Origin of the sequence: Caballeronia sp. BCC1704, assembly GCF_902833455.1 — a bacterium.
Lineage (GTDB): Bacteria > Pseudomonadota > Gammaproteobacteria > Burkholderiales > Burkholderiaceae > Caballeronia.
The window spans coordinates 456,479-512,744 of sequence record NZ_CADFFT010000001.1 but is presented as its reverse complement, the minus strand read 5'-3'; the positions used below and the strand labels follow the sequence as shown (position 1 = coordinate 512,744).

Here is a 56,266-nt window from a genome sequence, read left to right as displayed (position 1 = left end):
TGATTGCGTCCGAGCCGGACATCGCGCGCGTGCCGATCATGATCGACTCCTCCAAGTTCGAAGTGATCGAAGCCGGGCTCAAGTGCGTGCAGGGCAAGGCGATCGTCAATTCGATTTCGCTGAAGGAAGGCGAAGACGCGTTCCGTCATCACGCGAAGCTGATTCGCCGCTACGGCGCGGCTGCCGTCGTCATGGCCTTTGACGAGCAAGGTCAGGCCGACACGTTCGAACGCAAGACGCAAATCTGCAAGCGTTCCTACGACATTCTCGTGAACGAAGTGGGCTTCGCGCCGGAAGACATCGTTTTCGATCCGAACATCTTCGCGATCGCGACGGGCATCGAAGAGCACAACAACTACGCGGTCGATTTCATCAACGCAACGCGCTGGATCAAGGAAAACCTGCCGCACGCGAAGGTGAGCGGCGGCGTGTCGAACGTGTCGTTCTCGTTTCGCGGCAATGATCCGGTGCGCGAAGCCATTCACACGGTGTTCCTTTACCACGCTATTCAGGCGGGCATGGACATGGGCATCGTGAACGCGGGGCAGCTCGGCGTCTATGCCGACCTCGATCCCGAACTGCGTGAGCGCGTCGAAGATGTCGTGCTCAATCGCCGTGAAGACGCCACCGACCGTCTGCTCGAAATCGCCGACAAGTTCAAGACCGGCGCGGCGAAGAAGGAAGAGAACCTCGAATGGCGCAATCAGCCGGTCGAGGCGCGACTTTCGCATGCGCTCGTGCACGGCATCACGACCTTCATCGTGGAAGATACCGAGGAAGTGCGCGCGAAGATCGAACAGGCGGGCGGCCGGCCGATCAACGTGATCGAAGGGCCGCTGATGGACGGCATGAACATCGTCGGCGACCTCTTCGGCGCGGGCAAGATGTTTCTGCCGCAAGTGGTGAAGTCGGCGCGCGTGATGAAGCAGGCGGTCGCGCATCTGATCCCTTTCATCGAAGAAGAGAAGAAGCGTCTCGCCGATGCGGGCGCGGACGTGCGGTCCAAAGGCAAGATCGTCATCGCGACCGTGAAGGGCGATGTGCACGACATCGGCAAGAACATCGTGTCGGTGGTGCTCCAGTGCAACAACTTCGAAGTGGTCAACATGGGCGTGATGGTGCCCTGCGCGACCATCCTGCAGAAGGCGAAGGAAGAAGGCGCGGATATTATCGGCCTGTCGGGGCTGATTACGCCGAGTCTCGAAGAAATGGCTTACGTCGCCTCGGAAATGCAGCGCGACGAATACTTCCGCGGCAAGCAGACGCCGCTTCTGATCGGCGGCGCGACGACTTCGCGCGTGCATACCGCCGTGAAGATCGCGCCGAATTACGATGGCCCGGTCGTGTACGTGGCGGACGCGTCGCGTTCGGTGTCGGTGGCATCGAGCCTCTTGTCGGACGAAGGCGCGGCCAAGTTCCTCGACGAACTGAAGACCGACTATGAACGCATTCGCACGCAGCACGCGAACAAGAAGGCGCAGCCGATGGTGACCTACGCCGAGGCTCGCGCCAACAAGACGAAGATCGACTGGAGCGCGTATCAGCCGAAAAAGCCGAGCTTCATCGGGCGGCGCGTGTTCAAGAACTACGCCCTCGCGGATCTGGCGAATTACATCGACTGGGGCCCGTTCTTCCAGACGTGGGATCTGGCGGGACCGTACCCGGCCATTCTGAACGACGAGATCGTCGGCGAATCGGCGCGGCGCGTGTTCTCGGACGGCAAGTCGATGCTCTCGCGCATCATCCAGGGCCGCTGGCTCACGGCGAACGGCGTCATCACGCTCTTGCCCGCGAACACGGTGAATGACGACGACATCGAGATCTACACCGACGAGTCGCGCTCGAAAGTGGCGATGACCTGGCGCAATCTGCGACAGCAAAGCGTGCGGCCGGTGGTCGACGGCGTCATGCGGCCGAATCGCTCGCTGGCGGACTTCATCGCGCCGAAGGAATCGGGCGTGGCCGATTACATCGGTCTGTTCGCCGTGACGGCAGGCCTCGGCGTCGACAAGAAAGAACAGCAGTTCGCCGCCGATCACGACGACTACAGCGCGATCATGCTGAAGGCGCTCGCCGACCGTTTCGCGGAAGCCTTCGCCGAGGCGCTGCATGCGCGCGTGCGCCGCGAACTGTGGGGCTATGCCGCCAACGAAACGCTCGACAACGAAGCGCTCATCGCGGAGAAGTACAGCGGCATCCGTCCCGCGCCCGGCTATCCGGCGTGCCCCGATCATCTCGTGAAGCGCGATATGTTCGAAGTGCTTCAGGCGGAGGAAATCGGCATGAGCCTGACCGAATCGCTCGCGATGACGCCGGCCGCGAGCGTTTCGGGTTTCTATCTCGCGCATCCGGAAAGCACGTACTTCTCGGTCGGCAAGATCGGCGACGATCAGGTGCAGAGTTTCGCTGAACGCATGGCGATCTCATCGGCCGATGCGGAACGCGCGCTCGCGCCGCTGCGCTGATCGCGCGTGGCGAGCATGGCGAGCGTTGCGCAAAGACATATGCTGCGCGTGATACGCAAGAAAAGCGCCGCGTGATGGGCGGGAACTTTTTTTATTCCGTAGACTTGTCGCTGCGATGAACCGCCACGACGGCGGCCACGCACTTTTTAGCCACGGAGAAAGTCGCATGAAGAAGATGACGTCCGCCGTAAGCATCGCGATCGCCGCGGCAGTGCTCGCAGCGTCGAGTTCGGCTGCGTTCGCGCAGGCCAGCACCACGCAGGCATCGTCGTACTCGCCGCCGCAGGCCGAACACAAGAAGAAGCCGAAGACGCCTAAAAAGCCGAAGACTCCGGGCAACGGTCAGTCGCAGTAAGCGGCGCCGCCCGAGTAAGCCAGCAGGAAGACAACCCCGCATCGTCGCCGATGCGGGGTTTTTCATTTGAGCCGCGCGGTGCTCACGCGCCCGCTCAGACGCCCCAGAGAATGTCCTTGTTCTCTTTCTGCGCGAGACGCAGCATGTCCAGGAACGGATACGCCCGTTGCGCGAGCCCGATGGGAATCTCGTGCGGATCGTGGCCTTGTTCACCTTCGTGAAAATGGCCGTCGTGCTCGGCGCGCTCTTTCTTGTCGCTGACGACCGCCGCTTCGAGCTTTTCGATGGCGGCAGGCAGTTCGTCATGCGTGATGACGCCGCGTTCGGTCAGCTGCTTGCCGATGATCTGAAGCAGATACTCGGCGAGATTGTCGAGCATCATGACATCCGGTGCAGCCATGGTTTTGAATGTGATCAGCATGGGACAGTCCTTTTCCTTTTGTTGGATGACAGCCGGGGCGAATGCGAGCCGCGCCGGCAAGCCGATCTTTGCAGAACAACCACCCTGAATAGACAGTTTAGCACCTGCTAAAATCCCGGTTTCAGCCGTGGCCCGCCTTGAAGGCAGGCCGTGGCGAACGGCTCATCAGCCGCGTCAATCGGCGCTTCGCGTCGCCCGCACCTGTCGCGTGCCACTGCGCATTCGCTTCACTGGATCACATTCAGCATGCTGCCCGCACACAAAGAAACCCTGGAAACGCTCCTCTCCGACGCGGTCAAAGAGGTCGCGCAAGCCACGCAAGGCGCAACGGAAGCCGCTTTCGTCGCGCCCGCGATCGTGCTCGAACGGCCGAAGGTCGCGGCGCATGGCGACGTGGCATCGAACGTCGCGATGCAGCTCGCCAAGCCGCTGCGCGCGAACCCGCGTCAGCTCGCGCAGCAGATCGTCGATGCGGTGCTCGGCCATCCGGCCGCGAAGGGGCTCGTGGAGAGCGCGGAAGTCGCCGGTCCCGGCTTTATCAACCTGCGTCTCGCGGCGAAGGCAAAGCAAGACGTGATCCCGGCGGTGCTCGGCGAAGGCGCGGCGTACGGCCGTTCGTCGCGCGATGCGGGCAAGCGCGTGCTCGTCGAATTCGTGTCGGCGAATCCCACCGGTCCGCTGCACGTCGGCCACGGCCGCCAGGCGGCACTCGGCGACGCGCTCTCGAACCTGCTCGCGACGCAAGGCAACGCGGTGCATCGCGAGTTCTACTACAACGACGCAGGCGTGCAGATCGGCAATCTCGCCATCTCGACGCAGGCGCGCGCCCGCGGCTTCAAACCGGGCGACGCCGAGTGGCCGGAAGCCGCGTACAACGGCGAGTACATCGCCGACATCGCGCGTGACTACATGGCGGGCGCGACCGTCGCGGCGAAGGACGGCGAGCCGGTCAAAGGCAAGGGCGACGTGGACGACCTCGAAGCCATCCGTCACTTCGCGGTCGCGTATCTGCGCCACGAACAGGACATGGACCTGACCGCGTTCGGCGTGAAGTTCGACCAGTTCTATCTGGAGTCGTCGCTGTACAAGGAAGGGCGCGTCGAAGAAACGGTGAAGGCGCTGATCGACGCCGGCAAGACCTACGAGCAGGACGGCGCACTGTGGCTGCGCACCACCGACGACGGCGACGACAAAGACCGCGTGATGAAGAAGTCCGACGGCACGTACACCTACTTCGTGCCGGATGTGGCGTATCACGTCACCAAGTGGCAGCGCGGCTTCACCAAGGTCATCAACGTGCAGGGCTCCGATCATCACGGCACCATCGCGCGCGTGCGGGCCGGGCTGCAAGGGCTCGGCATCGGCATTCCGAAGGGCTATCCCGACTACGTGCTGCACAAGATGGTCACGGTCATGCGCGACGGCCAGGAAGTGAAAATCTCTAAGCGCGCGGGCAGCTACGTGACGGTGCGCGATCTGATCGAATGGTCGGGCGGCATGACGCCGGGCAGCGAAGCCGCGCCCGATCAGCTCGACGAAGCGATGATTCGCCGCGGCCGCGACGCCGTGCGCTTCTTCCTGATCTCGCGCAAGGCCGACACCGAATTCGTGTTCGACATCGACCTCGCGCTCAAGCAGAACGACGAGAACCCGGTCTATTACGTGCAGTACGCTCATGCGCGCATCTGCACCATTCTCAACGACTGGAAGGAACGCTACGGCGGCGACCTCGCGCAAGCGGCGAAGGCGGATCTCGAACCGCTGTCGAGCCCGCGCGCGATGGCGCTGCTCAACAAGCTCGCCGAGTTCCCGGACATGCTCGCGCACGCCGCCGACGAACTCGCGCCGCACGCGGTCGCGTTCTATCTGCGCGACCTCGCTGGTGAATTTCACTCGTTCTACAATGCGGAGCGCGTGCTCGTGGACGACGAGAAGGAGCGTACGGCGCGCATCGCGCTGCTGGCGGCCACGCGTCAGGTGCTTGAAAACGGTCTCGCGACCATCGGCGTGTCGGCTCCGCAGAAGATGTGATCGGCGGCGCGGCGTCGTGAGCTCTTCGTCGCGCGCGCGCCTGTAACTTTGTGAATCTTTCGGCGTGCGCGGACGGCAGCCTGGCGCGGGCGCGCGTTACGCGGCGGCTATAATCGTCGGCCAACTCGAAGACTTTTTGCAGGTGATTCATACGATGGCAAAACCAAGCCGCACGTCGAAGCAATCGCAGTCGAAGCAAACGGGGGGAACCTTTCTCGGCATCGTGCTCGGTCTGATCGTCGGACTCGCGATCGCCGTGATCGTCGCGCTGTACATCACGCGTGCGCCCACGCCGTTCGTCGCCAAGGTCGCGCCGCCAGCCGAGTCGTCTTCCGCGCCGGCCGCGCAGCCGTACGACCCGAATCGCCCGCTGCAAGGCAAGTCGCCGGGACAAGCGGTGCCGCAAGCCGCGCAGCCCACGCCGCCGAACACGGCGCCCGGCCAGAGCACGAACCAGACACAATCGTCGGGCGTGCTGGACGAACCGCAGATCGTCGAAGTGCCGCCGAGCGGCGGCACGGCGTCTGCGCCGCGCACCGCGAGCCCGACCATCGCCAAGAAGCCCGAAGCCGCGCCCGGTTCGAGCAGTTCCACGAGTTCGACCACCGCCGCGACGCCGCCGAAGAACGGTTCCGCGCCGCCCGCCACGGCCAAGACCACGCCGCCTGCGCCCGGCGACGTGAACACCGGCTATTTCCTGCAAGTCGGCGCGTACAAGACGCAGGCCGATGCCGAGCAGCAGCGCGCGCGTCTGGGCTTTCAGGGCTTCGAATCGAAGGTCACGCAGCGCGATGCAGGCGGTGTGACGTACTATCGCGTGCGTATCGGTCCGTTCGCCAAGTTCGAGGACATGAACACGGCGCGTCAGCGTCTGTCCGACGCAGGCGTCGATACGGCGGTCATTCGTTTTTCGAAGCAATAACGCGTGCGGGACGGCGCCCGCGTGCTCGGCCGGTTATGAGCGCGGCGCGCCTTAAGTCAGGCTTAAGCGTCGTATGTCCCACTTGAGAACCGCGACGCATCCGCCATGTCAGCCTTCACGTCGCACCTTTGCACTTTCTTCGATCATGAAAAAACTCTTTAGCGCCTTCGCCCTTTCCCTCGGCATTGCCGCCGCGTCCATCAGCGTCGCTGGCACGGCATCGGCCGCTCCCGCTGCTGGCAAGGATTACACGGTGATGCAGGCGCCGCAGCCAATCGGCGCGCCGGCGGGCAAGGTCGAGGTCATCGAGTTCTTCTGGTACGGCTGCCCGCACTGCAACGAATTTGAGCCGTACATCGAGGCGTGGGAGAAGAAGCAAGGCCCGGACGTCGTGTTCAAGCGCGTGCCGGTGGCGTTCCGCGACGACTTCATTCCGCATTCGAAGATGTATCACGCGCTGGTCGCGCTCGGCGTCGCGGAGAAGCTCACGCCGGTCGTGTTCAACGAAATCCACGTGAAGAAGAACTATCTGCTGACGCCGCAGGCGCAGGCCGACTTCCTCGCTACGCAAGGCGTCGACAAGAAGAAGTACATGGACGCGTACAACTCGTTCTCGACGCAGAGCGACGTCCAGCGCGACGCCAAGCTGCTCCAGGACTACAAGATCGACGGCGTGCCGACGGTCGTGGTGCAGGGCAAGTACGTGACCGGCCCGGCGCAGACCAACAGTCTGCCCGGCACGACGCAGGTGATGGACTTCCTCGTCCAGCAAGTGCGCGACAAAAAGATGTAATTGCCTGACGCCGGTATGAACGCAGTTCCGTTGAAGGTTTTCATCACCGGCGCGTCGAGTGGAATCGGCCTGGCACTGGCCGAAGAATACGTGAAGCGCGGGGCCGTGCTCGGCCTCGTCGCCCGACGCGCCGAGTCTCTTGCGGCATTCGCCGCGCGCCATCCCAAGGCGTCCATTTCCATTTACCCCGCCGATGTCCGCGATCCCGACGCGCTCGCCGATGCCGCGCGCCGGTTCATCGCGGAGCACGGCGCGGCCGACATCGTGATCGCGAACGCGGGCATCAGTCAGGGCGCGCTCACGGGCCACGGCGAACTGGACACGTTCCGCGCCGTGATGGACGTGAACTACTTCGGCATGGTCGCGACGTTCGAGCCGTTCATCGCGTCGATGACGGCCGCTCGGCGCGGCACGCTGGTCGGCATTGCGAGCGTCGCGGGCGTGCGCGGGCTGCCGGGCTCGGGCGCCTACAGCGCGTCGAAATCGGCGGCGGCGAAGTATCTGGAAGCGCTGCGCGTGGAAATGCGGCCGCAGGGCGTCTCGGTCGTGACCATCGCGCCAGGCTACGTGCGCTCGGAGATGACCGCGCACAATCCGTATCGCATGCCTTTTCTGATGGATGCGGACCGCTTCGCCGCCAAAACCGCCGATGCCATCGCGCGCAAAGCGCGCTACGCGACGTTTCCGTGGCAGATGCGCGTCGTCGGCATGCTGCTGCATGCGATGCCGCGCTGGCTCTACGATCCGCTCTTCGAGCGCGCGCCGCGCAAGCCTCGTCCGGCTTCCTCCGGGCAATAGGCGAAAAAAAATCCGGCCGCATGGGCCGGATTTTTGTCATTCGAGCTTCGTCAGAAGGCCACGAACGGCGCGCTACCGTAGCCGACGTACACGTGGCGCCCGTAGAAGAACGGCATGCCGAAGTCGAACAAGCCGGTCATGCCCAACTGGCCGCCCAGGCTATTGAACGCGAACTTTCCGGTGCCCGATGTGAGCGTGCGCGCGCTCACGAGGCTGAACGGCACCGTCGCCGTATTGCCGTCGGTGCCCGAGACGGTCGCGGTGAGCGACTGCTGCGACGTCGGGCAATAGAACACGCTCGTGCTCGAACACAGCGGGAAGTTGTCCTGGAAGAAGTTGCCGTTCGATCCCGTGTCGAAGAACGTCTGGTAACTCGTGCCCTTGTACGTGCCGCTGAGATCGCCGTACGCGTCGGTGCCGAGATGCGTGACGCCCGTGAGCGTGTTGTTGCTCTGCGTGCCGATGCCGAATATCAGCGTGCCGCTCGCGCTTGCCGCGCCCGTGACGGGAACCGGCGGCAGCTGAACAATGACGCCGTTGTTGTCGACCGGGAACCGCTGCACGGGATTCGCCACTTGCTGCGCGACCGGAACTGCCGTGCCCGTGCAGTTCGTGCCGTTGGTGCACGAGAAGTACATGCCGTTCAGCGGGGTCGTCGCGCAATTGCTGCCGCAATCCTGCGCCAGCGTGCCGATGCCGAGAATGCCGTTTGCGCCGATCTCGCCGACGGTGTTCTCGTCGTTGCCCGACGGGCATCCGTTCATGCCGGTGGGCGCCGCCGACGCGTCCAGGTCGCCGATGATCTGCACCGGCAGCCCGCTCGCCACTTCCGAGCCGATTCGCACGTCCGCCTGCCGCACGGTGCCCCACGTGTAGCCGTCCGCGAAACCGGCGCACTCGGCGAGTTGTCCGCCGTTGAGCGCCTTCGCCACCGGGAGCGCGCCGATGACCGACTGCGCCGCCGAACTCAGAATGCGCAGGCCGAAGGAAGCCGTGTCGATCTGAATGTTGTCGATGGTCTGGCAAGTGTTCGTGCCGGGCGCGCAGACCGTCACCGAGACATTCGGAATGTTGACGAAGTTCGCGACGCCGCCGTTCACCGTGATGGGAACCGCGTTGGTGCCGTTCGGGGTGATCGGCTGGGCGTTGGCCGTGCTGGACGAGCCGCCGCCGGAACTGCCGCCGCCGGACGAGCCGCCGCTGGAACTCGAATTGTTGTCACTGCCGCCGCCGCATGCAGCGAGCGTGAGCGCGAGAAACAGCGCGCCGAGCCAGCGCGCCGCGTTGCCGGCGCGCCGGGAAGATGCCGCGCCGAGGCCGGGTGTCGTTGTGAACATTATCGGATTCTCCCGTCGCTTACTGGATGTCGCTGGCGGAAACGCCGGCGGGCAAAGACTGCGGCAGGTACGCGCTACCCGAGAAGGCGCCCATGTGGCCGCCCGAATGCACGACGAGACCCGAATCCTGCACGCTCACCTGACCGCGTCCGCCGCGCGCGGCGCGCTGCGCGAGCATGGCTTGCTGGTACTGCGGGAAATAGCTGCCGAGCAAGGTCGCGAGGTCCGGCACGCGCGGCCCGCGCCACGCGACGCCGAACACGGTGCCGTCGGACGACACGTATTCGTTGATGACGGTGCCGCTCGCGAGCGTCGTCGAGCGGACGGTGTAGTTCGATGCCGCCGATGCGCCTGACGCGCCCGATGCCGCCGTCGCGGCATGCACGACCGCGTTGGCGGCGGTGGCGCCTTGCGGCGCGTTCAACGGCGCGCCGCCGAGCGCCGCGCGCGCCGGTCCGGCTGCGCAGACGCTCAACGCGCCTGCAAGAAAGGCCAACGATAGCCTGAGATGCCCATGACGGGGTTGCTTCGGTACCTTCACTGGGCCTCCTGTCGATTCCTGTGGATGGTTGCCTGGCGGGCCCGCGCGCCGTTTTACGGAGCTGCGGACCCCTGCGGATTCAAGCATCGTACGGATGCTATAGCCATCAGTATGCCAAATCCCGAAAAACGGCCGCGTCACGCGCATGCGCCGCTCCGTTGGGGACGGATGAATCGAACAGTAAGTCGGCCAGAAGTTCCCGGTCGATAGATGCTTTGCTAAAAGCAGCCGTCGCTGGCGGAAACCGGCGCGGACGCAACAACGCGGAACGCATCCGAAGAGGCGTTCCGCGTTTTTTGCGCCTGGCGTCAGGAAGCCGGAGGCTTAGAAGCCGAGGCTCGCGAGCAGATCGTCCACTTGCGACTGATCCTGCACGACGTCGCTGCGCCCTTCCGGGTTGATCTGCGGTCCGTTGAGAAGATTCTCCGGACTGCCCGTCGATGACGACATCAACGCCGCCGCCGACGCCGCGAACTGCTCGCGCCGCTCGGGCGCGATGTTCTCGAGCAGCACGCCCAGCAATTGCTGTTCGATCAGATACACGACGTCCGTGATCTTCTTGATCACCTGGCCGGTCAAATCCTGAAAATCCTGCGCGAGCATGATTTCCAGCAGTTGCGCGTTGGTCGCCTGCGTCTTTTCCGGCACGCTTTGCAGGAAACTGCGCGTCTGCGCGAGCAACTCGCCGGCCTCGCCCTGCGCGAGCGGCGCGCCGTACCATTGCGCCCAACGCTCGTCGAGCGCCTGTGCTTCGCGCTGCATCGCTTCCTGCATCGGCTTGGCGAGCTCGATCGCGTTGAGCGCGCGGTCGGCCGCCTGCTCGGTCATCGTCGCGACGTACTTCAGGCGGTCGCGCGCGTCGGGAACGGCTTGCGCCGCAGCTTCGACCTGCTTGTCGAGGCCGAGCTCGCGCATCGAGTCGCGCAGCGTGCGCGTCAATTGGCCGATGCGCGCGAGAATGCGGTCGCTCGAAAAATCGTTATCGGCCTCCGCTGCCACGGCGGCAAGTTCAGTGGTCAGATCGTTCACGATCAGCTCCCGGCTTTAGCCATCTTCTCGAGAATCTTGGTGAGCTTCTCGTCGAGCGTGGCGGCCGTGAAAGGCTTCACCACGTAACCATTCGCGCCCGCTTGCGCCGCCGCGATAATGTTCTCCTTCTTCGATTCCGCCGTCACCATCAGCACCGGCAGATGCGACAGCGTCGCGTCGGCGCGAATCTGCTGCAGCATCGACAGGCCGTCGAGGTTCGGCATGTTCCAGTCGGAAATCACGAAGTCGAAGCCGCCGCCGCGCAGACGCGCGAGGCCCGCCGCGCCGTCTTCCGCTTCGTCGACGTTCGAATAGCCGAGCTCCTTCAGCAGATTGCGCACGATACGGCGCATCGTCGGAAAATCGTCGACGACGAGGATCTTCATGTTCTTGTCCATCATTGCTCCCGTGTGTTCTCAGTGCGGCGTGACACCGCGTAATTCAATTCAGTTAAATCAGACGCGCTGCACGCGTTCGCCCATCGATGCCAGCCGCGTCATCACGCGCCGGCTCATTTCAGAAAGCGGCGCGATCTCGCTTGCGCCGCCCATTGCAATTGCTTCGCGCGGCATGCCGAACACCACGCAACTCGCTTCGTCCTGCGCGAGCGTATAGGCGCCCGCCTGCTGCATGTCGAGCAGTCCCGCCGCGCCGTCGCGGCCCATGCCGGTCAGAATCACGCCGATCGCGTTCTTGCCCGCGTGCTGCGCGGCCGAGCGGAACAGCACGTCCACCGACGGACGATGCCGGTTCACCGGCGGCGCATCCGACAGATGCGCGACGTAGTTCGCCCCGCTGCGCGCGAGCACGAGGTGCGCGTGGCCCGGCGCGATATACGCATGACCCGGCAATACGCGCTCGCCGTGCTCCGCTTCCTTCACCGTGATGCGGCACAGCCCATTCAGGCGCTGCGCGAACGACTTCGTGAAGCCCGGCGGCATGTGCTGCGCGATCAGCACGGCAGGCGCGTCGGGCGGCAGCGGCACGAGCACTTCGCGGATCGCTTCCGTGCCGCCCGTCGACGCGCCGACGATCACCAGCTTTTCCGTCGACACGAGCGGGTTGTTGATGAGCGGCGCGGGCTTCGCGCCAGCGTGGCCCGGCGCGCTCGGCGCGCTCGCCGCATGCACGATCTGCCGCACGCGCGCCCGGGAAGCGGCGCGAACCTTGTCGGCGAGCTTCTCGGCGTAATCCAGCATGCCGTCGCGGATGCCGACTTTCGGCTTCGTGACGAAGTCCACCGCGCCCAGTTCCAGCGCGCGCAGCGTGATTTCGTTGCCCCGCTCGGTCAGCGACGACACCATCACGACCGGCATCGGCCGAAGGCGCATCAGCTTTTCGAGGAAGTCGAGCCCGTCCATGCGCGGCATTTCGACATCCAGCGTCAGCACGTCCGGGTTATGCAGCTTGATCAGCTCGCGCGCGACGAGCGGATCGGGCGCGGTTGCGCACACGTGCATGTCGGGCTGCGAGTTGATGATCTCGGTCATCAGGCTGCGCACGAGCGCCGAGTCGTCGACGCACAATACTTTGATCTTCGGCGCGGCTTCTTTGCCGCCATTCGATGCATTCAACATGCTCACGCCTCCTCCGCGGCCTTCGCGATGCGCGACGTCCGCGCGATTCCGTTGATCGCCCGCGCGGCGGCCGCCGTTCCCGACGCGCCGAACAGTTCGACGCGCGGCTTGGTCGCGGGCGCGGCGGGTTTCGCGCGCTCCACGCCGAACAATTCCACGCGCGCGCGCGCCCTTGCGAGCCGTTCCGCGCGCTCTTCCGGCGTGCGCTCGACGAGCGCCTGCTCGCGCTCGACGACGACCGGGTCGTGCTGCGTCTTCAGCTTCTTGACCATCACCTGTCCCGTGCGCGGCATGAACGCGACCTTGCGCGGATGCATGCCCTGCAAGTCCTCGGCGACGATACGAATCTTCTCCAGCGCGAGATAGCGCCGCACGAACTCCGAGTTGCGATCGCCGATGTTGATGGTCGTCATGCCGGCCAGCACCGCGCCGCCGCCGAACACCTTCGCCTCGAACCGCTCGCGGCGTCCGCCACGCTTGATGAGCTCGTTGATGAGCACTTCCATCGCATACGCGCCGTAGCGCATGGAGTCGGACGACGCGTGCGACGGATCGGAGCCGTCATCGGGCAGCATGAAGTGATTCATGCCGCCGATGCCCGCCGTGCGATCGTTGATGCACGCCGCCACGCACGATCCGAGCACCGTCACGAGCACCATGTCTTCGCTCGTCATGTAGAACTCGTTCGGCAGCAGCTTCACGCCGGGCTTCTTGAAATGGTTGTCGAAATACAGATTCGACGCGATCGGCAGCCCGCTCATGCCGGCTCTCCCGCGAGCACGCGCTTCGGCGCGGCCGCCGCTTTCGTGTCGCGCGTCAGTTCGTAGACCGTCTGACCGCGCAGCCGGAACGCCTGCGACACATACGTGAAGTTCTCCGAATGACCGGCGAACAACAGGCCGCCCGGCTTCATCAGCGGCTCGAAGCGCGAGAGCACCTGGCTTTGCGTCGGCTTGTCGAAGTAGATCATCACGTTGCGGCAGAAGATCGCGTCGAACGGGCCTTTCACGTCGTAGCGCGCGTCCGTCAGGTTCACGCGGCCGAAGCTCACGAGCGAGCGCAACTCCGGGCGCACCTTGACGAAGCCCGCGTGCGAGCCGGTGCCCTTCAGAAAGAACCGCTTCAGGCGCTCCACCGGCATCGCCTTCACCTGATCGAGCGAATACACGCCCGCGTCCGCCTTGGCGAGCACCTGGCTGTCGATATCGCTCGCGAACACCGTGCAGTGCCGCGCGGCCTGCTCGCCGAGCGCCTCGACGAGCGTCATCGCGATCGAATACGGCTCCTCGCCCGTCGATGCCGCCGAGCACCACACCGACACCGGCTGCTGGCGGCGCTTCACGAAGTCCGCGAGCAGCGGGAAGTGATGCGACTCGCGGAAGAACGCCGTCAGGTTGGTCGTCAGCGCGTTGACGAAGGCTTCCCACTCGGCGTTGTCGTCGTTGGCTTCGAGACGGTCTAGGTACTGCTTGAACGTGTCCATGCCGCAGGCGCGCAGGCGTCGGGCGAGCCGGCTGTAGGCCATGTCGCGCTTGTGGTCGGACAGCGAGATTCCCGCGCGGCGATGAATCAGCTCGCGGATCCGGGCGAAGTCCGCCACGGTGAATTCGAAATCGCGCTCGACTTCCGGACCGCGTATGCCGCCGGCCAGTTCGACGCGTGCGTTGGTTGCATTACGCGTTGCCATTCTGGTGCCTCTTGCTCTGTTTGCGCCTGCTGCGTGCTTACTTTCGCTTCTGCGCCGGTCGTGCGCCGGGTTGTTTCCGAATCCGCGCCCGACCGCTGCCGGCCGATGCGCTTAGAACGTTTCCCAGTCGCCGTCGTCGACGGTCGTGGCCTTCGCGCGCGGGGCGGGTGCCGCCGCCGGTGCGCTCACGCGGGGCGCGGCTTTCGCTGCGCTTGCCGGCTTCGCTGCATCGCGGGCCTTATCCTTGATAACGGCCGATTCCGGCGCGACGTTAGGCTGCTCTGCAACTTTCGCTGCGTTCGCGGACGATGCACGCGACACCGGCTCGACGCGCGTAGGCTTCGCCACGGCAGGCGCCAGGCGCGCAGCCGCGACCGCCGCGCTCGGCTTCACCGACGCCGGCACGGTGCCCGCGATGCGCCATTGCCCGACGACTTCCTTCAATTGCCGCGTCTGGTCTTCGAGAGATGCCGCCGCCGACGCCGCCTGCTCCACGAGCGCCGCGTTTTGCTGCGTCACGCTGTCCATCTGCGTCACGGCGCGATTGACCTGCTCGATGCCGTCGGACTGCTCCTCCGAGGCCGCGCTGATCTCGCCCATGATGTCGGTCACGCGGCGCACCGCCTGCACGATCTCACCCATGGTTTCGCCTGCGCGCGTCACGAGTTGCGAGCCGCTCTGCACTTTCTCGGCAGAATCGCCGATCAGCGCCTTGATTTCCTTTGCTGCCGCCGCGCTGCGCTGCGCGAGCGAGCGCACTTCGCCCGCCACGACCGCGAAGCCGCGTCCTTCCTCGCCCGCCCGCGCCGCTTCCACGGCCGCGTTCAACGCGAGAATGTTGGTCTGAAACGCGATGCCTTCGATCACGCCGATGATGTCCACCACCTTGCCCGAACTGGACGCGATGGCGTTCATCGTATCGACGACCTGCTCGACCACCTCGCCGCCGCGCGACGCGATATCCGACGCGTTCACCGCGAGCTGGCTCGCCTGACGCGCGTTGTCCGCGTTCTGCTTCACCGTGCTCGTGAGCTGTTCCATGCTGGAGGCCGTCTCTTGCAACGACGCCGCCTGTTCTTCCGTGCGCTGCGACAGATCCGTGTTGCCGCTCGCGATTTCATGCGCGCCGACATCGATGGATTCCGCGCCGCGATGCACCGCGCCGACCATCGCGGTCAGGTTCGTGCGCATGCGCTCGATGCCCGCGAAAAGACGGCCGATTTCGTTCGTACTGTCCGTGTGCGCCGACTTCGTGAGATCGCCGCGCGAGATGCGCTCGAAGTGGTCCACCGCGTCGTTGATCGGCTGCACGATCAGGCTGCGCAGCGCGAAACGCGTGGCGAAAAGCAGCAGACCGGAAAGCGCGAGCAATCCGCCGATGACCATGCTGAGCGTCGCGTTCTGCGACGCCGCGTTCGCCCGCGACTCTTCCGCGTGCTTCTGCTGGAACGCGACCGCCGCCGTCACCGCCTGATCGAACGCGACGAACATCGGGCTGATCTTGGTATCGGCAATGGCGTGGTACGCGGCCATGTCGTTCGCGCGCATCGCGGCGAACTCCGGCTCGACGCCGGTCTTCATCAGCGTGTCGTGCTGCGCGACGAGCGTGTCGAGCGTCGCTTGCGGCAACATCGGCTTCTTCGTGTCGAGGTAGAGCTTCCAGTTCTCGTAGCTCTTGTCGAGCAGGAACTGGCCGCGCTCCATCGCCTTCTTCGCTTCGTCAGCGCTGCCCGCTTCGGTGAGCGAGCGCACGCGGTCGAGCGTGATGCGCGAGCGCAGCAGATACGACGACGTGTCCGCGAGCGCGCGCATCGCCACCATGTCTTCTTTGGCGATGGAGTCGAGCGAGGCGCTCGCGGAATTGAGGCCGACGAGCGACAGCGCGCCGATGACGGCCGCGCAACCGACGAACAACAGACCGACGAGCGTGAGCGTCGTGCGGATGGACAACTTCTTGAACATGGCTTCCTTTCCTTCACCCGCGACGCGTGCGGGCTCCTCGTTAAGCGGCGACCGAGTCGATCAGCTCCATCTCGCGGCTGGTCATGAGCTTTTCGATGTCCATCAGGATCAGCATGCGGCCCTCGACCGTGCCAAGGCCGGTGAGATATTCGGAAGTGAGCGTCGCGCCGAATTCGGGCGCGGGCATGACCTGGTCCTGCGTGAGCGTGAGCACGTCCGACACGCCGTCCACCACCATGCCGACCACGCGATGCGCGACGTTCAGGATGATGACGACCGTCTGGTTGTCGTACTCGACGCGGCCGAGATTGAACTTGATGCGCATGTCCACGATCGGCACGATGATGCCGCGCAGATTGATCACGCCCTTGATGAACGCGGGCGCGTTCGCGATGCGCGTGACGCTGTCGTAGCCGCGAATTTCCTGCACTTTCAGGATGTCGATGCCGTACTCTTCGGCGCCGAGCGTGAAGACGAGGAACTCTTGTCCGGCGGCTTCGGCGTGCTGCGCATCGCGGCGCGACAGTGTTGCGTTTTGAATCGATTGGATGTCTGCCATGAGAAACCCCAGGTTCGGTCGATGTGTTTAATGGGTGTGCGAGTGTTGCGCGCGTGATTCGCGGTTGAGCGCGGCCACGTCGACGATCAGCGCGACGCTGCCGTCGCCGAGAATGGTCGCCGCCGAGATGCCGTGCACCTTGCGATAATTCGTTTCGAGGTTCTTCACGACCACTTGCTGCTGGCCGACGAGTTCGTCGATCAACATGGCCATGCGCCGTCCTTCGGTTTGCAGGATTGTGACGATGCCCTGCGTCGGCTCCGTGCGCGCGCCTTCGACCGAGAACACCTGATGCAGCGCGATCAGCGGCAGATACTCGCCGCGCACGCGTACCACGCGCTCGCCGTTGGCGACCGTGTAGATGTCATCGGCGACCGGTTGCAGCGACTCCATCACGAAGTTGAGCGGCAGAATGAAGATTTCGTTGCCGACCTTCACCGACATGCCGTCGAGAATCGCGAGCGTGAGCGGCAGCACGATCTTCGTGGTCGTGCCCGCGCCCTGGCGCGACATGATTTCGACGTGGCCGCCCATCGACTGGATGTTGCGCTTCACCACGTCCATGCCGACGCCGCGGCCGGAAATGTCCGTCACCTGTTCGGCGGTCGAGAAGCCCGGCATGAAGATGAGTTGCCAGACTTCCTCGTCGGTCATGGAGTCGGAAACCTGCATGCCCTGCTTCTGCGCCTTCGCGAGAATCTTGTCGCGGCGCAGGCCCGCGCCGTCGTCGCTCACTTCGATCACGATGTTGCCGCCGTGATGCGCCGCCGACAGCACGAGCTGGCCGGTCGCGGGCTTGCCCGCCGCGCGGCGCGCTTCCACGGTTTCGATGCCGTGATCGAGCGAATTGCGCACGAGGTGCGTGAGCGGATCGATGATGCGCTCGATCAGGCTCTTGTCCAGTTCGGTCGCCTGACCGAACGTGACGAGTTCCACGTCCTTGCCGAGCTTGCCCGCGATATCGCGGACGAGTCGCGGGAAGCGGCTGAATACGTAATCCATCGGCATCATGCGGATGGACATGACGGCCTCTTGCAGGTCGCGCGCGTTGCGCTCGAGCTGCGCCATGCCGTTGAAAAGACGGTCGTGCAATGCAGGGTCGAACGTGCTCGTCGTTTCGGCGAGCATCGCCTGCGTGATGACCAGTTCGCCGACCAGGTTGATGAGCTGATCGACCTTCTCCACGCCGACGCGAATGGAGCTGCCTTCCGCCGATGCCGCTGCGGCCGGGCGCGCTTTCTTCTCGGCGTCGCCGGTGGCGGCCTTCGGTTGTGCTTCGCGTGACGGGATGGCGGCAGCAGCTTGCGTTTCCGCATTCGCCGCCGCCTTCGCCGCTTCTTCTTTGTGCTGCGCCGCGGATGCGGGCGCTTCCTGCGCCTGCGATACGGGCGGCTCTGCCTGTAGCGTGTGTTGCTTGGCTTGCGCCGGCTCGGACGCTGCCGAGGACGCTATGTGATGCGCGTCGCCGCGGCCGATCGTGATTTGCGATTCGTCGATCACGAAGCAGCACACGGCCACGATGTCGTCGGACGAGACGTCCGAATCGAGCCAAAGCACGAGTTCGGCGTCGGTCTTTTTCTCTCCGACGATACTGCCCAGGTTCCCCAGCTCCTCGGTCAAGGTCGCCAGGTCCTTCTCGCCCACCCCCCGTAGCGTAATTTTCAGGTGGGGTCCTGCTTCCGCTGCCGGCGTGCCGGCCGCGGTTCCTGCATTCGTTGCATGGGTTGCATTCGTTGCGCCGTCCGTGACTTCGAAGGCGCCGTCCCAGTTGCCGTCGTCCTCGATGGCTTCGGCGGCTTGCGCGATCACGTGCGAAGGCGGCGCGTTCGGGCCTTCGTAGGCCGGCGCGAGCTCCACTTCGCCGATGACAGCTGGCGTGACCGGCTCTTCGACGACAGGCGCGCTCTGCGGCGCGGCGTCTTCGTTCTTCAGGCGTTCGAGCTTCGCGCAGATCGCGGCGGCGGCGGCCGCATCCGGCTCGGCGCTCGCGCGATACGCGGCGAGTTGGTCCGAGAGCACGTCCTTGGTCGCGAGGAACGTGTCGATCATGTCGCGGCGGAGCACGAGCTCGTTGTTGCGCGCGCGATCCAGCAGCGATTCGAGGATGTGCGTCGTTTCGGTGAGCGCGGTGAAGCCGAACGTGGCTGCGCCGCCCTTGATCGAATGCGCTGCGCGAAAGATCGCCGCTAGATCCTCGGGATCCGGATTCGCGATATCGAGGACGAGCAGCAGTTGCTCCATCTGCGCGAGCAGTTCATCGGCTTCGTCGAAGAAGGTTTGATAGAACTGGGTAATGTCGAGTGTCATGCTTGATTCACCGTCGGCGCGTGCGCGCGAGTTTGTCTTGGCTTTGGCTGTCGCTTCAGTGCTGCGTGTCTTCGGAGAGCGCGGCGACCACTTCGGTCAGCAGGTCCGGATCGAGCGGTTTTTCGATCCAGCCCGTCGCTCCCGCCGCGCGCGCCGCTTCCTTGAACGGCTCGCCGTCTTCCGTGGTCAGCACGAGAATCGGCGTGGCGCGGTAGGCGTGGTTGGCGCGCAGCTCCGCAATCAGGTCGAGGCCGCTCTTTTGCGGCATGTGCTGATCCGTGAGCACGAGATCGAAACGCTCGGCGAGCGCCCATTCGAGCCCTTCGTTGCCGTCGGACGCCACCGTCACCTCGTAGCCCGCCGTCGTCAGCGTGGCAGAGAGGATCTGCCGCATGGCTGCGGAATCGTCGATTGCCAAAATGTTCTTGATCATGTGTCGCCTTTGGGTCTGCGCGTCGCTGCCTCTTGTCCGGATGACGGCGCAAACGTGTGGAGTCTTGAGCGTTTTTTATGCGGATTTGCTCGTTGCACGCTTATTTCCGCGCCGCGCCCGGCACAATCCGGCCGAGCAGCGGCGTCGCGCCGGGCGCGAAGGCGTCCGAAGCGTTATCCAGCGTCGCGGCCGAGCCGCCGTCGTCGCGCAGCATCGACGCTTCCGCGCGGTGGTTCAGCACGATGATGCTGATGCGCCGGTTCTCGGGATCGAGCGGGTCTTGCTTGTTCAGGTTTTGCGTAGACGCGAGGCCGAGCACGCGGAGCACCTTCGCTTCGTCCATGCCGCCCGCGACCAGCTCGCGCCGCGACGCGTTCGCGCGGTCCGCCGACAGTTCCCAGTTGCTGTAGCCCTTTTCGCCGCCCGCGTACTTCACGGCGTCGGTGTGACCCTGCACGACGATGCGGTTCGGCACGTCGTTCAGCGTCCGGCCGATTTCGCGCAGGATGTCGCGCATGTACGGCTGCACGCTGTTGCTGGAGAGCGCGAACATCGGGCGCTTCTGGGTATCGACGATTTCGATGCGCAGGCCCTGCTGCGTCGACTGGATGCGGATCTGCTGCTTGAACTGGTGCAGCGTCGGATTGGCTTCGAGCGCGGCCATCAGCTTGACCTGGAGGTCGTGAAGACGGGCCTGCTCGCGCCGTTCCAGTTCGCCTTGCGCGGCTTTCAGCAATTCCTCGTCGGCTTTCGCGGTCGGGCTTTGCTCGAATTGCGTCTTGCCGTCCGAACTGCGGGCATCGCCCGGATCGTTGCTCGAAATGTCGCGCCCGCCGCCGGTGATGATGCTGTTGTCCATGCCGACGCTCTTGCCGCCGACCATCGCCGCCTTGAGCGGCATGTTGAAGTACTCCGCGATGCCGCGCCGCTGCACGGGCGAGGTCGACGAGAGCAGCCACATCAGCAGGAAGAACGCCATCATCGCGGTCATGAAGTCCGCGTACGCCAGCTTCCACGCGCCGCCGTGGTGACCTTTGCGGCCCGCGACGATGCGCTTGATGAAGATGGGACGGTCTTTTTCGCTGCTCATCGCAGGGCTCCGGTCGGGGTCGCGAAAACGAGGCGCGTCACTTCGCCTTCACCCGGCGCACGTGCTCTTCCAGTTCGGAGAACGACGGGCGCTCCGTGGAGAACAGCACCTTGCGGCCGAACTCCACGGCGATCGCCGGCGCGTAGCCGTTCAGGCTCGCGAGAATCGTCACCTTGATGCACTGGAACATCTTCGTCTGCTCGGCGACGCGCTGCTCCGCGACGCTCGAAAGCGGCCCGATGAAGCCGTACGAAATGAGAATGCCGAGGAACGTGCCGACGAGCGCCTGCGCGATCATTTCGCCGAGGATGGCGGGCGGCTGATCGGCGGAGGCCATCGTATGCACGACGCCCATCACCGCCGCGACGATGCCGAACGCGGGCATCGCGTCGCCGACTTTTTGCAGCGCCAGCGCGGGCGCTTCGCCTTCGACATGATGCGTCTCGATCTCTTCGTCCATGAGACTTTCGATTTCGAACGCGTTCATGTTGCCGCCGACCATGAGCCGCAAGTAATCGGTCATGAACTCGACGATGTGATGGTCCGCGAGCAGCTTCGGGTACTGGCTGAAGATCGGGCTCTTGTGCGGGTCTTCGATGTCGGCTTCGAGCGTGAGCGTGCCTTCCTTGCGCGCCTTCGCGAGCAGCACGTAGAGCAGGCCCATCAGCTCCATGTACACGTCCTTGTTGTACTTGGAGCCTTGGAAAAGCGTGGGAATGACGAGCAGCGTCGACTTGATGGTCTTGACGCCGTTGCCGAGGATGAAAGCGCCGATGCCCGCGCCGGCGATCATCAATATTTCGACCGGCTGTACGAGCGCGCCAAGATGGCCGCCTTCGAGCGCGTAACCGCCGAAAACGGACAGCAATGTCACGAGCGTTCCAACGAAAATCAGCACAGTCGGGTCCTCAGGGTTGGGAATGCGGTACGGCCGGCGCACATGCGCGGTTAAGACTGTTTACGGCACGCGGGTGGAAAACTTTGGGCGGGCTGGCGGGGGCGTTGGCTGCGGGGCGCTTGCCGGTCCGGCCGCTCGTCCGTGTGCGCGAAGGCGTGGATGAAGCACGGGCACGGATCGAAGGCGCGGGGCGGAGCACGGTCGAGTCGCCGCCGCGCGGAGTGCGCCGGATACAGAACGAGCCGGTCGTGGTCATGAGGCGTCGGTAAGGGGCCATCACTGGAGCCGGTCGGCCGAAAACGCCCCATCGAGCCGGTGGCGCGATGGACTCCCCTCGAAGCGCGCCGTCTGATCGATCGGCCGCATTCACGCGACGGCGCGACCTCCTGGTTGCCGTCGGCTTGCTGCGTAGCCCGTTTAACCGATCTCGATCGCCGCATCCGAAAGCGCGACTCGCAGCTCCGCCTGCGCGAGCGCCGGGCGCTTGTCCTTGTCTGCAAGCGAAGCGAGGATCGCGTGGTCGTCGAAGCGAAAGCGGCACAGCACATGGCTCGACGCCGCGATCTTCACCGCCTGCGCGAGCGTCAGCGACGACACGATCTCGGCCACCTCATCGGACAGCCCGAGGCGATGCATCGCCAGGACGCGGTCTTCCCGAAGCAGCCGCTGCGCGAGCAGCACATACGACAAGTTCACCTCGCGGATTTCCGCGAGCGTGCTCATGGTGGTGGCCGTCATCTTTCCCCCGAGTCATTGCATGGCTGGTCAGGCCTAGCGGGAAACGTTTGCTCGGACGCGCTCAGTCGCGACGCGTCCGGCCCCGCTCGTCTTGTCGGCCCGATTTTCCGGCAACGCGCCCATCGCGGGAATCGGAAGAACCTGCCGACGCGCCGACAGACTTTCGCCTGAAATGTTGTAGGAAAAGTTCGTACATGCGCAGTCGAATTTGCTGCGCGTCGGCAAACGCCTTTATCGGCAGCGGCCGGACGGACTTGAGGCCGGCGCGGGCACGTCGCCTGCTACGGGGTGCCTCGCCGCTCGCATTGCCAGTCGAAATCGTCTCCTTCGACCGCTTGAGTGCAATTTTTGACTTCGTAACAGCCGGTGTTTCGCGCTGTAACAAGGTTAAGCGATTGAAAAATGACGTGAAATGCCGCTCTCGATCCCGATAATGAACGTAAGGGATAACCCGGTCGAGAGCCGGGCCGATCTTTGGGCGGCGTGAGCGACACACCGCGGCCCGCCCGAATGGCATCGCGCAACGCTCGACCGGAGCGCCACAGCGGTGTCCACACAACAGCTTTCATGGCCCATCGGCGCCGACCGCGCCTTAAGCGGCCACTCAGGAGAGTCACGTTATGCGAATCGCACAAATTGCACCGTTGCACGAAGCAGTTCCTCCGAAGTTTTACGGCGGCACTGAGCGCGTGGTGTCCTATCTGACGGATGCGCTCGTCGACCTCGGCCACGATGTAACCTTGTTCGCAAGCGGCGATTCGCAAACCCGGGCGACGCTCGACGCGGCCTGGCCGCGCGCCCTGCGACTCGATCCCACGATCCGCGATCCGCTCGCGCCGCACATGCTGCTGCTCGAAACGGTCCGCCGCCGCGCGCACGAGTTCGACGTGCTGCACTTTCACCTCGACTACATGCCGTTTCCGCTGTTCACGCAGCTCGACACGCCGTTCGTGACGACGCTGCACGGCCGTCTCGACCTGCCCGAACTGCAGCCGATCTTCAACACGTTCACGAAGGCGAACGTCGTATCGATCTCCGACAACCAGCGCGGACCGCTGCCGCAGGCGAACTGGCTGAACACGGTGTATCACGGCCTGCCGGACGATCTGCTGACGCCGCAGCCGCACAAGAAGCCGGAATACCTGGCGTTTCTCGGCCGGATCTGCCCGGAAAAGCGCGCGGACCTCGCGATCAAAATCGCTGCGCAGAGCGGTCTGCCGCTGAAGATCGCGGCGAAGGTGGACAAGGTCGATCAGGACTATTTCAAGTCGACGATCGAGCCGCTGCTGTCGCAGGCGCACGTCGAGTTCATCGGCGAGATCAACGAGGCGCAGAAGCCCGAATTCCTGTCGGGTGCCAAGGCGCTGCTCTTCCCGATCGACTGGAACGAGCCGTTCGGCCTCGTGATGATCGAAGCCATGGCGTGCGGAACGCCGGTGATTGCGTTCAACCGCGGTTCGGTGCCGGAAGTCATCGATCACGGCGTGACGGGCTTTATCTGTGAAGACGTGCCGGGCGCGGTCGGCGCGCTGCATCGCATCGACGAACTGTCGCGCACCGAGATTCGCGCGCAGTTCGAACGCCGCTTTAGCGCAAAGACGATGGCGCAGAACTACGTCGACACGTACACGGCCATGCTTCAGGCCGCGAAGCGTCCGGTGCTGCGTCAGGTCGCCGTCGGCTGATCGCGCACAGCTTTCCGCTCTCGAATGCCGCCCAATGGGCGGCATTTTTTTCGCCTGGCCGCTAGCGCCGTCTGCTTCGTGACAAGGAGGAATCCGAAGATCGCTGCGTTGAGCGTGAAATGCCCGTGGATCGACCAATTTTGACAGTCCGTAAAAACTGCCGCCCTTAAACTGCGCTCGGCAAGGGCAATAGGCTTTCTTGCGTCAAATCAAAGGTCTCTCACATTTCACGAAGGCAAGATCATGCATTTGTCGAAGCGTCTCGGCGCTGAAGTTTTCGGTACTTTCTGGCTCGTGCTGGGCGGCTGCGGAAGCGCCGTGCTGGCCGCCGGCTTTCCGCACACGGGCATCGGGTTCGTGGGCGTCTCGCTCGCATTCGGACTCACCGTGCTCACCATGGCTTATGCCATCGGTCACGTGTCCGGCTGCCACCTGAACCCGGCTGTTAGCGTCGGGCTGGCCGTCGCGGGACGCTTTCCCGTGCGCGACCTCGGGCCGTACATCGTGGCCCAGGTGATTGGCGCAACGCTCGGCGCATTCGCGCTCAAGCTGATCGCCACCGGCATGCCCGGCTTCGATCTCGTCGGCAGCGGCTTCGCCGCGAACGGCTTTGGACCCGAGCACTCGCCGGGGCACTACAACGTGTTCGCGGCGCTGGTCTGCGAATTCCTGATGACGTTCTTCTTCCTCTTCGTGATTCTCGGCGCAACCGATGATCGCGCGCCGAAGGGCTTCGCGCCGATCGCCATCGGCCTGTGCCTGACGCTCATCCACCTGATCTCGATTCCGGTCACGAACACGTCCGTGAACCCGGCGCGTTCTACCGGCCCGGCGTTCTTCGTCGGCGGCTGGGCGCTGGATCAGTTGTGGCTGTTCTGGATCGCGCCGATCGCGGGCGCTATCGTCGCTGGCGTGCTCTATCCGCTGCTGGCTTCGGATCCGGAAGCGCGGAAACTCGGCGCTGTCGCGCAATAAGTCGCGAGGTCGGTCATGTGAAACGGGCGCTTCGGCGCCCGTTTCGTTTTGCGCCCGGCGCGCGCGCATTAAAAGCGCGCGACAGTTGTAATGGCGAATTACGCAGCATGCTTATGATTTTCTCCGCGACCGCGCGCTCCCAAGCGCAAAGCCCCGCCGGACAAGGCTCGTGCGTATCTCACCGACATGGAAAAGGCCTTACGCCCCGCTTGCACCCGGTAACAAGTCGTCGAAGCGTGTAAGACAGCCGGCGCTTACATTGGACTCATGCGACACACGTCGCCTTCCAGGAGAAACACAATGAAGCGCATCGTCACTCAATTGCTCGTCGCGACCGGCCTTATCATCGGCGCAGTAGGAGCGGCTCAGGCCCATACCGATCTTCACGTCGGCGTTTCGCTCGGCGCGCCTGCTTATGCCGCTCCCGCGCCCGTATATGTGAGGCCCGCCGCGCCGCACTATCGCGCGCCGTACTGGCGTCATGAGGAACCGCGCTGGCATCGTGACTACGGTCACGACAACGGGCGCTGGAATCGCGCCGGTTGGGACCACGGCCGTTCGAACGACTGGGGCCGCCGCGGCTAACCACAACGCCGAGCGTGAATCGGTAGGCGCGTCAGAGAGTCAGCGCGACGACGCGATGTCGTCGCGCAGATCGAACAGCTTGCGCAGATGATGCGCGACGCCCGCCTCGAAGTTGTTGCCGATGCGCGGCACATTCGGCAGACGCGTGATCAGGTCCGGATTCGCGTTGTTCATCATGAACGGATGGCCGGCGGTTTCCAGCAAGTCGATGTCGTTCATGTTGTCGCCGAACGCGACGCACTGCGCGGGATCGATATCCAGCCGCTCCAGCACGTAACGCAGCGCGCGCCCCTTTGACACATCGGACGTCATCACCTCGAGGCAGTCCGGCAGCGAATACGTGACATACAAGGCTTCGCCGAATTCGCTTTCCAGATTCGCGGCGACGTGCTTCAGGTCCGCCGGCTCGCCGATGTACAGCACCTTCGCGATGTTTTCGCCGTCATGCTCGCGCAAATCCATGACTTCGTACTTGAAGCCGGAATCCTGATGAAAGACGAGCAGTTCGGGCGCGTGACGGTCGATGAGCCACGCATCGTCGGCGAACAGATTGACGATCACGCGGCCATGCGCGCCCGCGACATCCGACTGAACGAGGCGTCGCACGGCGGCAGGCGCGAGATCGCGCGAGTAGATGCGCTCGTCGCCGGGCGCATGCACGCGCGCGCCGTTGGACGTGATCAGGTACGCGTCGATGCCCAGCAGGTCGCGGATGCCGGCCACATCGCGATAATGCCGCCCCGTGGCGATGATGACCGGCACGCCGCGTGATGCCAGCGTGCGCAGCGTCTCTGCGGTGAACGGGTCGAGCTGGTGATCGCTGTTGAGAAGCGTCCCGTCGAGATCAGTTGCGATGACCGAATACATGGCTGCCCTGTTTGAGCGGAGAAAAACGCCCGCGAAGCTGACTATTCTATCGCGGCTCCTTCCCTGGCAGCCCCGACGCCACCGCGCGCCGCGCCAGTTCGAGCGCGCCTGCGGCCGAATCCGCGCGGGGTCGTCGCAGGCGCTCGCGCAACGATATGGGCACGAAAGGCTCGTACGGCGCGGCCAGTCCACCGCAAAGCGCGACCGGCAATTTGCCGTCGCGATCCAGCGCCGCGACCAGCAACTCTATCTCGCGCCCCGCCTGTTCCAGCAACTGCGCCGCCGACGGATGATCGCGGTATTCGAACACGCTCGGCGCGAGCGTGGCGTACGCGGTCTGGTTCGACGCGCACAGCCACACGACGAGGCTGTCGCGATCCGTCGCGCCAGTGAGCTGCAAGAGCGCGCGGGACCAGTCATCGGCCGGGAGTCGCCCGTCCAGCACGCGCTGAAGGTGAACCACCGCGCGCAGACCGAGCCACGCCCCGCTCGCTTCGTCGCCGCTCGGAAAGCCGTATCCGCCCGCAATGCGGCAGACGCCCGCCTCGTCCAGCGACGCCGCGATGCTGCCCGTGCCGAGCGCGACGATCACGCCCGGTCCGCCGCCGTGCGCGCCGAGGACCGTCGTGTACGCGTCGCTTTCCACGCTCAACGCGTGGACCGGCGGCGCCATGCTCAGGAAAGCCGCGAGCCAGTCCGCGTTGTTGACGCCCGCGAGGCCGCAGCCGAGCGAACAGGCGCGCCAGTCGAAGGCGAGGCCGGCTGTATCGAAAGCACGTTTGCATGCATCGCCGATAGAACGCCACGCCGCTTCGACGCCCAGCGCCAGCCCCGAAGGACCGCCGCTCGCGCGGGCCAGCTCGACGCCATGCGCATCCGCGAGAATCACGCGCGTGCCGCTTCCGCCGCCGTCGATGCCTAGCAGGAAGCCGTTGAATTCCGAATTCGTGAAAGTGTTCATGGCCGCAAGCATAGCGGCGACGGCGGCGCGCGCCAATTAGCCGAATGGCAGAGTGGCGCGGCAATCGCGTTCGGCTATGCTGGCGCGACCGAAACGAGGATTTGCAATGGCAGCCACCGAACCGACACGCTGCGCCTGGGCCACCACCGACGCCATGGCGCATTACCACGACACCGAATGGGGCGTCCCGTCCCGCGACGACCGTCATCTCTTCGAAATGCTGGTGCTCGAAGGCGCGCAGGCCGGTCTTTCATGGTCGACGATTCTCAACAAGCGCGAGGGTTATCGCGCGCTGTTCGCGGGCTTCGACATCGACAAGGTCGCGCGCTTCACGGACGCGGACATCGAGCGGATCGTCGGCGATGCGCGCGTGGTTCGCAACCGGGCGAAGATCGCGTCCGCCGTCATCAACGCGCAAGCGGTCCAGCGCATTCAGGCCGAGCATGGTTCCTTCGCGGCCTTCGCGTGGTCGTTCGTGAACGGCGCGCCTATCGACACACCGCGCGACGCGAATAATCCGACGCCCGCCTCGACGCCCGAGTCCGATGCGCTGAGCCGAGGGCTCAAGCAGTACGGCTGCAAGTTCGTCGGCACGACCATTTGCTACGCCTTTATGCAGGCGACGGGCATGGTGAACGATCACGCCGTGGGCTGCATCTCCCGCGTCAAGCCTAAGACAAAGCGCAAATCGCCGGAAAAAACGACCCCTTCAGCCTAATCCGCTGCGGGCGAATTTTGCTTTTTGGCAACATTCTTGCCGCAAAAGAGCGTTCATTAGGGAAAGTCCTCATCGCAGGCGTTTTTTTGCAGTGAAGCATGCCGCCAGCCGCACCGTTTCAAGCGCGGACCATGCTTCTGCCGCACTGCACGAACGTCCGTGTCGTGTAAAAATGGCGTTCTCGCGTGCGCTGCCGCACCTTTTTACCGAGCCGTGCCGTTATAACTGACGGTGTGCGGATCGTTCACTGAGTGGAGAGATCCGCCGCGAGTACACGGGCACGCGAATGCGCGTGTCCCTAGGCCGGGAAAAACAACGTGCTCGAAGCAGTAGCCGGTCGGCGTGCGCGCCGTCCGACGCCGCAGGTGCAGGTTGCTCGAAACTCAACGCATGGCCGCTGCGCAGGGGCGCAGGGGAGAAAGATCATGAAAAGCTTGAACTTCCTGACGCATCAGGAGATTTTTGACAACGCGGTGCAGCATCTCTTCACGCAGGGACAAGCCGCTTTGCTGCCTCACGGCGGCGGCGCTTATCGCGGATACTGCGGCGGCTGCCCGATCGGGAGTCTCATCAAGCCGCGCGACTACGTGACGGCCATGGAAGGCGTGCCCATCCGCTATATCGGGAAATCGCCCGACTCGGTGCCGGCGTACATGGATGTCGGCGTCGCGGCGCTCAGGCGCGCTCTGCTGCGCGCGCGCATCAACGTCTTCGATCCGACCACCGTCGAACTGCTCTCGTGCCTGCAGAACGTGCACGACGTCTTCGGCAAATGGGAGTGGCGCGAGCGTCTCACGTCCATCGCGCGGCAATTCGGTCTGTCGGCCGAGCTTCTGAAAACGGCTGCGTAACGGTGCGGGTGCCGTATGTTGAGCCCTGTCACGATGTTGAGCGCGAACGAGATCTTCCATCGCGTGAGCGCGCATTTGCTGGCGCAGCGCGCCGTCTCGGAAGATGACAACGGGTCGTGCCGTCTGAGAGGCGCGCACGGCCGCAAGTGCGCGATCGGATCGCTGGTGCGTGACGACGTCTACGAAGCGGAGCTCGAAGGCGTCGGCATTTCGTACTATCGGCATGCGCATGACGGCAAGCTGCTGCGCGCGCTGTATGCGTCGAACGTGAATGCTTACGATCCGGCCATCATCGATCTCTTGATGGAACTGGAGCAGATTCACGACGACGCCAGCGTGGACGAGTGGCCGCATCTGCTGCAAGCACTCGCAAGACGGCACGCGTTCGCCTAAGAACCAACTTGCAAGAAAAAACGGCGGTGCGCCCTCACGGGTCGCACCGCCGTTTTGCCTTCGCGGACCGAAAGAAACCGGCCCGGCGTAAAGACGCTTTAGTGCATCTTCTTCGGCAGCATCTGGCTACGCAGGCGCTTGCGCAGGCGGGCAACGGCCGCGGCCTTCTTGCGCTTGCGCTCGGTGGTCGGCTTTTCGTAGGACTGGCGCTCGCGCAGTTCTGCGATCAGGCCATTCTTTTCGATGGTGCGGCGGAAGCGCCGAATCGCGACATCGAACGGCTCGTTTTCTTTGAGGACAATAGTGGTCATGACAATCCTGATTTGCTAAACGTATTTCTAAGTGCGCAACGGAAAAACCCGCCGCGCGCCGGCACTCCGATCGTCCGCCGGGCGCCAAAAAGGACGCAGCGGACACGAGCAAAGCGGCCACGGAGGCCGGAAAAGAGAGAGTTGGGATTCAACCGCAAAGCGGCATGTGCGCACGAAAGGACTGCCTGCACGCACACTTTCGGCGCCGTTCTCCGCTGGCGATTAACGTTTTGACGTTGTCATTTTCAGCGGAGCGGACGCAAAAATCGGCCGAAAAATCGGGCACATTTCTCGATTCGGGCGCGATGTTACCAGAACACCGCGCCCGTGCCAACTCTTCGATGCACGGCAACTCGTTGATGCAACAGATTTATTTCTGCCAGGCGCTGGCTTCGTCCAGTTCCGCCACTTCTTCCGGATCGAGCTCGAGGCGCGTGGCCGCCGCGAGACTTTCGAGTTGCTGCACGGACGTGGCGCTCGCAATCGGCGCAGTCACGCTGGGCCGCGCGATGATCCACGCGAGCGCAATGGTCGCCGGCGTGGTGTCGTGGCGCTTCGCGGCTTCATCGAGCGCATCGAGAATCTTGAGGCCGCGCTCGTTCAGATACTTCTCGACGCGCGAGCCGCGCGCCTTGCCCTGCATGTCTTCCTTCGAGCGGTACTTGCCCGACAGGAAGCCGCTCGCCAGGCTGAAATACGTGGCGACCGCGACCTTGTGCGCTTCGGCGACGGGCTCGAGCTCCGTCTCGTAGCCTTCGCGGTCGTAGAGGTTGTACTCCGGCTGCAGGATCTGATACGCCGGCAGCGACGATTCCTTCGCCACTTTCAGCGCTTCTTCCAGCCGCGCGCCGGTGTAGTTCGACGCGCCGATCACCCGCACTTTGCCCGCCTGGATGAGCTTCTGGTAGGCGCCGAGCGTTTCGTCGAGCGGCGTCTTGTCGTCGTCCAGATGCGAGAAGTAGACGTCGATGTAATCGGTCTTCAGGCGCCGCAGCGAATCGTCCACGGCCGCCGCGATGTTCGCCGCCGAAAGCCCGGCGCGCGTGCCGAGCATGCCGACCTTCGTCGCGAGCACGACCTTGTGGCGCTTGCCGCTCTCCTTGAACCACTTGCCGATGATCGTTTCCGATTCGCCGCCTTGGTGCCCTTCGACCCACGCGGAATAGACGTCCGCCGTGTCGATGAAATTGAGGCCGTGATCGACGAACGCGTCGAGGATGGAAAACGACGTGCGTTCGTCCGCGGTCCAGCCGAACACGTTGCCGCCGAAGACGAGCGGCGCGACTTCGAGATCCGATGTGCCGATGCTGCGAGTTTGCATGGGGTACTCCGCGTGAGTAGAGGACGTTCGGGAAGGATACGCAACATTGCGCGACGCTGCCGCGCGCGTCGCTCATGCGCCGAAATGAAGCCCAAAGCTGCGCTTGTTCCGTGCTTTCGTTCTGGCGCAAGCCCCTAAGATCGTCGACACATCACAGAGGCTGATGCCGGGGCGGCCGAGAGCGACCCGCTGCAGACGCCCGACGCACGAAAACCATCAATGCAGACCCGCCGGCGCGGGCTGCGGAGTCCATCACATGCAAGCAGACAAGAACGTCCTTCCGGATCAGTTAGCCGAAACGTGGTCGGCGCGCGCGCCGTCGCATACGGTCGCGACTTTCGACTGTTTCGACACGCTGTTCTGGCGCGCCGTACAGGAACCGGTCGACGTTTACTACGCGCTGGCCGAAGATCCGCTCTTCGTCGAGCACGGCGTAAGCGCCCGCGTGCGCACGATGGCCGAATCCGAGGCGCGTAAACAGAATTACTTCGCAACCCGCAAGAGCGAGGCAACGCTCGAACAGATTTATGCCGAAGCCGCGCCTCACGCCGACGAAGCAACGGTGAGCGCGCTCGCCGAGCGCGAGGTCGATAAAGAGATCGAGATCGGCTTCATCTTCGAGCCGGTGCTCGCGCTGCTGCGCGAGGCGAAAATTCGCGGCCTACGCACGGCAATCGTCAGCGATACCTATTACTCCGAGGCGCAATTGCGCCGCATTCTTTTTACAACCGCGCCGGAGCTCGAATCGCTCATCGACGTCGTGTTTTGTTCGTCCGAATTCGGCGTCTCGAAGTCCACGGGACTCTGGAATGTCGTGACGGAACGGCTGGGCGTCGCGCCGTCGGAGATTCTCCATACCGGCGACAACCCGTACGCGGACTGGGCCGTTCCACAGCAGATGGGCATCGGCGTTCTGCATTTCCAGCAGCGCGACGAAGAGATGCACAAAGCGGACCGACAGCGGCTGATGGCGGCGCGCGTCCTCTTTCCGTCGATCCGCGCGACGAAGCCCGCGCCGAGCTTGCATCACGCCATGCGCTCCCTGCAACAGGGCCGCGACATGAGCGCGAACGAGCGCATCGGCTACTGGTCGGTCGGCCCGATCATGCACGCGTTCGCGCGCTTCGTGCTGGACACGCATGAGGATCTCAAAGCGCGTGGCACGCCGCACAAGCTCGCGTTTCTGCTGCGCGACGGGCATCTGATTCATCGGGCATGCGAAGCGCTGCACGGCGGCCCGATCGGCAATGAAGCGTACGTCGGGCGGTTCGTCGCCGCCGGTTCGACCTTCGACAGCCGCGAGGCCATCGAGCGTTATCTGAGTACAGAGGTCATCAACCCGCAGATGATGAAGTTCGGCGCAGACCAACTGCAACTGCCGCCCAAGGAAACCGGCAAACTGCTGGCCGAGGCAAACGCGTCCGCCAATTCGCTGCAGACGTTCCGGCGTCTCGTGCTGGAACCGCGCATGGTGAAGCTCATCATCGAACGCAGCGCGGCGCTTCGTCAGCGGCTCTTTCGCCATCTGCAGCGCACCGTCGGGCTGGAGCGCGGCGACACGCTCGTGATCGTGGATCTGGGTTACTACGGCTCTATTCAGCGCTCGCTCGGCAAACTGTTCAAGAAGTATTACGACGTGGAGATCGTCGGGCGCTATCTCGTTTCGCTGGATACACCCGGCTGGCGCGCGGATCGCGCGGGCGTCGTCGACAGCCGCTGGGCCGATGAAAACGTGATGGAGATGTTGATCGCGCATATCGGCCATTTCGAGCAGATGTGCTCGCTCAAAACCGGCAGCGTGTATGACTTCACGGACGACGGCACGCCGCTTCTCAACCAATCTGCGAAAAGCGAGAAGCAAATCGCGCAAAGCGGCGAAATCCAGGATGCTTGCGTCCGCTTTGTCCGCGATATGGCCGCGATGCCGGCCACCGGCTTTCCCCGCCTGACGCCTGAACGACTACGCGTCGATGCGGCCATCTGCCTCGCACGCCTACTGTATCTCCCGGACCGCGACGAAGTGGCCGGCGGCAATGAGACGGTGTTCGAGATCAACGGGGCGTCCATTCACGCATTCAACGTCGCGGATAACGACGCGGGCATCGAAGGGCTTCGTCAGCGCGGCCCCTTCTATATGCGCAGCATCGGCAAGGGTTTTCGTCCGGGTTATCCGTACGAGATGCGCCACGCAGGCATCGATCAGGCGATCTTTCTAATGGCCGTGCGCCGTCACCGTCTGGATTTCACCGTCGACGATACGACGTACCGCGAGACGCGAATTCCCGCGCTTTTCGTGCGCGGCAATGAAACCGCGACCGAGACGCTGACCGCGCGCGCGACTTACGACGGCTTCTATTCGCTCGTCGTGCCCATTTCCGACTTCGACGTCGCGCTCATGTTCGGCAAAGAGATGAACTGGGTTCAGATTGCGTCGGCGACAACCTTTCCCGCGGAAACGCTGGATACGCGTATTGAGTTCGATCGCCAGCGCGCGCTCTCGCCTGGGAGCGAGATCATTTACGACGGCATGACTGAGCGCGAATCCGGCATGTTCGAGATGTCGCCGAACGGACTGATCTATGTGCCTGCCATGGCCGGAAACACGCGGCAATTGATGCGCCTGACGTTCCGCCCGCTTTCCTGGGTTCAGAAGGCTGACACCGCCCTCGCCTCATGAAGAGATATCGGGCCGGCTGCCTGTAAAGGTGTAGCCGGCCCGGCCGTAATTGCTTTTAAGCCCTGCCGGCCAAGGCGCCGGCAGACTCCGTGAAAATTCGAATCGCATTCGATCTTCGGCCTAAAGTTTCTTTCCCGTGGGCCGAAATCCTTAGGTAAGGCAGTCAGCGAAACACATTAAATATCGCGACGCCGCATTCAGACTCAGACTAGTAGCGCCTTTACCAACGAGGTAATTTGAAATGTTGAACATCAACACCAACACCCTGTCGCAAACGACGCAAAAGAACCTGCAAGGTTCGCAAAGCGCGCTGTCGTCGGCTATTAACCGCCTCTCGTCGGGCAAGCGCATCAACAGCGCAGCTGACGATGCAGCAGGCCTGGCGATTTCGACGAACATGACGTCGTACGTCAACGCGCTGAACCAGGGCGTGTCGAACGCGAACAACGCGATCTCGATGATTCAAACGGCGTCGGGCGGCCTCAGCTCCACGACGGACAACCTTCAGCGTATTCGCCAGCTGGCCGTTCAAGCAGCCGACGGTTCGCTCTCCGACACGCAGCGCGGCTACCTCCAGACGGAAGTGACCCAGCGTCTCGGCGAACTCGACCGCGTTTCGAGCCAGACGACGTTCAACGGCCAAGCCATGCTGTCCGGCTCGGTCTCGACGGTGGCCTTCCAGATCGGCGCAGTGGCGAACCAGACGCTGAGCGTCGACTTCGGCAGCACCGCGATGAGCCAGACCGGCCTGTTCGGCTCGGCATCGGTCGACATCTCCACGGCAAGCGGCGCGCAGTCCGTGATCAGCCTGGTCGACACGGCGCTCGACACCGTCAACACGCTGCAATCGACGCTCGGCGCTGAACAGAACCGCTTCACGTCGGCCGTTACCAGCCTGCAATCGCAGTCGACCAACCTGAACGCAGCGCAATCGGCCATCACCGACGCGGACTTCGCGCAAGAAACGGCGAACCTGTCGAAGGCTCAAGTGCTGCAACAAGCGGGTATCTCGGTTCTCGCGCAAGCGAACTCGATGCCGCAGCAAGTGCTGAAGCTCCTCGGCTAAGCGCATGTGACCTGCCCCGCCGCAACATTGGGCGGGGTTCGGCAGTTCACTGGGAGGCCCGCCTCCCAGCTTTCGTTAGCGCAGCGACATTCCTCATCGGCGCTGCGCTCACGAAAGCTCGCAAACAGATAAGGCAGTCCGTCCGGAGCATCCGATGACCACCACCACCTCGAGTACCGACGTCAGCGCCACACTGGCCGCTGCCGCGAAGTCCATCATCAGCGGCGCGACGAACTCCACGCTCGATGTATCCACGCTGGTTTCCTCGCTCGTCACCGCGAAGACCACCGCCCAGGCCACGCAGATCGCCAACAAGACGGCGAGCGACAACACGCTTCTGTCCGCCGTCTCGCAGATCAAGTCCGCGCTGTCATCGGTGCAAACCGCGCTGAAGAGCCTTTCCGACGGCACCGGACTCGCCGCGTACACGGCGACGGCGAGCGGCAGCGGGCTCACGGCGACGGCCGGCACGAGCGCGGTGGCCGGTTCGTATGCGATCACGGTCAACAACATCGCCAGCGCGCAGAAGATTTCGTCGACGGCGCACGCCGCCACCGACACCTTCGGCACCGGCACGCTCTCGCTTTCGCTCGGATCGAGTTCGATGAACGTGACGCTCGACGGCACGAACACGCTGGCGAGCATCGCGTCGTCGATCAATTCGGCGAGCGACAATCCCGGCATCAGCGCGACCATCGTCACGGGCACCGACGGCCAGCATCTCGTGCTCGCGTCGAAGACGACGGGCGCCGCCAACACCATTTCGGTCACGGCGGGCGCAGGCGTCGATTCGTCGCTTTCGTACAGCACGGGCAGCAGCAACTACACGCAGACGTCAGCGGCGCAGGACGCGTCGCTCACGGTCGACGGCACGGCCGTCACGAGCTCGACGAACACGCTCACGACCGCGATCGGCGGCGTGACGCTGAACCTGGCATCGGCTGCGGCGGGTTCGACCCAGACGTTGACCGTCTCATCCGACACGACCACGGAAAAGAGCACGATCAAGGCGTTCGTCGACGCGTACAACTCGTTCGTGAGCCAGGCCGCCGCGCTGTCGTCGTTCGACTCCACGAAAAGCGCCGGCTCGCAAGGCGGCGTGCTGCTCGGCGACTCCATGCTTCAGAGCATTCAGAGTTCGCTGTCCAGCATCATCACGAGCGGCGTGAGTTCGGGTTCCGGTTCCACTTCGACGACGACGAACCTCGCGTCGATCGGCATCGACCTTCAGGACGACGGCACGCTGTCCATCGACGATTCGACGCTTTCCACCGCGCTCTCGAACAGCCCGACGCGCGTGAGCCAGCTCTTCAACCAGACGAACGGCATCGGCACGCAGCTGAATTCGAAGATCACGTCGTTCCTGCAAACGGGCGGCATCATCGATACGCGCACGACCGCGATCAACGCAGACCTGAAGAGCCTGACCGATCAGACGACGAAGCTGCAGACCTACGCCGACAGCCTGACGTCGCAATACAACGCTCAGTTCACGGCGCTCAATACGCTCATGGCGACGATGCAGAGCAACACGACGTACCTGACGCAGCTTTTCGGCGGCACGAACAGCGCCGGCGCGCTCGCGACCAACAAGTAACGCAGGCGCCAACCCATTCGCATGGAGAAAGATGTGAGCCAACGAGACATGCTGACCCACGCGGCGTCGCTCACGCGCGCCATGGCCGCGGCCGCAGCCGCCGGCGACTGGATCGAAGCGGCGCGCCTCTCCGAGCTGCGTTCGCCGATCATCATGCAATTGGAGAACGACCTCGATCCGGCGACGTTGCAGACCGCGAGCGAGATTCAGACGCTGGATGCCGCGCTGATGCAGACGGCGCAAGTCGCGCGCATGTCGCTCGGCAAGACGTATCGCGAGGCGACCGCGCGCGTCGACGCGGCCAGCCGTTATCAACAGGCCGCGCGGCTCTAAAGTTTCCCTGCCCCGCGCCGTTATACAGACTAACAACAACAAGAAAGCGTCGATGTGATGACGCAGCTTTGCTCTCGATGCCCGCCTCGCGCGGGCATTTTTATTGGCGCGGAATGGGAGCCTAGCGCCCGAGCGTCAACGTCAGATACGCCGCGTACAGCACGCCGTTGCCGAGCAGCGCCCACAACGCGACGCCCTTCCCTCTCGCATGGAAACGCAGCCACGCCGCCGCCGCGAGCGTGATGAGCACGCCGGTCAGCACTTCGACGCGCGGCTCCCACGGCGTCAGCATGATGCCGATGGACGGCAGCAACGTGCCCTGAAACACCATCGCGCCGGTGATGTTGCCAAACGCGAGCGTGTCCTTGCCGCGCCGCGCCCACAGAATGCTGTTGACCTTCTCGGGCAGTTCGGTCGCAATCGGGATAATGATGAGCGACAGCAGCAGCGCCGAAACGCCGAGCGCCTGCGATACGCCCTCGACGCCGTGAATGAAGCCCTTGGCGCCGCCCACCAGCAACACGATGCCGATCAGAAATTGCAGCATGATCGAGCCGAGATTTGTCTTGAGTCCGACGCGCGAGATGAAGAGGGTTTCGGGCGCTTCGGTGCCGTGTCCGCTTTCGACGAGATTGGCCGATGCCCTGAAGGTCGAGATTACATAGATCACGTACAGGCCGACGAGCCCCGCCGCGAACAGCGCGCGCACCTGCCATGCGTGATGCGGCACGAACATCGCGCCAGCCGCGATGAGAAATGCGATCAGGAAAAAGTTGAGGTCGCGCGTAAAGCCGCTGCGCTCCGGCTCGATCACGCCGCGCAAACCGCGCGATTTCACGATGGCGAGCGTCATCAGGAACGTCGAAAGCGTCGCGAGCATGAGCGGCGCGCCGAGGATCGCGCCGACGCCGATCTCCTCGTTGACCGCGCGGCTCGCCGTGCCGCCTAAGAGCGCGATGATCGGCACCGTCGTTTCCGGCAACGCCGTACCCACTGCGGCGAAGAGCGATCCGGTCACGCCTTCCGAAATGCCGAGCCGTTCGCCGAGATGTTCGAGCGCGTTGGTGAAAAGCTCGGAGGCAATCAAAATGATCGCGAGCATCAACGCGAGTTCGAGGAAAAGCATCGTCATGCGGCACCTCGCATGGCACGACGTGGCACGCAGACGATGTCGGCGCGTGAGCGAATGAGGTCTTGTAGTTGTGGGGACACGATGATTCCACGGTCGGACGTCAGCGAACCATGATGCGCCACGCGCCGTCCGACCAAGAACGACGTGGCACATCAGTGGTCTCGCCAAACCGGACCGGTCGAACGCGCCACGGCAGCAGAGCCGAGGATGTTGACGCGTTCTCCTTCGCAAGCGGAAGGAAGGCTACTCCCCAAAGACCGGGGCAGTGTAGCGTGACGCGTCGCGTTCGGCAAGCCGACGCAGACAGCGGGACATATCGGTATGCGCAACGGTTCGTTGTCGCGCGCCCGCGCGTTCGCTAATCTACGCGCGCGGGCGCGGTGCTTGCTCGGCATCGCGCGACCGGATTCATCGAGCAACAAGAACAAACGCTGTGTGATTCACGGAGCACGCGCGACAGCGCGCTCCCGCCGACCGGAGAACCCATGCGCATCAAACGCTTGCCTGCCCTTCTCGCCGCCCTCGCCGTGGCCGCGCCCATGCTCGCGCAGTCCAAGCCGCTTACCGTCTGCACTGAATCGAGCCCGGACGGCTTCGACGTCGTACAGTTCAACTCGCTCGTCACGACCAACGCATCGGCAGACGTGATCTTCAACACGCTCGTCTCTTACGACGAAGCGGCGAAGAAAGTCGCGCCGTCGCTCGCGGAGAAATGGGACGTATCGAGCGATGGTTTGAGCTACACGTTCCATCTTCGGCCGAACGTGCAGTTCCAGAGCACCGATTACTTCAAGCCGACGCGTCCGCTCAATGCCGACGATGTCGTCTTCACGTTCGATCGCATGCTGTCGGAGAGCAATCCGTGGCACAAGGTCGCGGGCGCGAGCGGCTTTCCGCACGCGCAGTCGATGGGCCTCGTGAAGCTCATCAAGAGCGTGACGAAGGTGGATGACCACACCGTCAAGTTCGACCTCAACGAGCCGAACGCGACCTTCGTGCCGATTCTCACGATGGGCTTCGCCTCCATCTATTCGGCGGAATACGCGGACCAGTTGCTAAAGGCGAACAAGCAGGTGGACTTGAACAGCAAGCCTATCGGCACGGGTCCGTTCGTGCTGAAGAGCTATACGAAGGATGCCGTCATCCGCTACGACGTGAACCCGTCGTACTGGGGGCCGAAGCCGAAGATCGACCGCCTCATCTACGCGATCACGCCGGACGCCACCGTGCGCGCGCAGAAGATCAAGGCGGGCGAATGCCAGATCGCGCTTTCGCCGAAGCCGCAGGACGTGCTCGACGCAAAGAAGGACCGCTCGCTCAAGGTCAGCGAAACGCCTGCGTTCATGACCGCGTTCGTCGCGCTCAACACGCAGAAGAAGCCGCTCGACAACCCGAAGGTGCGTCAGGCGCTGAACATGGCGTTCGATCGCACGACGTACATGAAGACCGTCTTCGACAACACGGCGACGCCCGCCGTGAATCCGTATCCGCCGAACACCTGGAGCTACGACAAGAACGTGCAGGCGTATCCGTATTCCGCGGATCGCGCGAAGAAGCTGCTCGCCGACGCGGGCTTTCCGAACGGCTTCGACACGACCATCTGGGTGCGTCCGAACGGCAGCGTGCTGAATCCGAACCCCAAGGCGGGCGCCGAACTGCTGCAAGCCGACCTCGCGAAAATCGGCGTAAAAGCGCAGGTGAAGGTGATCGAATGGGGCGAGCTGATCAAGGAAGCGAAGCAGGGCCAGCACGACATGCTGTTCATGGGCTGGGCCGGCGACAACGGCGACCCGGACAACTACCTGTCGCCGCTATTCAGCTGCAATGCGGTGAAGTCGGGTATCAACTTCGCGCGCTATTGCGACCCGCAACTGGACAAGCTGATCGCGGACGGCAAGGCGACGCCGGATATCACCAAACGCACGAAGGCGTATGTGGATGCGCAGAAGATCATCCACGATCAGGCGCTGTGGATTCCGCTGGTGTATCCGACCGCCGCCGCGCTCACGCGCACGAACGTCAGCGGCTATAACGTGAGCCCGTTCGGGCGGCAGAACTTCGGCGTCGTCTCAGTGCAGTAACGCGGTACTTCAGGCCGGCGAAAAGCGGATCACGCCGTCATCGCCGGTCCGACGCGCAAGCGTGCCATCGAGCCATAGCATGTTCAGATGCGCGAGCGCCTCGCCGAGCGCGAACGTCATCTGATGGATGTCGAGCGCGCGCTTGAACATGATCGGCACGATATCGGCGGCGCTGCACGGCTTCGCAGCGCACGCCTCGCGCACTTCCGCAAGCCGCGCGCGATGATGCTCGCGAAGCTGCGCGATGCGCGTCTTCACGCCACGAAACGGCTTGCCGTGCGAGGGCAACGCGAGCACATCGGCGGGCATCGCCTCATAGCGCGTGAGAGATTCCAGATACAGCGCGAGCGGATTGCCCTCCGGCTCGATGGCGAACACCGACACGTTCGTCGAGATGCGCGGCAGCACCATGTCGCCGGAAATGAGCAGTGCGTCGGCCGCGCAGTAGAGCGCAACATGCTCCGGCGAATGGCCGTAGCCCGTCACCACTTCCCACTCGCGCGCACCGATGCGCAGCCGGTCGCCGTCGCGAATGCGGCGGAATTCGCGCGGCATCGAAGGCACGAGCGTCGGGTAATAGCTGTCGCGCTTCCTGAGCGCGTCGAGCGATGCCGGGTCCGTCAGGCCGTGCGCCGCGAAGTGCTGTGCCGCGCGCTCGCCGCCCGCGTTGGAGCCGTCGCCCGCCGCCATCACGCGGCCCATCGCATATTCGCCGAGCGAGATCCACAGCCGCACGTTCCAGCGTTTCTTGTCTCCGCCCTGACAGATCCAGTCCGCGAGTCCCAGATGGTCCGGGTGGCAATGCGTGACGATCACGCGCAACACCGGCTGGCCGTCGAGCACCGTATCGAACACGCGCTCCCAGTTCGCGCGAATGCTTTCGTTCGAGATGCCGCAATCGATCACGGTCCAGCCTTTCACGCCGTCGAGTTCATCGCGCAACAGCCACAGGTTGATGTGATCCAGCGCGAACGGCAGCGGCATGCGCAGCCAATAGACGCCGGGCGCCACTTCTTTCGCGCCGCCGGGCGCGGGCAATTCGTCGGCAAAGACATAGTCGAGCTGATGTTCGAGTGCGTTCATCGGTCGGTGCTCTGAGGGTTTGCGCCGCGTTGCAATCCGGCGAAGTTGACGATAACGTAAACGTCATTCTAACGTTGGACGCGCTCCGGCGCGCGGCGCTTTCCCGATGACTCAGCCCACGCATTTCTCGATCACCGAACTGGCGCGCGAATTCGACATCACGCCTCGCGCCATTCGCTTCTACGAAGACCAGGGTCTGCTCGCGCCGCGACGCGAAGGCGCGAACGGCCTGCGGCGCGTGTACTCGGCGCGGGATCGCACGCGGCTGAAGTTGACCTTGCGCGGCAAGCGGCTCGGCTTCACGCTGTCGGAGATTCGCACGCTCCTCGACCTTTACGATTCGCCTACCGGCACGACCGCTCAACTGCGCGGCTTCGTGGACACCATCGCGGCGCATCGGCAAGTGCTCGAACGGCAACTGGAGGACATCAACACGACGCTCGCGGAACTCGCCGCGTATGAAAAGGAAGGCCGCGCACTGCTCGCGGCGGGCATGGACAAGCGCGCCCGCCGAGCGAAAGCCGCATGATGTGACACCGACCCACAACGCGCACAGCCGACATGAACCACTTCCCCAAGCTGCTTTCGTCGCAAATCGGCTTCGATGTCGCAGAGACGCTGCTCGAAGGGTTCGATCGCCACTACCGCGTGTTTCGCGATGCCGCCATCGAAGCGAAGCCGCTCTTCGAGCGCGGCGACTGGCATGCGCTGGCGCGGCTGGCTCGCGAGCGCATTGCGTCGTATGACGATCGCGTGGCGGAATGCGTGGCGCGTCTCGAAGACGAATACGACGCCGAGCATATCGACGACGACGTCTGGCAGCAAATCAAGCTGCATTACATCGGCCTGTTGACGACGCATCGTCAGCCGGAATGCGCGGAGACGTTTTTTAATTCGGTGTGCTGCAAGATTCTGCATCGCTCGTACTTCAACAACGATTTCATCTTTGTGCGCCCGGCGATCTCGACCGAATACATCGAGAACGACGAGCCCGCCGCGAAGCCGACGTATCGCGCGTACTACCCGGACACCGACGGCCTCGCCGCGACGCTCGAACGTATCGTCACGAACTTTCAGCTCGATCCACCGTTCGAAGATTTGACGCGCGACGTGCAATGCGTGATGCAATCCTTGCGCGATGCATTCGGCGATTTCGCGCCTGCGCCGAACTTCCAGATTCACGTCCTTTCGTCGCTCTTCTTCCGCAACAAGGCTGCGTATATCATCGGGCGCATCATTCATGGCGATTCGCTGCTGCCGTTCGCCATCGCCATTCGCCATACGCAGCGTGGGCTGCTCGCGCTCGATACGGTGCTGACCGAGCGCCAGCAACTGCTCATCATCTTCAGCTTTGCGCACTCGTATTTTTTGGTCGATATGGAAGTGCCGTCCGCGTACGTTCACTTCCTGCGCACCATCATGCCGGCCAAGCCGAACGCGGAAATCTATACGTCGCTGGGCCTGCAAAAGCAGGGCAAGAATCTGTTCTACCGCGACTTGCTGCATCATCTGAAGCATTCGAGCGATCAGTTCATCATCGCCCCCGGCATCAAGGGACTCGTGATGATCGTGTTCACGCTGCCGTCGTTTCCGTACGTGTTCAAGCTCATCAAGGACGCCTTCCCGCCGCCGAAGGAAACCACGCGCGAGAAGATTCAGGACAAGTACCAGCTCGTGAAACGGCACGACCGGCTGGGACGCATGGCCGATACGCTGGAATATTCGAGCGTCGCGCTGCCGCTTGCGCGCCTCGATCACGCGCTTATCCGCGAACTGGAGAAAGAAGCGCCCTCGATGATCGAATACGAAGGCGACAAGCTCGTGATCCGCCATGTGTATATCGAACGGCGCATGGTGCCGCTCAATCTGTTCCTGAAGAACGGCCACGCCGACGACATCGACCACGGCATCCGCGAATATGGCGACGCCATCAAACAGTTGATGCAGGCCAACATCTTTCCCGGCGACATGCTGTACAAGAACTTCGGCGTCACGCGGCACGGACGCGTGGTGTTCTACGATTACGACGAGATCGAGTACCTCACGGACTGCAACGTGCGCCGCGTGCCGCCGCCGCGCACCGAGGAAGACGAGTTGTCCGGCGAGCCATGGTATAGCGTCGGGCCGCACGATATCTTTCCCGAGACGTACGGCACCTTCCTGCTCGGCGATCCGCGCGTGCGCGAAGCGTTCATGCGGCATCACGCGGATCTCCTCGACCCTGCGCTGTGGCAGCGTCACAAGGAGCAACTGCTGCAAGGCGAAATCGCCGATTTCTTTCCCTATGACCCTGCCGTCCGGTTCTGCGTCCGGTATCCGGAGCGATTCGAGAAGGCACCGGCGCGCGCTGCATGAAGCGCGCGTTCTCGTAACACGAATATAAGCACGAACATGACTGACCTTAACAACGAAGCCCATCCCCTCGTCCATCTGTTCGAGAACAATCAGAACTGGGTCACGCGCAAGCTCGCGGAAGACGCCGAGTTCTTCGAGCGGCTCGCGCATCAACAAGCGCCGGAGTATCTGTGGATCGGCTGCTCGGACTCGCGCGTGCCCGCGAACCAGATCATCGGCTTGCCGCCGGGCGAAGTGTTCGTGCATCGGAACATCGCGAACGTGGTCGTGCATTCCGACCTCAACTGTCTCTCGGTGATCCAGTTCGCCGTCGATATGCTGAAGGTCAAGCACATCATGGTCGTCGGCCATTACGGCTGCTCGGGCGTCGGCGCGGCGCTGGTCGGCCGGCGCGTGGGTCTCGCGGACAACTGGCTGCGCCATGTCGAGGACGTGCGCGAGAAACACGCCGCGTTGCTCGACGAATGGCCGATGGGCGAAGCGCGGCATCGCAGGCTCGTCGAACTGAACACCATCGAGCAGACGCTCAACGTATGCCGCACCACGGTCGTCAACGACGCCTGGTCGCGTGGACAAGCGCTCACCGTGCATTGCTGGACCTACGGCGTTCACGACGGCCGTCTGCGCAATCTGGGCATGATGATCAGCGCGCAGGAGAAAGTGGATTCGACGTACCAATCGTGCCTCGCCGCGTTGAAGCGCGACGGCGCGCACGCAGCGGAAAACGACGTGATCGCGTCCGACGCGGCGCGTCTCGGCGATGTTCCCTCTGTCATTCAGGGCGTCATTCAGGAGCTAAAACATGAGTGATACACAAGAGAATCCCGTAGTCATCGTTTCGGCGGCGCGCACGCCGATGGCCGCGTTCCAGGGCGACTTCGCCGCGCTGACGGCGCCGCAACTGGGCGCGGCCGCCATTCGCGCGGCAGTGGAACGCGCGGGCCTCAAAGCCGAGCAGATCGACGAAGCCATCATGGGCTGCGTGCTTCCGGCAGGACAAGGTCAGGCGCCCGCGCGACAGGCGGCGCTTGGCGCGGGCTTGCCGCTCTCGACCGGTTGCTCGACCATCAACAAGATGTGCGGCTCCGGCATGCGCGCCGCCATGTTCGCGCACGACATGCTGCTCGCCGGCTCGGCGGATGTGATGGTCGCGGGCGGCATGGAGAGCATGACGAACGCGCCGTATCTGCTGCCGAAGGCGCGCGGCGGCATGCGCATGGGACACGGCCAAGTGCTCGATCACATGTTCCTCGACGGCCTCGAAGACGCGTACGAAAAAGGCCGTCTGATGGGCACGTTCGCGGAGCAGTGCGCGTCGTCGTATGCGTTCTCGCGCGAATCGCAGGATGCGTTCGCGGTGGAATCGCTGCGCCGCGCGCAACGCGCGAACGAGGACGGTTCGTTCGCGTGGGAGATCGCCCCGGTCACGGTGGCGGGCAGGAAGGGCGATACGGTCATCGAGCGCGACGAGCAGCCGTTCAAGGCGAACATCGAGAAGATTCCGTCGCTGAAGCCGGCGTTCGCGAAGGACGGCACCGTGACGGCGGCGAATTCGTCGTCGATATCGGACGGCGCGGCCGCGCTCGTGACGATGCGCGAATCGACCGCGAAGCGCCTCGGCGCGACGCCGATTGCGCGCGTCGTCGGACACAGCACGTTCGCGCAACAGCCGGCGCTCTTCACGACCGCGCCCGTCGGCGCAATCCGCAAGCTCTTCGAGAAGAACGGCTGGCGCGCGAACGATGTCGATCTGTACGAGATCAACGAAGCCTTCGCCGTCGTCACGATGGCCGCGATGCGCGAGCACGACCTGCCGCACGACAAGGTCAACGTGAACGGCGGCGCGTGCGCGCTCGGGCATCCGATCGGCGCGTCGGGCGCGCGTATTCTCGTCACGCTGATCGGCGCATTGCGCGCGCGCGGCGGCAGGCGCGGCGTGGCGACGCTGTGCATCGGCGGCGGCGAAGCGACGGCAATCGGCATCGAACTCGTTTGAGGCAGACAACAAAGGACGACTGATGAAAACCGCTCTGATTCTCGGCGCGTCTCGCGGCATCGGCCACGAATTCGTGCGTCAATATGCGCGCGACGGCTGGCGCGTGCTCGCCACCGCGCGCGACAAAGCCGCTCTGTCCGCGCTGGATGCGCTCGGCGCGCAGACCTTTTCGCTCGACGTGACGCAGCCGGAGCAGATCGCCGCGCTCGCGTGGCAACTCGACGAGGAGCGGCTCGATGTGGCGATCATCGTGTCCGGCGTCTACGGCCCGCGCACCGAAGGCGTCGAGACCCTCAGCGCCGAAGACTTCGATCACGTCATGCATACTAATGTGCGCGGCCCGATGCAACTGATACCCGTGCTGCTGCCGCTCGTCGATGCCGCGCACGGCGTGCTCGCCGTCGTGTCGAGCAAGATGGGCAGCATTAGCGAGGCAAGCGGCACGACCGGCTGGCTGTATCGCGCCAGCAAGGCGGCGCTCAATTTGGCGCTGAAGGTGGCGTCGGTGCAGTCGCGTCATTCGGCGTGCCTTGCGCTGCATCCCGGCTGGGTGCGCACGGAGATGGGCGGACCGTCCGCGGCCATCGACGTGGCGCGCAGCGTCACCGGCATGCGCGCCGTCATCGCAGAGGCGCACGCCCTGCGCGACGAGTACAACGGCCGCTTCATTCAGTACGACGGCACGCGGCTCGACTGGTGAGCCGCGCCATGACAAGGAGAATCGGGGAATGACTTATCACGTGCACGGCGTGTCGGCGTCCGGCAACTGCTACAAGGTGCGGCTCGCGCTCGAACAACTGAACTTGCCCTATGTGTGGCACGAAGTGGACATGATGCACGGCGCGACGCGCACCGACGCCTTCCGCAAGCTGAACCCGAACGGCAAGGTGCCCGTGCTCGTCATCGACGAAACGACGACGCTCTCTGAATCCGACGCCATTCTCTGCTATCTCGCCGAAGGCTCCGCGCTGCTTCCCAACGACCGCCTCGAACGCGCGCAAGTGCTGCAATGGATGTTCTTCGAGCAGTACAGCCACGAGCCGTATGTCGCGGTGGCGCGCTTCATCCGCGAGTTTCTGAAACAGCCGGACGATCCGCGTCTGCCCGAGAAGACCGCCGGTTCGTATCGCGCGCTCGACGTGATGGAGCAGCATCTCGCCGCGCGCACGTTCTTTGTCGGCGAGCGCTACACGGTGGCCGACATCGCGCTGTATGCCTACACGCACGTGGCCGACGAAGCGGGTCTCGATCTGTCGCGCTATCCGGCTATTCGCGCGTGGCTGGATCGCGTGCGCAATCAGCCGGGCCATGTCGAGATGCCGGGAGTCGATGCATGAAGCCGGTCGAGTGTCCGTGCGGCGGCGCAGCGCCGTCGCGGCGCCCGGACGCGCGCGCGCCGCGCTATGCGGACTGTTGCGGCCGCTTCATCGACGGCGGCGCTTTTCCGGCGAACGCGATGGAACTCATGCGCTCGCGCTACACCGCCTATGTGCTCGGCGACACCGCCTATCTGCGCGCGACGTGGGACGCGAAAACATGCCCGCCCGATCTCGACGCTTCCGGCGACGGCACGCGCTGGCTCGGCTTGCAGATCAAACGACACGCGGTCATCGACAGCAATCACGAAGAAGTCGAATTCGTCGCGCGATATAAAGTCGGCGGGCGCGCGCATCGGCTGCACGAAGCGAGCCGTTTCACGCGTAACGCCGAAAGCCACTGGATTTATATCGACGGCGACATCATCGAAAAGTAAATCGTCGCTTAAAAACAAGACGGTATTAATTTCCTGAACTTCTCCTTTCAGATTAAGCTGTTACGGGGTTTCCTTTATTGTGCAGTGCAATTTTGAACGGGTAATCTGTGTTTGCGTCAGGGCACTGTCATTCTCGCGCCCGGCCAAATGCGGTCACCCGTTTTTTCCAGTTTGAAGCCATTTGTCATGCCTTTTCGCGGCATGACTCCAACGCCCGGCATTCCACACTGCTCATTGTCAGCAGCGCGGCCAGCTTGTGACTTCAACCGGCGATTCGGGTCCGCGTCATATCAACACATTGATTCGAGTGCGGTCGGAGTTCACGGATGGCGATCAGAACCTGGTTGGTCGGATGCAGCATGGCATGCTCGCTCGCGGCGTCGTTGGTCGCGTCCGTCGTGCACGCCGAACCGATCGGCGGCATCCGCCAATCTGAAGGGCTCACGGCGCCCGTCTTCAGCCAGATTCCGGATGCGCTCGACGCGCGGCTGCCGGTCGTCGCGAATGGCCTGAACGAAACGGTCATCGAGGTGCCGGAAGACGACATCGCGCTCGAAACCACCGTCTTCAAACCGGACGGCGCGGGCCCGTTCCCGATGATCGTGTTCAATCACGGCAAGCTTCCCGGCGATTCGCACGCTCAGCCGCGCAACCGGCCGGTCGCGCTCGCGCGTGAGTTCGTGCGTCACGGTTATGTCGTTGTCGTGCCGAACCGCCGCGGCTTCGCGGGCTCCGGCGGCGACTACGCGGGCCACGGCTGCAACGTCGAAGCCAACGGTTTTGCGCAGGCGCGCGATGTCGCCGCGACCGTCGAGTACATGAGCGCGCAGCCTTACGTCGACAAGACGCATATCGTCGTCGCGGGCACGTCGCACGGCGGGCTGACGACCATCGCCTACGGCGCGCGCGATGCGCTCGCCGCGCCGGGCGTGCGCGGTCTCATCAATTTCTCGGGCGGCTTGCGCCAGGACGAATGCGCGGGCTGGCAGAAGAATCTCGTCGATGCCTTCGGCGCGTATGGCGAGCATGTCCGCCTGCCGTCGCTGTGGCTGTACGGCGATAACGATTCGGTCTGGCCGGGCGATCTTGCGTCGCAGATGTACACGGCGTTCGTCTCGCACGGCGCGCGGTCGAACATGGTCGACTTCGGCACCTACAAGAACGACGCGCACCGTCTGGTGGGCGATCGCGACGGCGTGCAGGTCTGGTGGCCGCGCGTGAAGGCGTTCCTCGCGCAAATCGGCATGCCGACCTCCGTGCAGTATCAGGTCGCCGAGCCGCACGCGCCGAACGCCACGGATTTCGCGAGCCTCGACGCCGTGCAGTCGGTTCCGTTCGTCGATGAAGCCGGCCGCGCCGGGTATCGCAATTTCCTGAGCCAGTATTCGAGCCGCGCGTTCGCCGTGTCCGACTCGGGCGCGTGGTCGTGGGCCGAGGGCGGCGACGATCCGATGGCCGTGGCCCTTGCCGGCTGCCAGAAGCAGAGCAGCGACCCTTGCAGGCTCTACGCGGTCGATAACGCGGTGGTCTGGAAGAACAACAGCGCGGACACGCAGACGGCCTCGCGCTAAACGCGCAGTTCACGCTTCGATCGACGCCGGCCGCTGCGCCGGCGTTTTCGCATCTTGCGGCGGCGATCCTACGATTAGCCGTCGCGTTCAGCGACGTTGCCGGCGAAAGCGCGTTTTCGCATTTCGGATGCGCGCGGCTGCATTGTCCAAAACGTGGGCGAAAAGCGAAGGCCGCGCGCAATTTGGGGATAATTGGAGCGCGCGAAAGTCTCGCGCAGTTTCCTCGAAAAGCACAGGCCGCCGCGCCTGCCCGATGTACCGGCTCGCGCTCGCGCGGGCCTGGGAGCCGTTTTGAACACAGAAGCCAATCAAGACTGGGTCGCGCGTTCGCTCGCCGCCGTGTGGCACCCGTGTACCCAGATGAAGCATCACGAGCGCATGCCGCTCGTGCCGATCGCGCGCGGCAAGGGCGCGTGGCTCTATGATCCGGCGGGCAACCGCTATCTCGACGCCATCAGTTCGTGGTGGGTCAATCTCTTCGGCCACGCGAATCCCGATATCAACCGCGCGCTCAAGGATCAACTCGACACGCTCGAACACGCGATGCTCGCGGGCTGCACGCACGCGAGCGCCGTCGAACTGGCGGAGCGTCTTTCCGCGCTCACGCAGAAGACGCTCGGCCACGCGTTCTTCGCCTCCGACGGCGCGTCGGCGGTCGAGATCGCGCTGAAGATGAGCTTTCACTTCTGGCGCAATCGCGGCCAGAGCGAGAAGCGCGAGTTCGCGTGCCTCGCGAACAGCTATCACGGCGAGACCATCGGCGCGCTCGGCGTGACGGATGTCGCGCTCTTCAAGGACGCGTACGATCCGCTGATTCGCCACGCGCACGTGGTCGCATCGCCGGCGTCGGTGGGCGTGGATGCAGCGATCGACGCGATGCGCGCGCTCTTCGCCGAACGCGCAGCGCATCTCGCCGCCGTGATCGTCGAGCCGCTCGTGCAGTGCGCGGCCGGCATGGCGATGTACGACGCGTCGTATCTCACGCGCCTGCGCGCGCTTTGCGACGAATTCGGCGTGCATCTGATCGCCGATGAAATCGCGGTCGGTTGCGGGCGCACCGGCACCTTCTTCGCGTGCGAGCAGGCGGGCGTGTGGCCGGATTTCGTGTGCCTGTCGAAGGGCATCAGCGGCGGCTATCTGCCGCTTTCGCTCGTGCTCACGCGCGATGAAATCTACGCCGCCTTCTACGACGACGACATCACGCGCGGCTTTCTGCATTCACATTCATACACGGGCAATCCGCTCGCGTGCCGCGCGGCGCTCGCGACGCTCGATCTCTTCGAAAGCGCGAACGTGCTCGCTGAAAACAGGCGCAAGTCGGCGCTGCTGCGCGAAGCATTGCAGCCGCTCGCGAAGCACGCGCGCACGCGCAACTTCCGCGAGCGCGGCACGATCTTCGCGTTCGATGTCGATACGGACGATGCCGCGTTCTCGCGCCGCTTCTTTGCCAACGCGTTGCAGCGCGAACTGCTGATGCGTCCCATCGGCAAGACGGTGTACATGATGCCGCCGTACATTCTCTCCGACGACGAACTCGCGCTGCTCGCGCAACGCACGCTCGATACGCTCGACGCCACGCTCGCGGAGTGCGCCGCATGAACGACACCACGCAGGCGCTCTACGAGACGCTGAATCAGGGTCTCGCCGATATCGAAGCACGCGGCTTGCGCCGCCGTCGCAGGATCATCGACGGCGCGAATTCCGCGCATATGACCGTCGATGGCCGCGCGATGATCGGCTTCGCGAGCAACGACTATCTCGGCCTCGCCGCGCACGAAGCGATCCGCGCGGCGCTCGCCGAAGGCGCTGCGCTTTACGGCGCCGGCAGCGGCGGCTCGCATCTGCTCGGCGGCCATTCGCGCGCTCATGCTCGACTCGAAGACGATCTGGCCGCGTTCTCGGGCGGCTTCGTCGACGATCCGCGCGCGCTTTACTTCAGCACCGGCTACATGGCGAACCTCGCCGTGCTCACGACGCTGGCCGGGCGCGGCACGCTGGTGTTTTCGGACGCGCTGAATCACGCTTCGCTGATCGACGGCGTGCGGCTTTCCCGCGCGCAAACGCAGATTTATCCGCATGCGGACCTCGCCGCGCTCGACGCCATGCTCGACGCCTCGCGCGACGAAACCGCGACGAAACTCATCGTCACCGACACGGTCTTCAGCATGGACGGCGATATTGCGCCGCTCGCGGGTCTCGTCGAACTGGCGGAGAAGTACGGCGCGTGGCTCGTCGTCGACGACGCGCACGGCTTCGGCGTGCTCGGCCCGCAAGGTCGCGGCGCGCTCGCGCACTTCGCGCTGCGCTCGCCGCATCTCGTCTATGTCGGCACGCTCGGCAAGGCCGCGGGCGTCGCGGGCGCGTTCGTCGCGGCGCACGCCACGGTCGTCGAATGGCTCGTACAGCGCGCGCGTCCGTATATCTTCACGACGGCCGCGCCGCCTGCGGTCGCGCATGCGGTATCGGCGAGCATCGCGCTCATTGCGGGCGATGAAGGCGACGCGCGCCGCGCGCATCTCGCTACGCTCATCGACACCACGCGCGCCATGCTCAAGCGCACGCGCTGGCTTCCGGTGGATTCGCAAACGGCCGTGCAGCCGCTCGTGATCGGCGGCAACGACGAGACGCTCGCCATCGCCGCCGCGCTCGACACGCACGGCCTTTGGGTGCCCGCCATTCGGCCGCCGACGGTGCCGTCCGGCACGTCGCGCCTGCGCATTTCGCTTTCGGCCGCGCATAGTCGCGAAGACCTCGACCGTCTCGACCACGCTTTGAATACGCTATGACCGCTTTATCCCTTTTTGTCGCCGGCACCGATACGGAGATCGGCAAGACCTTCGTCTCCTGCGCGCTGCTTCACGGCTTCGCTCGCACGGGCCTTCGCGCCGCCGCGATGAAGCCGATCGCCTCGGGCGCCGTCATGCGCGACGGCATGCTGCACAACGAAGACGCCGACCAACTGGACGCCGCCGCGACCGTCGCGCTGCCGCCCGACATGCGCACGCCGTTCATGATGCGCGAGCCGATCGCGCCGCATATCGCCGCGGCGCGCGAAGGCATCGCGCTGGATATCGGGCGCATCGTGGATGCGCATCGCGAGGCTTCGACGCGCGCGGATATCGTCGTGGTGGAAGGCGTCGGCGGCTTTCGCGTGCCGCTCGACGAGACGCACGACACCGCCGATCTCGCCGTCGCGCTGAATGCTCCGGTGGTGCTCGTCGTCGGCATGCGGCTCGGCTGCATCAGCCATGCGCTGCTGACCGCCGAAGCGATTGCAGCGCGCGGGCTGACACTCGCGGGCTGGGTGGCCAATCGCGTCGATCCGAACATGCTGTATCCCGACGAAAACATCGCCACGCTCAAGCAACGCATCGCCGCGCCGCTTCTGGGCGTGATTCCGCATCTCACGTCGCGCGATGCGGCGCGCGCCGCCGATCACCTCGACGTGCGCACGCTGCTCGACACGCTTCATCTCAAGGACTGAACTCACATGACGCAGACTCTTACTGCCGGCACCGCTCAACACGCTAATCACGCTCAAGCACACACGCCGACGCAAGCGCCCGCGCGCTGGCGCGTCGCGGATGTCGTCGCGCTCTACGAACTGCCGTTCAACGATTTGCTGTATCGCGCGCAGACGGTGCATCGCGAGCATTTCGATCCGAACGCCGTGCAGCTTTCCACGCTGTTGTCGATCAAGACGGGCGGCTGCGAGGAAGATTGCGCGTACTGCCCGCAGTCGGTGCATCACGACACGGGCGTGAAGGCCGACAAGCTGATGGAAGTGGATGCCGTGCTGAAGGCCGCCGCAACCGCGAAGTCCAACGGCGCGACGCGCTTTTGCATGGGCGCGGCGTGGCGCAATCCGAAGGAGCGTCATCTGGAGCCGATCAAGGAAATGATTCGCGGCGTGAAGGCGATGGGCTTGGAGACGTGCGTGACGCTCGGCATGTTGGAGTCGCATCAGGCGCAGGCATTGCGCGATGCGGGCCTCGATTACTACAACCACAACCTCGACACGTCGCCGGAGTTCTACGGCCAGATCATCTCGACGCGCACGTATCAGGACCGCCTCGATACGCTGGAGCATGTGCGCGATGCGGGCATCAACGTGTGTTGCGGCGGAATCGTGGGCATGGGCGAATCGCGTCGCGAGCGCGCGGGGCTGATTTCGCAGCTCGCGAACATGGAGCCGTATCCGGAGTCAGTGCCGATCAACAATCTCGTGCAAGTGGCGGGCACGCCGCTGACGGGCACCGAGGCGCTCGATCCGTTCGAGTTCGTGCGCACGATCGCGGTGGCGCGCATCACGATGCCGAAGGCGATGGTGCGTCTGTCGGCTGGCCGCGAGCAGATGAACGAGGCGTTGCAGGCGCTGTGCTTCGCGGCGGGCGCGAATTCGATCTTCTACGGCGATCAACTGCTGACGACGAGTAATCCGCAGGCGGAAGCGGACCGGAAGCTCATCGAGCGGCTGGGAATGCGGGCGGAAGCGGCGCACGAAACGGCGGCGCGGCACTGCGGGGATTGAGCGTTGGGAGCGGGGCTCGCGTCGGTGGTCGCGAGCCCCGCGAGGGTTTTATTTTTTGTCGGCGAGGATCTGATCGAAGGCGCCGCCGTCATTGCAAGTCTCTGTCCTTCCACCGCGTCGGCCGCTGCGCCTTGAAGAATCTCGTCATAGTTTGTCGATTTCGGCATGCGTCGCCCGGCATCCACTTGAAGTTCCACGCTGCTCTCGTATCCTGACGCTTTCACATGAACGCAAAACAAGCGCAACGACGACGCGCCATATAGAAAGGAAAACGAACTTCTTTCCGCGAGAGTCTCGCAGGACCTAAATGGAATTGCGGCCAGACCACGCAGCGTCGTCCGATTTGCTATGTGCGCGCCTGCCTTGAACCACCGTAGAAAGCGATCCGATATTGAAGCGTTCATTCCTTGCCAAAGGTGACCGTGCGGGAGATGCCGTCATCATTGAAGGCCTCTCGACCGTTACGTGCTCCAACCCGCCCCCGCGCGTTGAGATCGCGACACTCGGCATGAGCACATACTGCAATGCCTGCAAGCGCGTAGGGTTTATCGCGCAGCGCGGGCCCCGGCATGCCGGAACAGGGCCCAACGGCAAGCAATGGGCGCTGAGCGGCGACATCAACGTATGTGGATGCAGTCCCGCGCCGGTGTTCTACGCCGAGCGAAACATGTCCATGAGTTTCACTGCGGAAGAATCCGCCAGGCTGGCAGCCGGAACTGCCGCGGAAGCCCTGTACGACGCCAATTCGCTCGGTAGTGGGCCGACGTCAGATTACAGCGAACAAGTGCTCGTCGCGAGCGCCCAAAGTTCGCTTATCGGTTATCCCTATGTCATAGAGACGTCGGCGGGCGCGGTCTGCAGCGGGCGCATAGACGCTGCCGGCTTATTGCCGCGCATATCCACGGATGACGTAACGAGCTATACGGTCCATTGGGGCGACGATGCCCTGGCTCATGAGGAGTGGACCTGATGCCGAACGGAAAAACCATCGTACGAACCAACAACACGCCGGGCTCCGTTAAGGAAGTGCCGCTCAGGTCCGTCACATTCGCGGAACTGTGGGCTAACTACCCGAGTGGTGATCCGTACGACAACCCTGCCTATGACAACCAATGCGCCATTCGCATGAGTGTGATGCTCCATCGCGTCGGAATCGGCATGAAGTCCTTCTCGGAGAGGCTCGTTCGGCCGGCGTCCGGTGAGAAGCTCGGGCGCATCTTGCTCGATGGGAAGCCGACCGCGACCCGCGCGGACGAATTGGCGCAGTGGCTGGAACTTCAGCCTTTCGCCGGTCTGCCAAGGGCGGAGGACATTACCGGGGCGGACTGGGAGAAAAGAGTTAAAGGTCGCACGGGTATCATCGAATTCTCGCGATACTGGGCGCGCGACGGCGAAAGCACGGCTAACGCTAGCGGCGGTCACATTGATCTTTGGAATGGCAGCCGACTGACCATCTCCAGCGGCGAAGGCCTTCTGGGCGTCATCGGCCGGCGAGTTGGAATAGCGAGTGCGCACATTCCCTGGACGAACGTTGGTTACTCCGACCTCGGCAAGGCTAAGGCTATTCTCTTCTGGGAGATCAAGTGAAGCGGCTCGCGGTAAGCGTCGTTGGATTTTGCTACGGCCTCTTTATCACGTGGATATGCCTAGTCGCACTGAGCCATGCTGATTGGCTTCGCGTGCCGCAACGTGTGGTGTACGGATGCAATGAACTGGGAAAGTGTCCGCTAGCCTGGTACAACTGGCCCATCCTGTATGTGTTCATCCTTGGCCCAGCCACCTTGGGCGCAACGCTGAACGCTTACGCCTGGCGTAGGTGGAGCGTCAAACGTTGGTCTTACCATGCGTTATTGACGACGGGAGTGATGATCGCCCTTTACGTCCTTAGCGCCATGTTCACTCACTAGGCAGCGGAGTGTCGGGAAGCGCTCACTTCCAGGCGATCAAAGACTCTCACCCGGAAGTGCCCGATCACTTCGCGCCCCGACGAGCAAGGGAGCGCAGCGCGACTTACACCGCATCTACTTTTTGTCGGCGACGATCTGATCGAACGTCCCGCCATCCGCAAAATGCGTCTGCTGCGCCTTCTGCCAGCTTCCAAAAACCTGCTCCACCGTAAACGTCTTCAGCGGCTTGAACTCGCTCGCATGCTTCGCGAGCACGTCCGCGTTCCGCGGCCGCAAATGATGCTGCGCGATGATCTCCTGCGCTTGCGGCGTGTACAGGAAGTCGAGATACGCCTGCGCCTCCTTGCGCGTGCCGCGCTTGTCCACCACCTTATCGACGATCGAAACCGGCGGCTCCGCCAGCAAGCTCGACGACGGATACACCGCGTCGAAGTCCTTCGCGCCCGCGCCCGCTTCTATCAGCCCCACTTCGTTCTCGAAGGTCACGAGCACATCGCCGATGCCGCGCTGCGTGAATGTCGTCGTCGCGCCGCGCCCGCCGGTGTCGAGCACCGGCACGTTCGCGAAGATCGCCTTCTCGAAGTCCTGCGCCTGCGCGTCGGTCGCGCCCTGCTGCTTCTTGTAGCCCCACGCCGCCAGATACGTGTAGCGTCCGTTACCCGATGTCTTCGGATTGGCGATGACCGCCTGCACGCCGGGCCGCGCCAGATCGCTCCAGTCCTTGATGTGCTTCGGATTGCCGTGGCGCACGAGGAACACCATCGTCGTGGTGTACGGCGCGCTGCCGTTCGGCAGGCGCGTGCGCCAGTTGGCCGGCACGAGTTGAGCGCGCTCGGCGAGCAGGTCGATGTCGTTCGGCTGGTTCATCGTCACCACGTCCGCCTGCAAGCCCTGCATCACCGACAACGCCTGCGCGCTCGACGCGCCATGCGACTGCCTCACCGAAACGGTCTCGCCGGTGCGCTTCTTGTAGTCCGCGACGAAGGCGGCGTCGATGTCTTTGTATAGCTCGCGCGTCACGTCGTAGGAGACGTTGAGCAGCGTAGTGTCCGCGTGCGCGACGCCCGTCGCCATCATCAATGTCGCGAGCGCGATTTGCCTGAATGCCGCCATGAGTTCCCCGTAATCAGAAAGCGAAAGGCCGCTCGAAGGCGGCCATGTATGTTATCGGATGCGCTTAAGCAGCATCAGCCATACGCATGTTCACGCTGCAACCGCTCGCGCTCGGCCTTCGCCTCGGGCGGCGCGTAGTGCGCGAGCGTATCGACGAGATACTTCGCGTGCGGCCACGGACCGAAGCCCGCCGCCGTGTTGATGTGCCCGGCATCGCCGAAATTCACGAACGCGCTGCCCAGATGCTGCGCGAGATCGCGCGCCCGGTCGATCGGCATCCATGGGTCCGTCTCGCTGCCGACCACGATCGACGGCACGGTAAGTCGCTGTGGCTCGAACCGGCCCGCGAGCCGGAACTTGTCCGGGCTCGCCGGCGCGACCAGCAACACGCCGGTCACGCGAGAGAGCGCGCGGCTGCGCGCTCGCCTGAACGCATGCGCGACCGCAAGGCAGCCGAAGCT

53 protein-coding genes, 1 pseudogene and 1 riboswitch (2 of these 55 cut by a window edge) are annotated in these 56,266 nt (G+C 64.0%); of the genes and pseudogenes, 31 read left to right on the top strand and 23 right to left on the bottom strand.

What is annotated here, in order from left to right:
• Both metH and HWX53_RS02370 read left to right on the top strand, forming a co-directional pair.
• Positions 1-2,465: pseudogene (metH, locus tag HWX53_RS02375) on the top strand (methionine synthase) (its annotated part extends 262 nt beyond the left edge of the window); the annotation flags it as partial.
• A 166-nt stretch (positions 2,466-2,631) separates the two neighbouring features.
• Positions 2,632-2,820, top strand: a complete 189-nt coding sequence (locus HWX53_RS02370) for a hypothetical protein (protein WP_175939072.1) — start codon at positions 2,632-2,634, stop codon at positions 2,818-2,820.
• A 94-nt stretch (positions 2,821-2,914) separates the two neighbouring features.
• Here the strand turns inward: HWX53_RS02370 and HWX53_RS02365 are convergent, their stop codons facing one another.
• Complete coding sequence (locus HWX53_RS02365) at positions 2,915-3,241, bottom strand: DUF1840 domain-containing protein (protein WP_175939070.1); 327 nt, start codon at positions 3,239-3,241, stop codon at positions 2,915-2,917.
• A 246-nt stretch (positions 3,242-3,487) separates the two neighbouring features.
• Here HWX53_RS02365 and argS point away from each other — a divergent pair, with 246 nt between their 5' ends.
• From argS to HWX53_RS02345, 4 genes are all read left to right on the top strand, one after another.
• Positions 3,488-5,272, top strand: a complete 1,785-nt coding sequence (argS, locus tag HWX53_RS02360; protein WP_175939068.1) for an arginine--tRNA ligase — start codon at positions 3,488-3,490, stop codon at positions 5,270-5,272.
• Positions 5,273-5,426: 154 nt separating this feature from the next.
• Entirely contained in the window at positions 5,427-6,194 is a 768-nt protein-coding gene (locus tag HWX53_RS02355; protein ID WP_175939066.1) for an SPOR domain-containing protein, read from the top strand.
• Positions 6,195-6,339: 145 nt separating this feature from the next.
• Positions 6,340-6,987 carry a thiol:disulfide interchange protein DsbA/DsbL gene (locus HWX53_RS02350; RefSeq protein ID WP_175939065.1) on the top strand — a complete coding sequence of 216 codons (648 nt, stop codon included), beginning with the start codon at positions 6,340-6,342 and terminating at the stop codon, positions 6,985-6,987.
• A 15-nt stretch (positions 6,988-7,002) separates the two neighbouring features.
• The gene (locus HWX53_RS02345; protein ID WP_175939063.1) at positions 7,003-7,785 is read left to right on the top strand and encodes an SDR family oxidoreductase; all 783 of its coding nucleotides are present in this window, start codon (positions 7,003-7,005) and stop codon (positions 7,783-7,785) included.
• Between the two features lie 50 nt (positions 7,786-7,835).
• Here the strand turns inward: HWX53_RS02345 and HWX53_RS02340 are convergent, their stop codons facing one another.
• From HWX53_RS02340 to flhD, 14 genes are all read right to left on the bottom strand, one after another.
• Positions 7,836-9,122, bottom strand: a complete 1,287-nt coding sequence (locus HWX53_RS02340; RefSeq protein WP_175939061.1) for a DUF3443 domain-containing protein — start codon at positions 9,120-9,122, stop codon at positions 7,836-7,838.
• 19 nt (positions 9,123-9,141) lie between these two features.
• Entirely contained in the window at positions 9,142-9,663 is a 522-nt protein-coding gene (locus HWX53_RS02335; protein ID WP_175939059.1) for a DUF2844 domain-containing protein, read from the bottom strand.
• A gap of 324 nt (positions 9,664-9,987) precedes the next feature.
• Positions 9,988-10,692 (bottom strand): protein phosphatase CheZ, encoded by a 705-nt coding sequence (cheZ, locus tag HWX53_RS02330; RefSeq protein WP_175939057.1) that lies wholly within the window; start codon positions 10,690-10,692, stop codon positions 9,988-9,990.
• A 2-nt stretch (positions 10,693-10,694) separates the two neighbouring features.
• Positions 10,695-11,090 (bottom strand): chemotaxis response regulator CheY, encoded by a 396-nt coding sequence (cheY, locus tag HWX53_RS02325; RefSeq protein WP_159837744.1) that lies wholly within the window; start codon positions 11,088-11,090, stop codon positions 10,695-10,697.
• A gap of 57 nt (positions 11,091-11,147) precedes the next feature.
• A complete protein-coding gene (locus tag HWX53_RS02320) occupies positions 11,148-12,269 on the bottom strand; it encodes a chemotaxis response regulator protein-glutamate methylesterase (RefSeq protein ID WP_175939055.1) in 1,122 nt (373 codons plus the stop codon).
• Between the two features lie 2 nt (positions 12,270-12,271).
• Positions 12,272-13,030, bottom strand: a complete 759-nt coding sequence (gene cheD / locus HWX53_RS02315; RefSeq protein ID WP_175939054.1) for a chemoreceptor glutamine deamidase CheD — start codon at positions 13,028-13,030, stop codon at positions 12,272-12,274.
• Entirely contained in the window at positions 13,027-13,956 is a 930-nt protein-coding gene (locus HWX53_RS02310; RefSeq protein WP_175939052.1) for a CheR family methyltransferase, read from the bottom strand. Before HWX53_RS02310 ends, cheD begins: the two co-directional genes overlap by 4 nt.
• A 111-nt stretch (positions 13,957-14,067) precedes the next feature.
• Positions 14,068-15,918, bottom strand: coding sequence for a methyl-accepting chemotaxis protein (locus tag HWX53_RS02305; protein ID WP_175939050.1), 1,851 nt, complete (start codon positions 15,916-15,918; stop codon positions 14,068-14,070).
• 40 nt (positions 15,919-15,958) lie between these two features.
• Entirely contained in the window at positions 15,959-16,477 is a 519-nt protein-coding gene (gene cheW / locus HWX53_RS02300) for a chemotaxis protein CheW (RefSeq protein WP_175939048.1), read from the bottom strand.
• Between the two features lie 27 nt (positions 16,478-16,504).
• Positions 16,505-18,784: a chemotaxis protein CheA gene (gene cheA / locus HWX53_RS02295; protein WP_175939046.1), complete on the bottom strand. Its 2,280-nt coding sequence runs from the start codon at positions 18,782-18,784 to the stop codon at positions 16,505-16,507.
• A gap of 55 nt (positions 18,785-18,839) precedes the next feature.
• Positions 18,840-19,217, bottom strand: a complete 378-nt coding sequence (locus tag HWX53_RS02290) for a response regulator (RefSeq protein ID WP_175939044.1) — start codon at positions 19,215-19,217, stop codon at positions 18,840-18,842.
• Positions 19,218-19,317: 100 nt separating this feature from the next.
• Positions 19,318-20,307 carry a flagellar motor protein MotB gene (motB, locus tag HWX53_RS02285; RefSeq protein ID WP_175939042.1) on the bottom strand — a complete coding sequence of 330 codons (990 nt, stop codon included), beginning with the start codon at positions 20,305-20,307 and terminating at the stop codon, positions 19,318-19,320.
• Positions 20,308-20,344: 37 nt separating this feature from the next.
• Complete coding sequence (motA, locus tag HWX53_RS02280; protein WP_175939040.1) at positions 20,345-21,205, bottom strand: flagellar motor stator protein MotA; 861 nt, start codon at positions 21,203-21,205, stop codon at positions 20,345-20,347.
• Between the two features lie 417 nt (positions 21,206-21,622).
• Entirely contained in the window at positions 21,623-21,943 is a 321-nt protein-coding gene (gene flhD, locus HWX53_RS02275; RefSeq protein WP_175939038.1) for a flagellar transcriptional regulator FlhD, read from the bottom strand.
• A gap of 620 nt (positions 21,944-22,563) precedes the next feature.
• Between flhD and HWX53_RS02270 the strand changes: the two genes are divergently transcribed.
• From HWX53_RS02270 to HWX53_RS02260, 3 genes are all read left to right on the top strand, one after another.
• Positions 22,564-23,628, top strand: coding sequence for a glycosyltransferase family 4 protein (locus HWX53_RS02270; RefSeq protein ID WP_175939037.1), 1,065 nt, complete (start codon positions 22,564-22,566; stop codon positions 23,626-23,628).
• 243 nt (positions 23,629-23,871) lie between these two features.
• Entirely contained in the window at positions 23,872-24,603 is a 732-nt protein-coding gene (aqpZ, locus tag HWX53_RS02265) for an aquaporin Z (protein ID WP_175939035.1), read from the top strand.
• A 300-nt stretch (positions 24,604-24,903) separates the two neighbouring features.
• Positions 24,904-25,188 (top strand): hypothetical protein, encoded by a 285-nt coding sequence (locus tag HWX53_RS02260; protein WP_175939033.1) that lies wholly within the window; start codon positions 24,904-24,906, stop codon positions 25,186-25,188.
• Positions 25,189-25,227: 39 nt separating this feature from the next.
• Here HWX53_RS02260 and HWX53_RS02255 read toward each other — a convergent pair whose 3' ends face one another.
• Both HWX53_RS02255 and HWX53_RS02250 read right to left on the bottom strand, forming a co-directional pair.
• On the bottom strand, positions 25,228-26,055 hold the full coding sequence (locus HWX53_RS02255; protein WP_175939031.1) for a Cof-type HAD-IIB family hydrolase: 828 nt from the start codon (positions 26,053-26,055) through the stop codon (positions 25,228-25,230).
• A gap of 46 nt (positions 26,056-26,101) precedes the next feature.
• Positions 26,102-27,016, bottom strand: a complete 915-nt coding sequence (locus tag HWX53_RS02250) for a BadF/BadG/BcrA/BcrD ATPase family protein (protein WP_175939029.1) — start codon at positions 27,014-27,016, stop codon at positions 26,102-26,104.
• A 106-nt stretch (positions 27,017-27,122) separates the two neighbouring features.
• On the opposite strand from HWX53_RS02250, the gene HWX53_RS02245 reads away from it, so the two are divergent.
• The 3 genes from HWX53_RS02245 (at position 27,123) to HWX53_RS02235 (ending at position 28,978) form a co-directional block, all read left to right on the top strand.
• On the top strand, positions 27,123-27,734 hold the full coding sequence (locus HWX53_RS02245; RefSeq protein WP_175939028.1) for a DNA-3-methyladenine glycosylase I: 612 nt from the start codon (positions 27,123-27,125) through the stop codon (positions 27,732-27,734).
• 425 nt (positions 27,735-28,159) lie between these two features.
• Positions 28,160-28,585 (top strand): hypothetical protein, encoded by a 426-nt coding sequence (locus HWX53_RS02240; RefSeq protein WP_175939026.1) that lies wholly within the window; start codon positions 28,160-28,162, stop codon positions 28,583-28,585.
• 15 nt (positions 28,586-28,600) lie between these two features.
• Positions 28,601-28,978: a hypothetical protein gene (locus HWX53_RS02235; RefSeq protein ID WP_241269817.1), complete on the top strand. Its 378-nt coding sequence runs from the start codon at positions 28,601-28,603 to the stop codon at positions 28,976-28,978.
• 98 nt (positions 28,979-29,076) lie between these two features.
• Here the strand turns inward: HWX53_RS02235 and rpsU are convergent, their stop codons facing one another.
• Both rpsU and HWX53_RS02225 read right to left on the bottom strand, forming a co-directional pair.
• Positions 29,077-29,289: a 30S ribosomal protein S21 gene (gene rpsU, locus HWX53_RS02230; protein ID WP_159837708.1), complete on the bottom strand. Its 213-nt coding sequence runs from the start codon at positions 29,287-29,289 to the stop codon at positions 29,077-29,079.
• A gap of 370 nt (positions 29,290-29,659) precedes the next feature.
• Positions 29,660-30,610, bottom strand: coding sequence for an aldo/keto reductase (locus HWX53_RS02225; RefSeq protein WP_175939024.1), 951 nt, complete (start codon positions 30,608-30,610; stop codon positions 29,660-29,662).
• 256 nt (positions 30,611-30,866) lie between these two features.
• Here HWX53_RS02225 and HWX53_RS02220 point away from each other — a divergent pair, with 256 nt between their 5' ends.
• The 4 genes from HWX53_RS02220 to HWX53_RS02205 all read left to right on the top strand — a co-directional run bounded on the left by HWX53_RS02220 (position 30,867) and on the right by HWX53_RS02205 (position 36,283).
• Entirely contained in the window at positions 30,867-33,287 is a 2,421-nt protein-coding gene (locus HWX53_RS02220) for an HAD family hydrolase (RefSeq protein WP_175939022.1), read from the top strand.
• Positions 33,288-33,528: 241 nt separating this feature from the next.
• Positions 33,529-34,353, top strand: a complete 825-nt coding sequence (locus HWX53_RS02215) for a flagellin domain-containing protein (protein ID WP_175939021.1) — start codon at positions 33,529-33,531, stop codon at positions 34,351-34,353.
• A gap of 154 nt (positions 34,354-34,507) precedes the next feature.
• Complete coding sequence (gene fliD / locus HWX53_RS02210; protein WP_175939019.1) at positions 34,508-35,950, top strand: flagellar filament capping protein FliD; 1,443 nt, start codon at positions 34,508-34,510, stop codon at positions 35,948-35,950.
• Between the two features lie 33 nt (positions 35,951-35,983).
• Positions 35,984-36,283: a flagellar protein FliT gene (locus HWX53_RS02205; protein WP_175939017.1), complete on the top strand. Its 300-nt coding sequence runs from the start codon at positions 35,984-35,986 to the stop codon at positions 36,281-36,283.
• Positions 36,284-36,404: 121 nt separating this feature from the next.
• On the opposite strand, the gene HWX53_RS02200 is transcribed toward HWX53_RS02205, so the two are convergent.
• Positions 36,405-37,415, bottom strand: coding sequence for a sodium:calcium antiporter (locus HWX53_RS02200; protein WP_175939015.1), 1,011 nt, complete (start codon positions 37,413-37,415; stop codon positions 36,405-36,407).
• Positions 37,416-37,510: 95 nt separating this feature from the next.
• Positions 37,511-37,679: riboswitch (yybP-ykoY riboswitch) on the bottom strand.
• A gap of 275 nt (positions 37,680-37,954) precedes the next feature.
• Here HWX53_RS02200 and HWX53_RS02195 point away from each other — a divergent pair.
• On the top strand, positions 37,955-39,496 hold the full coding sequence (locus tag HWX53_RS02195) for an ABC transporter substrate-binding protein (protein WP_175940570.1): 1,542 nt from the start codon (positions 37,955-37,957) through the stop codon (positions 39,494-39,496).
• A gap of 9 nt (positions 39,497-39,505) precedes the next feature.
• On the opposite strand, the gene HWX53_RS02190 is transcribed toward HWX53_RS02195, so the two are convergent.
• Complete coding sequence (locus HWX53_RS02190) at positions 39,506-40,579, bottom strand: MBL fold metallo-hydrolase (protein ID WP_175939014.1); 1,074 nt, start codon at positions 40,577-40,579, stop codon at positions 39,506-39,508.
• Between the two features lie 106 nt (positions 40,580-40,685).
• On the opposite strand from HWX53_RS02190, the gene HWX53_RS02185 reads away from it, so the two are divergent.
• The 14 genes from HWX53_RS02185 (at position 40,686) to HWX53_RS02120 (ending at position 54,372) form a co-directional block, all read left to right on the top strand.
• Positions 40,686-41,108: a MerR family DNA-binding transcriptional regulator gene (locus HWX53_RS02185; protein ID WP_175939012.1), complete on the top strand. Its 423-nt coding sequence runs from the start codon at positions 40,686-40,688 to the stop codon at positions 41,106-41,108.
• A gap of 32 nt (positions 41,109-41,140) precedes the next feature.
• A complete protein-coding gene (gene aceK, locus HWX53_RS02180; protein ID WP_175939010.1) occupies positions 41,141-42,934 on the top strand; it encodes a bifunctional isocitrate dehydrogenase kinase/phosphatase in 1,794 nt (597 codons plus the stop codon).
• A 36-nt stretch (positions 42,935-42,970) separates the two neighbouring features.
• Positions 42,971-43,744: a carbonate dehydratase gene (gene can / locus HWX53_RS02175; protein WP_175939008.1), complete on the top strand. Its 774-nt coding sequence runs from the start codon at positions 42,971-42,973 to the stop codon at positions 43,742-43,744.
• Positions 43,737-44,930 (top strand): acetyl-CoA C-acetyltransferase, encoded by a 1,194-nt coding sequence (locus HWX53_RS02170; RefSeq protein WP_175939006.1) that lies wholly within the window; start codon positions 43,737-43,739, stop codon positions 44,928-44,930. The genes can and HWX53_RS02170 overlap by 8 nt, the downstream gene beginning before the upstream one ends.
• Positions 44,931-44,952: 22 nt before the next feature.
• The gene (locus HWX53_RS02165; RefSeq protein ID WP_175939004.1) at positions 44,953-45,630 is read left to right on the top strand and encodes an SDR family oxidoreductase; all 678 of its coding nucleotides are present in this window, start codon (positions 44,953-44,955) and stop codon (positions 45,628-45,630) included.
• A gap of 28 nt (positions 45,631-45,658) precedes the next feature.
• Positions 45,659-46,267, top strand: coding sequence for a glutathione S-transferase family protein (locus HWX53_RS02160; RefSeq protein WP_175939002.1), 609 nt, complete (start codon positions 45,659-45,661; stop codon positions 46,265-46,267).
• Positions 46,264-46,683, top strand: a complete 420-nt coding sequence (locus HWX53_RS02155; RefSeq protein ID WP_175939000.1) for a YchJ family protein — start codon at positions 46,264-46,266, stop codon at positions 46,681-46,683. Before HWX53_RS02160 ends, HWX53_RS02155 begins: the two co-directional genes overlap by 4 nt.
• Before the next feature lie 326 nt (positions 46,684-47,009).
• Positions 47,010-48,254: a prolyl oligopeptidase family serine peptidase gene (locus HWX53_RS02150; RefSeq protein WP_175938998.1), complete on the top strand. Its 1,245-nt coding sequence runs from the start codon at positions 47,010-47,012 to the stop codon at positions 48,252-48,254.
• A 291-nt stretch (positions 48,255-48,545) separates the two neighbouring features.
• On the top strand, positions 48,546-49,853 hold the full coding sequence (locus tag HWX53_RS02145; protein WP_175938997.1) for an adenosylmethionine--8-amino-7-oxononanoate transaminase: 1,308 nt from the start codon (positions 48,546-48,548) through the stop codon (positions 49,851-49,853).
• On the top strand, positions 49,850-51,040 hold the full coding sequence (gene bioF / locus HWX53_RS02140) for an 8-amino-7-oxononanoate synthase (protein WP_175938995.1): 1,191 nt from the start codon (positions 49,850-49,852) through the stop codon (positions 51,038-51,040). Before HWX53_RS02145 ends, bioF begins: the two co-directional genes overlap by 4 nt.
• A complete protein-coding gene (gene bioD, locus HWX53_RS02135; protein WP_175938993.1) occupies positions 51,037-51,738 on the top strand; it encodes a dethiobiotin synthase in 702 nt (233 codons plus the stop codon). Before bioF ends, bioD begins: the two co-directional genes overlap by 4 nt.
• Before the next feature lie 6 nt (positions 51,739-51,744).
• Complete coding sequence (gene bioB / locus HWX53_RS02130) at positions 51,745-52,785, top strand: biotin synthase BioB (RefSeq protein ID WP_175938991.1); 1,041 nt, start codon at positions 51,745-51,747, stop codon at positions 52,783-52,785.
• Positions 52,786-53,176: 391 nt separating this feature from the next.
• Complete coding sequence (locus tag HWX53_RS02125; protein ID WP_244139980.1) at positions 53,177-53,755, top strand: PAAR domain-containing protein; 579 nt, start codon at positions 53,177-53,179, stop codon at positions 53,753-53,755.
• Positions 53,755-54,372, top strand: a complete 618-nt coding sequence (locus HWX53_RS02120; RefSeq protein ID WP_175938989.1) for a type VI secretion system amidase effector protein Tae4 — start codon at positions 53,755-53,757, stop codon at positions 54,370-54,372. The genes HWX53_RS02125 and HWX53_RS02120 overlap by 1 nt, the downstream gene beginning before the upstream one ends.
• 434 nt (positions 54,373-54,806) lie before the next feature.
• On the opposite strand, the gene HWX53_RS02115 is transcribed toward HWX53_RS02120, so the two are convergent.
• Together HWX53_RS02115 and HWX53_RS02110 are read right to left on the bottom strand one after the other, a co-directional pair.
• A complete protein-coding gene (locus HWX53_RS02115; protein ID WP_175938987.1) occupies positions 54,807-55,805 on the bottom strand; it encodes a sulfate ABC transporter substrate-binding protein in 999 nt (332 codons plus the stop codon).
• Positions 55,806-55,879: 74 nt separating this feature from the next.
• A protein-coding gene (locus tag HWX53_RS02110; RefSeq protein ID WP_175940568.1) for an alpha/beta hydrolase crosses the window boundary here: on the bottom strand, positions 55,880-56,266 show its 3' portion. It continues 222 nt past the right edge of the window; the window shows 387 of its 609 coding nt (coding positions 223-609); the start codon falls outside the window, past its right edge; its stop codon occupies positions 55,880-55,882.

Excerpts from the sequence above, each read along its gene's own strand:
- HWX53_RS02370 (WP_175939072.1), top strand. The coding sequence starts at position 2,632 with ATGAAGAAGATGACGTCCGCCGTAAGCATCGCGATCGCCGCGGCAGTG.
- HWX53_RS02365 (WP_175939070.1), bottom strand. The coding sequence starts at position 3,241 with ATGCTGATCACATTCAAAACCATGGCTGCACCGGATGTCATGATGCTC.
- argS (WP_175939068.1), top strand. The coding sequence starts at position 3,488 with ATGCTGCCCGCACACAAAGAAACCCTGGAAACGCTCCTCTCCGACGCG.
- HWX53_RS02355 (WP_175939066.1), top strand. The coding sequence starts at position 5,427 with ATGGCAAAACCAAGCCGCACGTCGAAGCAATCGCAGTCGAAGCAAACG.
- HWX53_RS02350 (WP_175939065.1), top strand. The coding sequence starts at position 6,340 with ATGAAAAAACTCTTTAGCGCCTTCGCCCTTTCCCTCGGCATTGCCGCC.
- HWX53_RS02345 (WP_175939063.1), top strand. The coding sequence starts at position 7,003 with ATGAACGCAGTTCCGTTGAAGGTTTTCATCACCGGCGCGTCGAGTGGA.
- HWX53_RS02340 (WP_175939061.1), bottom strand. The coding sequence starts at position 9,122 with ATGTTCACAACGACACCCGGCCTCGGCGCGGCATCTTCCCGGCGCGCC.
- cheY (WP_159837744.1), bottom strand. The coding sequence starts at position 11,090 with ATGGACAAGAACATGAAGATCCTCGTCGTCGACGATTTTCCGACGATG.
- HWX53_RS02320 (WP_175939055.1), bottom strand. The coding sequence starts at position 12,269 with ATGTTGAATGCATCGAATGGCGGCAAAGAAGCCGCGCCGAAGATCAAA.
- cheD (WP_175939054.1), bottom strand. The coding sequence starts at position 13,030 with ATGAGCGGGCTGCCGATCGCGTCGAATCTGTATTTCGACAACCATTTC.
- HWX53_RS02310 (WP_175939052.1), bottom strand. The coding sequence starts at position 13,956 with ATGGCAACGCGTAATGCAACCAACGCACGCGTCGAACTGGCCGGCGGC.
- HWX53_RS02305 (WP_175939050.1), bottom strand. The coding sequence starts at position 15,918 with ATGTTCAAGAAGTTGTCCATCCGCACGACGCTCACGCTCGTCGGTCTG.
- cheW (WP_175939048.1), bottom strand. The coding sequence starts at position 16,477 with ATGGCAGACATCCAATCGATTCAAAACGCAACACTGTCGCGCCGCGAT.
- cheA (WP_175939046.1), bottom strand. The coding sequence starts at position 18,784 with ATGACACTCGACATTACCCAGTTCTATCAAACCTTCTTCGACGAAGCC.
- HWX53_RS02290 (WP_175939044.1), bottom strand. The coding sequence starts at position 19,217 with ATGATCAAGAACATTTTGGCAATCGACGATTCCGCAGCCATGCGGCAG.
- motB (WP_175939042.1), bottom strand. The coding sequence starts at position 20,307 with ATGAGCAGCGAAAAAGACCGTCCCATCTTCATCAAGCGCATCGTCGCG.
- flhD (WP_175939038.1), bottom strand. The coding sequence starts at position 21,943 with ATGACGGCCACCACCATGAGCACGCTCGCGGAAATCCGCGAGGTGAAC.
- HWX53_RS02270 (WP_175939037.1), top strand. The coding sequence starts at position 22,564 with ATGCGAATCGCACAAATTGCACCGTTGCACGAAGCAGTTCCTCCGAAG.
- aqpZ (WP_175939035.1), top strand. The coding sequence starts at position 23,872 with ATGCATTTGTCGAAGCGTCTCGGCGCTGAAGTTTTCGGTACTTTCTGG.
- HWX53_RS02260 (WP_175939033.1), top strand. The coding sequence starts at position 24,904 with ATGAAGCGCATCGTCACTCAATTGCTCGTCGCGACCGGCCTTATCATC.
- HWX53_RS02255 (WP_175939031.1), bottom strand. The coding sequence starts at position 26,055 with ATGTATTCGGTCATCGCAACTGATCTCGACGGGACGCTTCTCAACAGC.
- HWX53_RS02250 (WP_175939029.1), bottom strand. The coding sequence starts at position 27,016 with ATGAACACTTTCACGAATTCGGAATTCAACGGCTTCCTGCTAGGCATC.
- HWX53_RS02245 (WP_175939028.1), top strand. The coding sequence starts at position 27,123 with ATGGCAGCCACCGAACCGACACGCTGCGCCTGGGCCACCACCGACGCC.
- HWX53_RS02240 (WP_175939026.1), top strand. The coding sequence starts at position 28,160 with ATGAAAAGCTTGAACTTCCTGACGCATCAGGAGATTTTTGACAACGCG.
- HWX53_RS02235 (WP_241269817.1), top strand. The coding sequence starts at position 28,601 with ATGTTGAGCCCTGTCACGATGTTGAGCGCGAACGAGATCTTCCATCGC.
- rpsU (WP_159837708.1), bottom strand. The coding sequence starts at position 29,289 with ATGACCACTATTGTCCTCAAAGAAAACGAGCCGTTCGATGTCGCGATT.
- HWX53_RS02225 (WP_175939024.1), bottom strand. The coding sequence starts at position 30,610 with ATGCAAACTCGCAGCATCGGCACATCGGATCTCGAAGTCGCGCCGCTC.
- HWX53_RS02220 (WP_175939022.1), top strand. The coding sequence starts at position 30,867 with ATGCAAGCAGACAAGAACGTCCTTCCGGATCAGTTAGCCGAAACGTGG.
- HWX53_RS02215 (WP_175939021.1), top strand. The coding sequence starts at position 33,529 with ATGTTGAACATCAACACCAACACCCTGTCGCAAACGACGCAAAAGAAC.
- fliD (WP_175939019.1), top strand. The coding sequence starts at position 34,508 with ATGACCACCACCACCTCGAGTACCGACGTCAGCGCCACACTGGCCGCT.
- HWX53_RS02200 (WP_175939015.1), bottom strand. The coding sequence starts at position 37,415 with ATGACGATGCTTTTCCTCGAACTCGCGTTGATGCTCGCGATCATTTTG.
- HWX53_RS02195 (WP_175940570.1), top strand. The coding sequence starts at position 37,955 with ATGCTCGCGCAGTCCAAGCCGCTTACCGTCTGCACTGAATCGAGCCCG.
- HWX53_RS02190 (WP_175939014.1), bottom strand. The coding sequence starts at position 40,579 with ATGAACGCACTCGAACATCAGCTCGACTATGTCTTTGCCGACGAATTG.
- HWX53_RS02185 (WP_175939012.1), top strand. The coding sequence starts at position 40,686 with ATGACTCAGCCCACGCATTTCTCGATCACCGAACTGGCGCGCGAATTC.
- aceK (WP_175939010.1), top strand. The coding sequence starts at position 41,141 with ATGAACCACTTCCCCAAGCTGCTTTCGTCGCAAATCGGCTTCGATGTC.
- can (WP_175939008.1), top strand. The coding sequence starts at position 42,971 with ATGACTGACCTTAACAACGAAGCCCATCCCCTCGTCCATCTGTTCGAG.
- HWX53_RS02170 (WP_175939006.1), top strand. The coding sequence starts at position 43,737 with ATGAGTGATACACAAGAGAATCCCGTAGTCATCGTTTCGGCGGCGCGC.
- HWX53_RS02165 (WP_175939004.1), top strand. The coding sequence starts at position 44,953 with ATGAAAACCGCTCTGATTCTCGGCGCGTCTCGCGGCATCGGCCACGAA.
- HWX53_RS02160 (WP_175939002.1), top strand. The coding sequence starts at position 45,659 with ATGACTTATCACGTGCACGGCGTGTCGGCGTCCGGCAACTGCTACAAG.
- HWX53_RS02155 (WP_175939000.1), top strand. The coding sequence starts at position 46,264 with ATGAAGCCGGTCGAGTGTCCGTGCGGCGGCGCAGCGCCGTCGCGGCGC.
- HWX53_RS02150 (WP_175938998.1), top strand. The coding sequence starts at position 47,010 with ATGGCGATCAGAACCTGGTTGGTCGGATGCAGCATGGCATGCTCGCTC.
- bioF (WP_175938995.1), top strand. The coding sequence starts at position 49,850 with ATGAACGACACCACGCAGGCGCTCTACGAGACGCTGAATCAGGGTCTC.
- bioD (WP_175938993.1), top strand. The coding sequence starts at position 51,037 with ATGACCGCTTTATCCCTTTTTGTCGCCGGCACCGATACGGAGATCGGC.
- bioB (WP_175938991.1), top strand. The coding sequence starts at position 51,745 with ATGACGCAGACTCTTACTGCCGGCACCGCTCAACACGCTAATCACGCT.
- HWX53_RS02120 (WP_175938989.1), top strand. The coding sequence starts at position 53,755 with ATGCCGAACGGAAAAACCATCGTACGAACCAACAACACGCCGGGCTCC.
- HWX53_RS02115 (WP_175938987.1), bottom strand. The coding sequence starts at position 55,805 with ATGGCGGCATTCAGGCAAATCGCGCTCGCGACATTGATGATGGCGACG.